The sequence below is a fragment of the Pseudoxanthomonas sp. P4_B2 genome (genome assembly GCF_056402315.1).
In genome coordinates this window covers 57,672-115,342 of sequence record NZ_JBFUHQ010000007.1, presented here as the reverse complement: position 1 = coordinate 115,342, position 57,671 = coordinate 57,672, and the positions used below count along the sequence as shown (strand labels likewise).

Sequence of the window (57,671 nt, the reverse complement as noted above, 5' to 3'; positions counted from 1 at the left end):
AGAAGATGCGATGAACACCTGGCGAAGAATTGTATGCCTTCAGCGCCGACTCGCCCTCGATGACGACGAAGTCACCTGCCGCGACGGGCGCATTGGTCGCAAATGCAGTAGCGGTCGCCTTGCGACAGAGCGAACAGTGGCAATAAATTGCCGCACCAAGCTTGCCGCGAACTTCGTATTTCACTGTGCCACAGAGACAACTGCCCTTATGCATAAAGGCTCCCGTCATTGCTTCGTTGGATCCCCGATAGACCACGCAACGCCATCACCCCGCTCCATCCTGGCCATTGCAGCCATGTCACCTGCAGACAGAGCAAAGGAGAAGAGATCCGCGTTCTCCTTCATTCGTTCGGGTTTCGTGCTCTTGGGCAACACGGGATAACCATTCTGGACTGCCCATCGCAGCAGCACCTGGGCTTCCGTTACCCCGTGCTTGGCAGCGAGCGCCTTGAACGGTGAATCCGATCGTTGGCCGTCGGCCTTCATCGCGTCCGTCTTTGCGCTCTCGTGCCCAGGCGCGTCTCGCCATGTGGCAAGTGGCACGAGGCTACTGTAGGCGATCGGGGCGATCCCGTTTTGCTTCAGGTACGCAACCAACTCCGGCTTCTGCGACCACGGATGAAGTTCGATTTGGTTCGCGTGAGGAAGGGGCAAGCCCGCGGCCTTGAGTGCCTCGACGTGCCGGATGCCGAAATTGCTCACGCCGATGGCGCGTGCCCGTTTCTGTTCGTAGAGAGTGACTAGCCCGCGCCATTGGGCCAGCCGCTGCTCAGGGTCGAACGTAGCGTGGATGAGGTAGAGATCGACGTAGTCGAGCCCGAGCCTCGAGAGGCTTTCCTCGAAGGACGCAATGGTCGTTGCCGTCGTCTTCGGCGTCTCTCCCCACGCCGAGTTACCTGGCCACAGCTTCGTGGTGACGAAGAGGTCGCGGCGCGTCAGGCCTGTGTGTTGGAGGGCGCGCTTGATGCCTGCGCCGACTCCAGCTTCGTTCTTGTAGACCTCTGCGGTGTCGACGTGCCGATAGCCGAGGCGGATCACCTCGCCGACCGCGGCTTCTGCCTCCTCATCAGGAATGAGATACGTGCCGAATCCAAGAAACGGGATCTCGATGCCGTTTCCCAATGCGCGCGTGTGTTTATTGGTCATTGTAGTCTCTTCCTCAACTGTGGACTTGCATGACATCCAGTATCTGTCCGTGAAGCGCGAGTCTCAATGATAGGAAAGCCACTTATTATGCTCGTTCGTCCAAATCTCTGGACGTTGTGCGATTTTCGGCCGAGACTGGTAGGCATGAAGGACACACACAGGCTTCTGGTGGATCCGCTCGGCGAGGCACTCCACTTCCTGCGGATGAGCGGCAGCTTTTATTGCCGCTCGGAGTTGACCGCGCCCTGGGCGCTGACTCTTCCGGCAATGGAGGATCTCCTGACCTTCCACGTGGTGACGTCGGGCAGGTGCTGGCTCGAGGCGGAGGGCGACGAGCCTCGCCGGCTCGAGCCGGGAGATCTAGTGCTGCTCCCGCGCGACGGGCACCGCCTCTCAAGCGACCCGGGCGCTCCCGCGTCGCGGCTCGACGATCTCCTCCAAGAGCAGGTGCAGGTGAGCGAGCGCTACTCGATCCTGCACCACGGCGGCGGCGGCACGGCGACGAGCCTCGTCTGCGGCGCCGTGCGCTTCGATCACCCCGCCGCCCATCACCTCGTCAAGCTCTTGCCGAGAGTCATCCACGTCGAGGCGTCGAGTACGCCGCACCTGGCGATGACGGATTGGATGCAGAGCACGCTCCGCCTCATGGCTGCGGAAGCCAGGGAGCTGCGGCCCGGTGGCGAGACTGTCATCACACGCCTCGCCGACATCCTCGTCATCCAGGCGATCCGCGCTTGGATCGAGCGCGACCCTGCTGCGCAAACGGGCTGGCTGGGAGCGCTGCAGGATGCGCAGATAGGCCGCGCGATCGCGCTTATCCACCGCGACCCATCGCGCCCTTGGACGGTGGCGTCGCTCGCGAGCGAAGTCGCGATGTCACGCTCGGGGTTCGCAGCGCGCTTTACCGAGCTCGTAGGCGAGCCAGCCATGCAGTACGTCACGCGCTGGCGCATGCATATCGCGCTCACCTGGCTCAGGGCGGATGAGGCGGCACTGAGTGAGTTGGCGGGCCGTCTCGGCTACCAGTCCGAAGCCGCGTTCAGCCGCGCGTTCAAGCGTTTCATGGGTATCTCGCCGGGCGCTGCGCGACGCGGCGCCCAGTGCTAGCGCGCCCGTCAGCTGGAGGCTGGAACTCGTTGATACTTGGTTGCCGTCTACTTCCGAGAATGAGCTTGGCTCCGCGAAGCGAAGACGTTCTGCCCGCGTAAGAACCGACCTTCGTTTCTGGACGTCTGGTTTGGGTCGGAAGCTGCCCTTCCCTACTTGCGATAAACATTCCTAATCAGGATTCACGAGGAACCTTGTTGCTCACATGTTTGGGGAATCTCCTTCAGCGAGCGATAGTTTAATGCTGTGCACCGCCAGCAAGCTGATCAGCTGCCAACATGATTGTGGCGCACAGTCCACCGCCTTCACGATTGCTCAGCCGCAGCGTGCCACCCAGCGACTGCGTTAGCTGCTGTGCAATCGCCAAGCCCAGCCCCGTGCCACCGCTGCTGCGGCCGCGCGAGGACTCCAGCCGATGGAACGGTTGCAGCACCGCTTCCAACTGATCCTCGGGGATGCCGGGACCTCGATCCAATACGTCAATGCATACTCGGCCGTCCTGATCGATGCGCAGCGTAGCTTCCGCGCTGCCGCCGTATGCCAACGCGTTGTCGATCAAGTTCTGCACGACGCGACGCAGGACTTGGGGATGCGTCTGCACCGAGGCTTGGTCGCCCTCGGTGCGCTGCACGGCTTTTCCCGTGTCTTGATAGTCGCCCACCACGCTATCAAGGAAGGACGGCAGGTCCAGTCGCACCGAGGGGCCCAGGGCAACATTGGCACTGCGGGCATAGTTAACACCTTCGCGCACCAAATGACTGATCTGGTCGACATCGTCCAGCAGGCGGGCTTGCTCGGGACTTTCATCCAGGGACTCCAGTCGCAAGCGCATGCGCGTGATGGGTGTCTGCAGATCGTGCGAGATCGCGGCCAGGATCTGCATACGCTCGGTGACATGCGCAGACACGCGCGACTGCAGGGCATTGAGAGCGCGCGCGGCCTTCGCGACCTCGCTGGGGCCTTCCTGCGACAGCGGCGGCCCTGCATGTGCGGGATCCAGCCGCTCGGCGGCATCCGCCAACCGCGCCAGCGGTCGCGTGACCAGCCGCACCGCCAGCCATGTGCATGCCAGCAGCAAAGCCACTTGGGCGGCCAGCATCCACGGCAACCAGCGTGCGATGGGCATAAGCGATGGCGTGACCTCGATGGTCAGCGGTTGCCCGTCGGCAAGCGTCAGTTCCACCTCGTAACGCTCGGGCGAAGCGGACACGGCGCGTGGCCGCAGCGGGTAACGATGCCGAAGCGCGTCGTCGACCAGCGCCGTCACCTGGCGCGCGCGATCACTCGCCAGCGACGTGCCTGGTTGCGCCGGACGCAAGAGATAGCGGTAGGTCCGGCGCTCCAACCGCGGAAGCCATTGCGTTCTCTCCGCAGGCGGAAGGTGTTCGAGCAAGGCGACGCTTACCGGAATGTCTTCTTCCAAGTTGGTGAGCATCATCGAGCGCGTGGCGGTGGCGCGTTCGTAAAACAACAAGGCGAACGACAATGCATGCGCCAACAGCAAACCGGCACCCAGGATCAGAAGCACACGCGCGGCCAGAGTACGCGGCAGTAGGCTCAAACCCGATGCGCGCCCCTCTTGGCTCATGCTTCCTCTCCGATCAAGGTGACCAACTGGGAGAACACATAACCTTCGCTGCGTACCGTCTTGATATACGTCTGCTCGCGTGGGCCATCGCCCAGGCGTTGCCTCAACCGGCTGACCAACAGATCGATGGAACGATCGAATACTTCCGCATCGCGTCCCTGCGTCAGATTGAGCAGCTGGTCGCGGCTGAGCACGCGCTGTGGATGATCGATGAATACGCGTAGCAGCCGGAACTCCGCGCCGCTGAGCGGATAGGCCGTGCCGTCTTCGTCCAGCAGATGGCGCGCGGTGGTGTCCAGCTTCCATTGGCCGAAACCTATCAGCCGCGACGCCTCGCTCACCTGCAGATTCGGCGGCAGCATGCGTGCGCGACGAATGACCGCGCTGATGCGCGCCAACAGCTCGCGTGAGGAAAAGGGCTTGACCACATAATCATCCGCGCCCATTTCCAGACCGATAATGCGGTCCGTCTCATCGTCGCGGGCGGTCAGCATGACCACCGGTACGGCACGATGCTTACCCGCGCGCAGGTTACGGCACAAAGACAAGCCGTCTTCGCCGGGCATCATCACGTCCAGCACGATCAGATCTATGTCGCTGGTGTCCAGCGCCGCGCGCATCTCGCGACCTTCCGCGGCAAGTGTGACCCGCAGGCCGTTCCGGCGCAGGTAGTCTCCGACCAGGTGGCGGATGTCGCTGTCGTCGTCGACGACCAGGATGTGATCGGTATGGGACATTGAATTGCTCCGGGTACGCGGATATTGCCGGCCGACGCGGGCCGCCCTGTGGATGTTAGCGCGAGCGGGTGCATGCTCCGCGCCTTCGCACAGGCATGGGCACCGGCACGCGCCCGGGCACTCAACCGCCATCGCCGTTGGGCGTCAGGTCTGCCGGTTTCAAGCCGGCGGCTTCCAGGATGGCATCGCTCACCTCGCGCGGAGCCGACAACGGCGAAACGTGTCCCGCATCGACCGAGCGCAATTCCGCACCGATGCGCCGGGCGGTCGCTACCTGCAATTCCGGCGACAGCATGCGGTCCTTGCGCGAGACAACATACCAGCTGGGCAGCGATCGCCATGCGGCGAAGTCGACACGCTCGGACAGCGCGTCCGCCTTCAGGGGGAGCTGATGCGCGAAGACGTCCCGCACCAGCACCGGCTTCAGGTCTTGCGCGAAATCGCTGGCTACCGTCTCCGCTGACAACGACAGGAAGCCAGCGGCTTCCACCAATTTCTGCAGGCCGGGCGCGACAGGAAAGCCCTCGCCCTGCTGCGCGGAGTTCTGGCCCACATCTGGCGCGAAGGCGGCCACATACACCAGCGCATCGACTTTGGGGTCGCGTCCAGCTTGTGTGATCACGGTGCCGCCCCAGGAATGGCCAACCAATACGACCTTGCCCGGTGCGGCCGCGATGGCGCGCTGAGTAGCGGCTACGTCATCGGCAAGCGAAGTCAGCGGATTGTCCACCGCCACCACCGGCACGCCGCGCTTCTGCAAACGCGCGACCACCTTGTTCCAACTGGAGGCATCGGCGAAAGCCCCATGCACCAGGACGACCGTCGGGGCATCCGGATTGACGGGTGGCGTCCGCGCCTGGGCGGCGGCGGAAAGCAGGGAAGCGGCCGTCAGTAGAACCAAGAAGGGGAAACGTTGCATGGCGAAACTCCGGTTGGTGTGTGGGGTCATTTCATCCCTTGGCTGTATCGGCCCCATGTCGGCTAGCGGCCGGATTCGTATCCCAACGCGTAGGCGGCGGCTGTGGATACGTTTCGATACAACTTCCGGACATTTGTAAGCGTCTGTATCCAAACGGCGTATCCACACAGTTCGCTGACAAATCCCCCTGTTTGAAGACACGTCGGCGACAAGGCCGCAGCGTGCAATGGCCCCATCGCCAACGGCACGCCGCTGGCACGACTCCCCCAAAAGGAAAAAGCCATGCACTCCATATCCAATGCGCCGCAGAAAGTCGCTCTCGTCTTCGGCGGCTCCCGCGGCATTGGCGCCGCCATCGCAGAACGGCTCGGCCGCGAAGGCTACGCCGTTGCATTGACCTATGTGTCCCGACCGGACAAGGCCGCCGACGTGGTCGCCGCCATCGAAGCCAACGGCGGAAAGGCACTGGCCATACAAGCCGATAGCGCCGACGCCGGCGCCATTGCTTTGGCCATCGAACAAGCTGTCGAACGCTTCGGTCCGTTGCATGTGACCGTGGTGAACGCCGGCATCTACCGGGGCAGCCCGCTGGACCAATTCCCGCTGGAGATACTGGACCAAATGCTCTCCGTCAACGTGCGCGGCGTATTTCTGTCGGTCCAGGCAGCAGCGGCACGCACGCAGGACGGTGGCCGCATCATCACCATCGGCAGCAACACCGCCGTGCGTAGCGGCAGCGTAGGCGGCAGCGTCTACGCCATGACCAAGGCCGCCGTGGCCACACTGGCCCGCGAACTGGCGCTGGATCTCGCACCTCGCCGAATCACCATCAACAACATCCAACCCGGCCCAATCGAAACCGATATCACCACCGACTTTCTGGACATGGTCGTCCAGCGCAGTCCGCTGCAGCGAGTAGGTCAACCGGAAGAAGTCGCGGCGCTGGTCGCCTATCTGGCCGGCGATGAAGCCGGCTACATGACCGGCGCCAGCCTGACCCTCGATGGCGGCTGGGTGATCTGACGCAGCGCAGCGCTGCCTGTCCGCTTCCGCACCTCTCATCCTCCTGCCTCGCGTGCCGCGTGAGGATCCCGTCCTGCATCAGAAGGAGTATTCCATGTCAACTTTCGACCCCAATGAGATCATCAACTTCCAGCGCCGGCGTCTGATCGGTTCGACCACGCTGGCCGCGGCGTCCATCGGCGCGCTCAACCTGCTGCCCTCCATCGCCGCTCGAGCAATGGAGAACTACGGCGGCAGTGACATCCGCCCCTTCCAGGTGCACGTGCCCGAGCGCGATCTGCAGGAACTGCGCCGGCGCGTGCAGGCTACGCGCTGGCCGGACCGCGAACTCGTTGCCGATGAATCCCAAGGCCTGCAACTGGCAAAGCTGCAAGCGCTGGTCAGCTACTGGGGCGGAGACTACGACTGGCGGCGGCTAGAAGCCAAGCTCAACCGCCTTCCACAGTTCATCACCACCATCGACGGCGTGGACATTCATTTCATCCATGTGCGCTCGCGGCACCGCGGCGCGCTGCCGGTGATTCTCACGCATGGTTGGCCCGGCTCCCTCCTGGAGTTCGTCAACACCATCGAACCTTTGACCAATCCGACCGCGTTCGGCGGCCGCGCCGAGGATGCATTCGATGTCGTGATCCCTTCCATCCCCGGTTACGGCTTCTCAGGCCGTCCGACCGAACTGGGCTGGGGACCGGATCGTGTCGGCCGTGCATGGCACGTGCTGATGCAACGGCTTGGCTACGACCACTATGTGTCGCAGGGCGGCGATCACGGTTCGGTGATCTCCGACGTGATGGGCCGGCAGGCACCGTCAGGCTTGAAGGGCATCCACCTGACCATGCCCGCGACGGTCCCCACCGAGTTGGTCGGTCCGATCAACAGTGGTGCACCGGCGCCAGCGGGGCTGACACAGGTCGAGCAGACCGCATTCGAAACCTTGAGCCGCTTCTTCGGCCGCAATGCCGCCTATGGCGCAATGATGGTCACGCGACCGCAGACGATCGGCTATGCACTGAACGATTCACCCGTGGGCATGGCGGCGTGGATGTACGACAAGATCGCGCAGTGGACCGACAGCGATGGCGTACCGGAGAACGTGCTCGGGCGCGATGCGATTCTGGACGATATCAGTCTGTACTGGCTCACCGATACGTCGACTTCGGCCGGGCGCTTCTACTGGGAAAACAACAACAATAATTTCAGCGCTGCCGCGCAGAAGACTGATCAGATTTCCGTGCCAGTCGCGGTATCGGTGTTCCCCGGGGAAATTTATCGCGCGCCGCGCAGCTGGACTGAGCGCGCTTATCCGACGCTCTACTACTTCAATGAAGCCGAAAAAGGCGGCCACTTCGCTGCCTGGGAACAGCCACAGTTGTTCAGCGCCGAACTGCGCGCGGCCTTCCGGCCGTTGCGCAACGCCAAGTGATCCATACCGACCCCGTCCTTACCAGGAGTACGCTCATGCAAGCGATCAAATTCCGTTCCATTACTCGATTGGTGCCGTGGCTGCTTGCCGCGCAGTTCGCGTTGGCCGGCGTCGCCAGTGCCGCACCGCCAGAAGCCGCGCACACCGCTACTCCATCGCCGCTGGTGGCGGACAAGCAGATCGACGCCGGCGACCTGAGCATCGGCTATGCCGAGCTGGGTCCATCCCACGGCAAGGCCATCATCCTGCTGCATGGATGGCCGTACGACATCAACAGCTATGCGGAGGTCGCGCCGCAACTGGCGGCCCGCGGCTATCGCGTCATCGTGCCGCACCTGCGAGGCTACGGCAGCACCCGCTTCCGCTCGGCCGACACGCCGCGCAACGGCGAGCCAGCGGCACTCGCATCCGACGTCGTCGCCCTGATGGATGCATTGAAGATCCAGCGCGCTACCATCGCGGGCTTCGACTGGGGCGCACGGTCGGCAGGCATCGTGGCGGCGCTCTGGCCTGAGCGCGTGACGGCACTGGTGTCGGTGAGTGGTTATCTCATCGGTAGCCAGGAAGCCGGCAAGCAGCCGTTGCCGCCGGAAGCCGAGCTGAAGTGGTGGTACCAGTACTACTTCGCCACCGATCGCGGCCGCGCTGGCTACACGCAGTACACGCACGACTTCGCCAAACAGATCTGGCAACTCGCATCGCCGCAGTGGAAGTTCGACGACGCCACCTTCGACCGCAGCGCGGCCGCTCTGGACAATCCCGACCACGTTGCGATCACCGTGCATAACTACCGCTGGCGCCTGGGCTTGGCTGAAGGCGAGCCGAAGTACGCGGCTCTGGAACAGCGCCTGGCACAGGCACCGGTGATCACCGTCCCGACGATCACCATCGAGGGCGATGCCAACGGTGCGCCGCACCCTTTACCGGCGGCCTACGCGAACAAATTCACTGGCAAGTACGAGCACCGTACTTTCACCGGCGGTATCGGCCACAACCCGCCGCAGGAAGCGCCGCGCGAGTTCGTGCAAGCGGTGATCGACGCCACTCGTCTGTGATGAGGAGCTCTGCCATGACATCCAAGCACCGCATCGCGTTGTTGGTCGCCCTACTCGCGATCCCTATCCTCATCGCCGCCGCACTGATCGCCGCAGCGCGCGATGGCGAGGAACCCGCTCTGGCCGCACCCGTCTTCGGAGTAACGCTGCCCGACGGGTATCGCGACTGGCCGCTCATCGCTCCGGCGCAAGAGGCCGCGCCGTTCAACGAGCTGCGCGTAGTCGTCGGCAATGCAGTGGCGTTGCGAGCGTTCCGCGATGACCAACGCCCTTTCCCCGACGGCACCGTCCTGGTCAAGCGCGCATGGAAGCGCGTGCCCTCTGCGGACTTCGCTTCGGCATCGGTTCCAGGCGCCGCCACCACCGTGCAGGTGATGGTGAAGGATTCCAAACGCTACGCCTCCACCGGCGGCTGGGGTTATGGACGCTTCGTCGACGGCAAACCCGTAGACGAAGCACAGCATCGCACTTGCCATGCCTGCCACGCCGCACGCGTGAAGGATCGCGACTACGTTTTTACCCGCCTGGCGCCGTAAGCACCCGGCTCTCTATCCCTCAGCAAACTCAAAGGAAACTCTCATGACTGTTCTCGACAAAGTTCTCTACACCGGCAAAACCCATACCGTCGGTGGCCGCGAAGGCCGTGCGCGCAGCGACGACGGTCAACTCGACGTTACCCTGTCGCCACCCGGCAGCAATCGTGCCGGGACCAACCCGGAACAATTGTTCGCCGCTGGCTGGTCGGCCTGCTTTGAGGGCGCGATGGGCCTGGCCGCCCGCAAGTTCAAGATTTCCCTTCCGGCGGATACCGCTATCGATGCCGAAGTCGACCTGGGCCTGATAGGCGATGGTTACCAGTTGCAGGCACGGCTGAATGTGTCGCTGCCGGGTCTGCCGCGCGAACAGGCGCAGATGCTGGTCGACGAGGCACATCGCACCTGCCCGTATTCCAAAGCCACGCGCGGCAACATCAACGTGCAGATCCTCTTGGTGTGACGCCTCCTTTGTAACGCAATGTCATCAGCGCCTTAGGCCGCACTTCTCGTTACAAAACTCCGTTACCGGCACACACCCTGGTGACATTCGAGCGATGGAATGGTCATCCATCCACCGCACCGCAGGCGCTACCCATGATCGAATACGCATTGGCCATCGCCGCTGGCATGGCCACCATCCTTTCCCCGTGCATTCTTCCCGTCCTACCGATCGTGTTGGCCACCAGCACGGGTCGTCGTCGCGAAGATCCGCTGCTGGTGATCGCCGGATTCGTGGCAACGTTCGCCGCGGGCGGGATTCTGATCGGCGCGCTCTCGGCATCGTCCGGTGCATTGCAAGGCGTCATCCGCAACGCGTCCATCGTTGTGCTGCTGATTGCTGGCCTTGCATGTTTCTGGTCGGCGCCATTCGACTGGGCCGTCGATCGGGTGCGCCAGTGGCGCGCATCACGTGCAACGGTCGCGACACACCGACTCCCGATCGGCGGTCGAATCGGCGTTCTGTTGATCGGCGCTTCACTGGGGCTGGCGTGGACGCCCTGCGCGGGCCCCGTGCTCGCTTCGGTACTGTCGCTGGCGGCAAGCTCCCGGGCGCCGGCGCAGGCCACTGCGCTGCTGGGGCTTTACGCAATTGGTGCCGGGCTTCCCATGTTGCTCATCGCATACGGCGGCCATTGGGTGACGTCCCGCTTGGCATTCCTCCAACGCCACACCAACTCACTGCGCCGTCTCTTCGGCGTATTGGCCGTCGCGGTCGCCGTTCTCCAGCTGCTGCAGTACGACGTGCTGGTGTCGGCCTGGGTAACCCAGTGGCTTCCCTCCGTTTCGCAAGGACTATAACCATGAAAATGATCAAACCCGCCATTACGCTCTTGGCAGCCTGCCTGTTCGCTTCTGCCTGTTCACCGGGCATGGCCGCTGATCCTGTAGAACCCACTCACTCTTCGCCTGCACCGGTCGCCCCGGAATTCAAAGGCATCGGGCAATGGCTGAATAGCCCACCGCTTACGTTGCAACAGCTGCGTGGCAAAATAGTGCTGGTGGAGGTCTGGACCTATTCCTGCATCAACTGCATCCGTGTGCTGCCGCACACCAAGGCATGGCATGCGAAGTACAAGGACCAAGGCCTGGTGGTGGTCGGCGTGCACACGCCCGAGTACGGCTACGAAAAGCGGCTATCGAATCTGCAGGCCGCAGTGAAGCGATTCGGCATCACCTATCCAGTCGCACAGGACAACGACTACCGCACCTGGAACGCTTACCGCAACCAGTATTGGCCTGCGCTGTACCTGATCGATCAGAACGGCCGCATCGTCTACCAGCATTTCGGGGAAGGCGCGTACGAGACGACCGAAGCGAGGATTCAGCAATTGCTTGTGAATAATCGCATCACTGGCAAATGAACGCGCCAGTGCGCTGGACGACAAGGTCGGAAGCAACGACAGATGCGAGATTGTTGCTTCCGGCCTGACAATGAGTCCGCTTCCGGCCAGAAGCAGACATTCCACAAATTCGCTAGATTGATTAAACCGGCGTCGATGACGACGCCGGTTCGCTGATAGCTCGGTGTCACCAACGCACACGCAGTCCCAGGTTGGCCGAGCGTTGTTCAAGGTCGCTGCCGTCAATATCCTGGCCGACTGAAATGACGCCGAACAGACTGAAATTCTGGTTCACTCCCGCTTCCACGCCAAGGTCCAGATTCGCGGAGGTGCCCAGATCGTGGCCCGGGAATGCCTGCGCCGCATCCATTGAACCCGGCGTGCCCAAGTACATGCCGTTTTCCTTCTCGCCGACTACATTCTGGACCCCCACCATCACCCAAGGCTTTATTAATGCGCCGCCCGCGGTGGTGAACGCTTTCTCCACACGAAGGGCCGCACGCGCCGCGCCGGCAAGATCGTCGTCGATCACTAGCTCTCGGCCCGCCGCATCGATCGTATCGGCCCAATGCATCTGGCTGGCCGTCAGTTGCACTTGCGGCTCCAGTTTCCAGCCATTGTCCAACTCGTAGCTGCGTCCGATGCGCGCACTCAGGGTCAGGGAGTTACCGGTGACCCGCTGGGTGAAACCATCGGCCGTTCGGATGTCCGCCCCGGGCCGATGACCACTCAGGACCAGGTCCAGATAGTTGCCGTTGTGCCACTCGGTATTGGCGTACATGCCTACGACGGGCGAGTCGATATCTATCCTTGCCGGCCCCGTGCCTGCCAGTTCGGTTGAGCTGGCGCCCGTGGTCCAGTACACGCCGTGGGTAAAGCCCACGTAACCACCGGCGCGGATCGTCCGGTTGTCCCGCTCCAGATCGCCATCGATACCGACGTAAAGACCCACATCATCGCCGGAGACTTCGAAACCCGGATTGGCGCCCAATTCGAGTTCGCTGGCGGTGGTTGCCACCCAAAGACCATGGCAGTCGTCGATCACGGCAGCACTCGCATTACCGGACTGTCCGACACCTTGACCACCGCATTGCGGACGCTCGGTGCTGCGTACGCCCGCAAGACGCTGATGCACCAGATCGCTGCTCTGCCGGCTGAGCAAAGTACCCAGACTGGGCAACACGGCATAGCCAGAAATTTCCGGCAGCAAACTGGCCGTCTCGGCGCTCAGGTACCAGTTGTTGTCCGCCTGCTGTCCGAAGGTCCAGGGATTGAGGCTGCCTTCCAGGCGTACGAAGCCATCGGGAGAATCCGTGGGGACGAAGCCGCCTGCGGTCGCGGTGTTGTCGTTCGGGCTGGAGATCACCAGGATCGATGCCGGGGCATCGGCAGCGGGACTGCTGCCATCGCTATTGAACACCACGCGGGTAGTGCCCACTACATCGCCGGTGATGCTTAAGCCGCCCGAGGTCGACGTGCCTGGCGAAACCGTCAGCTGCAGGGCGCCGGCGTTGCTGGTATAGCCGCCACCGATCGCCAGACGATTGAGGCCGACATCGATGAGACCCGCGTTCTCGATACTTCCATTGAGGCTGGCGCCGGCATTGGCGAACAGCGTGGAAGTAGCGTCGATCGCCAGCACGCCACCACTTAGGTTGAACGCGCCGCCCAAGGTGAGCGCGCTGTTGTTGAGCAACTCCATGCGCTCCCACCCAGCCAACGTGGGCAGGCTTGCTGCCTGCAACTGCAAGCCGCTGAAACTCAGCAAATCGCTGCCGGCACCACCGTCCAAGCTGGTCAAGCCGCTGACGTCTCCTCCGACGAAGCGTGCCGTATCGGCTCCCGCACCGAAGGTGAGCGCACCGCGAACGGTGCCCATCGAGGTGAAGCTGTCATCGCCGGCAGTGCCCGAATAACTACCGGCGATCTGCAGGGTCGAGCCGGCCGCAACGGTGGTGTTCTGCGCCACCACGCTGCCACCCGCGGCGACATTCACGGTGCCGGCGAGCACGTTGACGGTAGTGAAGTCAGAGCTCATCGGGCCGTTGATGTCGAGCGTGCCGATACCCGTCTTGCTCAAGGTCTCGAAGCCCTGCACCGCGCCCAGGTCCGCGTTCGTGGCTATGTCGGTGTTGAAGGTGTCGTTGCCGGTACCCGCAACGACTGTGCCGACGATGTTGGTTCCGTCATGGATGGTTAGCGTGTCGTCGCCGTCGCCCAGCGCGAACACGCCGCTGCCGGTGTTCAAGGTGCCGGTCACATCGACCACGTCGTTACCGCCGCCAAGATCGCCATTCGCCAGCGCGGTGCCGGCAATGTTCACCGTGTTGACGCCGGCGCTGCCGGTGAGCGCCGCCGCGGTGCCGCCGGTGCCTTGTAGTGCACCGTTGACATTGAACACGGTACCGTCGGCCATCGCCACCGTCGGCGCGGTCAGGCTACCTGTCACCGTCAGCGTGCCGCCGTTGAGCAGCGCCCCGCCGGTGTACGTCGCGTTGCCGGTGAGCGTCGCCGCGCCGATGTTGTCCTTTTGCAGCACTTCAAAATTGATCGTGTTGCCGCCGTCGAAGCTCATCGCACTGGCGTTGTCGAGCACCACCGTGTCGATATCCGCACCGCCATCGATGAGGTTGGCCAGCGTCGCACCGTCCTGCAGGGTCAGCGTGTCGTCGCCACCGCACATCGCCACGGCACCCGAACCGGAGACCGTGCCAGCCACTGTCATCGTATCGGCGTTGTCGCCACAGCCGAAGCTGCCGTCGACGTTCAAGGTCGCCCCGCTCGCTACGACGGTATTCAACGCACTGCCTGCGGTGGCCACCACGCTGGCGGCCGCGCCGACATTCAGCGTGCCGCCCTCGACTTCCACGCTCTGAAGGTCGGTCGCGCCCGGGCCGCTGATGTTCAACGTGCCGGCGCCGCGTTTGGTCACGCCTTCGAAGTTGAGCAGCGCGCCGAACTCGGCCATGCCATTGATATCGTAGACACGGCTGTCCAGACCGGCCCCGCCGTCGATGGTGCCGTTCACCACCGTGCCGTCGTGGACGACGAAATCATCGTCGCCGTCGCCCAAGCCAAAGGCGCCGCCGTCAGTGTCGAGCGTGCCGGTCACGTCGAGCACATCGTCGCCGGCACCCAGATCGCCACTCGCCAACGCCGTACCAGTGACGGTCACCGTATTGACACCGGCGCTGCCGGTGATCACTGCCGCAGTGCTGCCCGTGCCTTGCAGTGCGCCATCGACGTTGAGCGCGGTGTCGTCGGCCATCGATACGGTGGATGTGGTCAGATCGCCCGCTACGGTCAAGGTGCCACCATTGAGCACGGTACCGCCGGTGAATGCCATGGTCCCGCCCAGTGTGGCCTCACCGAGGTTGTCCTTCTGCAGGAACTCGAAGTTGACGAGGTTGCCGGCGCTGAAGTTCATCGCAGTGGCGTTGTTCAGCACCACGCGATCGCCGCCACTATGCGCGCCGCCGTCCAGCAGGCCGCCGAGCCCGCTTAGATCGGCGCCGTCGTTGAGCGTGAGCGTATCGTCGCCGTCTCCGAGCGCGATGTCGCCGCTGCCACTCACAATGCCGGCGACCGTCAACGTGTCGATGCCCGCCGAACCGGTGTAGCGGCCATCGACATTGAGCGTCGCGCCGCTGGCCACCGTACCGGTGACCACGCCATCGAGCGCGCCGTTTACACCAACGTCCAGGGTGCCGCCGGCGACGTTGACCGTCGTGAAAGCGGAAGCTGCTGGCCCGGCGACGATCAAGGTGCCGGTGTTGGTCTTGTTCAAGGTTTCGAAGTTGAGCGCACCGCCGAGCGTAGCGGTGCCCGCCAGATCGGACACGAAGGTGTCGTTGCCGGCACCGCCATCGACCGGACCATTCAGGCCGGACAGGTCCGCGCCGTCCTGGATCGTGAACGTGTCATCGCCATCGAGCATGTCGATGGTGCTCGTGCCCGTGACGGTACCGGCGACGGTGAAGCTGTCCGCACCGGCGGTGAAGCCGAACACGCCATCGACGTTGAGCGTGGCGCCACTGGCCACGGTCGCGTTCTGCACGCCGGTCAAGCTGCCGGCTGCGCCGATGTCCAGGATGCCGCCGTCCACATTGACCGTAGCGAAGCTGGACGTCGCAGGTCCTGCCACGATCAGCGTGCCGGTATTGGTCTTGGTCAGCGTTTCGAAGTCGATCGCGCCACCCAGAGTGGCCGTGCCGGCCAGATCGGCGACGAAGTTGTCCGTGCCCGCGCCGCCGCTGACGGGTTGGGCCAGGCCGGACAGATCGGCGCCATCCTGGATAGTGAAGGTGTCGTTGCCTCCACCCAGATCGAGGGAGCCCGTGTTGCTGCCGGTGCTGACCACGCTGCCGGCGACCGTGAACGTGTCGTCGCCCGCGGTACCGCTGTAGCTGCCGCCGTCCGCCAGTTCCAGCGTGGCGCCGGCCAGGATCGTGGTGTTGGCCGCGCTCACGCTGCCGGTATCGGTGACGCGTAGCGTGCCGCCATTGAGGGCCACGTCGATGAAGTCCGAGGCGCCATGGATCTCAAGCGTGCCCAGGCCGGATTTGCCCAGCGACTCGAAGCCCAGCAGGCCGCCCAGCGGTACCGTGTTGCCCGACCCCACCGTTACGTCCAGCAGATCGTTGCCCGCGCCGCCGTCGATGGTGGCCAGACTGGTATCGGTGGTGTCGTAGACGTTGAAGGTGTCGTCGCCCGCGCCGAGCGAGAGCACGCCGCCGTCGGTGTCGATCGTCCCGGCCGCATCCAGCACATCGCTGCCGTCGCCCAGGTCGCCGGTCGCGGTCAAGGTGGCGCCCGCAGACACCGACACGATGTTGGTGCCGGCGCTGCCGGTGATCGTTGCGGCGGTGCCGCCCACGCCCTGCAGCGCGCCGTCGACGTTGAGCGTGGTGCCGTCGCCCATCGCAAGCGTCGGCGTGGTCAGGCTGCCGTCTACCGTCAACGTGCCGCCATTGAGCAACGCGCCTCCGGTATAGGTCGCAACACCGGTCAGCGTCGCTTCGCCCACGTTGTCCTTCTGCAGAATCTCGAAGTTCACCGTGTTGGCGCCGTTGAACGTCATCGCCCCGGTGTTGTTGAGCACCACCGTATCGGCCGTGCCGGCATCGCCGTCGATCACGTTGGCCAGCACCGCACCGTCGTTGAGCGTCAGCGTATCGTCGCCGCCGCAGAGGTTGATGGTGCCGCTACCGGAAACCGTGCCCGACACCGTCATCGTGTCGGCCTGCGCACCGCAACCATAGCTGCCGTCCACATTCAGCGTCGCGCCGCTGCCGACTACGGTGTTGAGCGCGCTACCGGCCGTTGCCACTACGCTGGCGCCTGCGCCGACGTTGAGCGTGCCGCCGAGCACCTGCACGTCCTGCAGATCGGTCGCGCCGGGGCCATTGAGGTTCAGCGTACCGGTGCCGGTCTTGGTCACGCCCTCGAAGTTGAGCAGCGCGCCGAGGTCGGCGACGCCGTTGATGTTGTAGACGCGGCTGTCCAGGCCCGCGCCACCGTCGATGGTGCCGTTCACCACCGTGCCGTCGTGCACCACGAAGCTGTCGTCGCCATCGCCCAGCGCGAACACGCCGCCGTCGGTGTCCAGCGTGCCGGTGACATCGAGCACGTCGTTGCCGCCGCCCAGATCGCCGGTCGCCGTCGCCGTACCGGCGATGTTGATCGTCTCCACGCCGGCGCCGCCGGTGATCGCCGCGGCCGTGCCGCCGGCGCCTTGCAGCGTACCGTTGACATTGAGCGTAGTACCGCCGGCCATCGCCAGCGTCGGCGTGGTCAGGCCACCGGCGACGTTGAGCGTACCGCCATTGAGTAGCGTGCCGCCGGTATAGGCCGCAACACCCGTCAGCGTCGCTTCGCCCACGTTGTCCTTCTGCAGCACCTCGAAGTTCACCGTATTGGCGCCGTTGAACGTCATTGCGCCGGCATTGTTCAGTACTACGGTATCGGCCGTACCGGCATCGCCGTCGATCACGTTGGTCAGCACCGCACCGTCGTTGAGCGTCAGCGTATCGTCGCCGCCACAGAGGTTGATGGTGCCGGTACCGGAAACCGTACCCGACACCGTCATCGTGTCGGCCTGCGCACCGCAGCCGTAGCTGCCGTCCACGTTCAATGTCGCACCGCTGCCCACGACCGTGTTCAATGCGCTGCCCACGCTCGCGATCACGCTGCCCGCCGGACCGATGTCCAGCGTGCCGCCCAGCACCTGCACGTCCTGCAGGTCCGTGGGAACGGGACCATCGATATTCAGCGTGCCGGTACCGGTCTTGGTGACGCCTTCGAAATTGACCAGTGCACCCAGGTTGGCGCTGCCATTGATGTTGTAGACGCGGCTGTCCAGGCCCGCGCCGCCATCGATGGTGCCGATGACGTTGGAGCCGTCGTGCACGATGAAGCTGTCGTTGCCGTCGCCCAGCGCGAATACGCCACCGTCGGTGTCCAGCGTACCGGTCACGTCCAGCACATCGTTGCCGCCGCCCAGGTCGCCGGTCGCCGTCGCCGTGCCGGCGATGTTGATCGTCTCCACTCCGGCGCCGCCGGTGATCTGCGCCGCGGTGCCGCCGGCGCCCTGCAGTGTGCCGTCGACGTTGAGTGTCGTGCCGCCGGCCATCGCCAGCGTCGGGGTGGTCAGGCCGCCCGCGACCGTCAGCGTGCCGCCATTGAGTAACGTGCCGCCGCTGAACGCGGTGTTGCCGGTCAATGTCGCCTCGCCGATGTTGTCCTTTTGCAGGAACTCGAAGTTGACGAGGTTTGCCACATTCAAGGTCATGGCAGTGGCATTGTTCAGCGCCACTCGGTCGCCAGCGCCGTGCGCACCGCCGTCCAGCGTGCCGTTGAAGGCGCTCAGGTCGGCGCCCTCGTTCAGCGTCAGCGTGTCGTCGCCATTGCCGAAGGCGATGCTGCCGTTGCCTGTCACCGCACCCGCTACCGTCAGGCTGTCGTTGCCGGTCGAGCCGGTGTAGCTGCCGTCGACATTCAAGGTGCTGCCGCTGGCCACGGTACCGGTCACCACGCCATTGATCGCACCAGCAGCGTCGATATCCAAAGTGCCGCCGGCGACATTGACCGTGGTGAAGCTGGAGGGCGCCGGGCCGGCGACGATCAGCGTGCCGGTGTTGGTCTTGTCCAAGGTTTCGAAGTTGACCGCGCCACCCAAGGTCGCGGTACCGGCCAGGTCGGCCACCAACGCGTCGGTGCCGGCGCCGCCATCGACCGGACCATTCAAACCGGACAGGTCTGCGCCGTCCTGGAGGGTGAAGGTGTCGTTGCCATCGAGCATGTCGATGGTACTCGCGCCAGTCACGGTACCGGCAACGGTGAAGCTGTCCGCGCCCGTGGTGAAGCCGAATACGCCGTCCACATTCAGCGTGGCGCCACTGGCCACGATTGCATTCTGCACGCCGGTCAAGCTGCCGGCTGCGCCGATGTCCAGCGTGCCGCCCAGCACTTCCACTTCCTGCAGATCGGTGGTGCCGGGGCCGTTGAGATTCAACGTGCCGGTGCCGGTCTTGGTGATGCCCTCGAAGTTGACCAGCGCGCCGAGATCGGCGACGCCGTTGATGTTGTAGACGCGGCTGTCTAGACCCGCGCCGCCGTCGATGGTGCCGATCACGTTGGTGCCGTCGTGCACCACAAAGCTGTCGTCGCCGTCGCCCAGCGCGAACACGCCGCCGTCGGTGTCCAGCGTGCCGGTGACGTCGAGCACATCGTTGCCGCCGCCCAGGTCGCCGGTTGCCGTCGCCGTGCCGGCGATGTTGATCGTCTCCACGCCGGCGCCGCCGGTGACCTGTGCCGCGGTGCCGCCGGTGCCATGCAGCGCGCCATCCACGTTGAGCGTGGTGCCGCCGGCCATCGCCACTGTCGGCGTGGTCAGGCTGCCATCGATATCCAATACACCGCCGTTGAGCGCGGTGCCGGCGGTGAAGCTCTGCGTGCCGGTCATCGTGGCGGTGCCGGAGTTCTGCTTGATCAGGCTTTCGAAACCGGCGGTGCGGCTGCCGTCGAAGGTCAGACCCAGTGCATTATTGAGGATCAACACGTCGTTGGTCGTCTGCGCGCCGGCATTGATGCCGACACCCGCCAGGCTCGCGCCGTCGTTCAAGGTCACGGTGTCGTCGCCGCTGCCCAGGGCCAGCGCTGCGGCGCCGGTGTCCAGCGTGCTGGCGAGGGTCACGACGTCGTTGCCGCCGCCCAGATCGCCGTTGGCCCGGAGCGTTGCGCCCGTGTTGACCAGGACCGTGTTGACGCCGGCACTGCCGGTGAGCGTCGCCGCCGTGCCGCCGGCCGCTTGCAGGGTGCCGTCCACATTGAGCGTGGTGCCGTCGGCCATGGTCACCGTCGGCGTGGTCACGCTGCCGTCGACGTCCAAGGTGCCGCCGGCGAGGTCGGTGCCGGCGCTGAAGGTGTGGTTGCCGGTCGCCGTCAGAATCCCGAGACCCTGTTTGATAAGTCGCTCGAAGCCCGCAAAGAGGGCGCCGCTGATCGTGCGCGGCGCGGCGTTGTTCACCTGCAGGATATCGCCCGCGCCCAGGCCGCCGTCGACGCCGGCACCGCTGATGACGCCGCCATCGACCAGCGACAGCGTGTCGTCGCCATCGCCCAGGTTCAGCACGCCGGCACTGGTGTTCAGCGTGCCGGCGACGTTGACCACATCGCTGCCGCCGCCGAGGTTGCCGTTGGCGAGCAATGTGCCGTTGAGGTTGATCGTGCTGGCACCGACATCGCCGGTGATTGTGGAGGCCGTGCCACCCGCGGCTTGCACAGTGCCATTGACCGTCAACGCGGAAGTGCCGGTCATTGCGATGGTGGACGTGGTCAGGGCACCGTTCACTTCCAACGTACCGGCGCTGATGGTGGTGGCGCCGATGCTGTTGCCGGTCGAGGTCAGCACGGTGGTGCCGGTACCGATCTGCGCCAGTGTGCCCGGGCCGCTCAGCGTGCCGTTGAAGTTGAACGCGTCGCTGCGGTTGATCGACAGCGTCGAGGTCGGCGCATTGACGATGACGTTGCCGGCGCCGGCATTGCCGGTGGTGCCGCCGTTGCCGATGATCAGATTGCCGTCGTTGATGACGGTGTTGCCGGTGAAGGTGTTGTTGCCGGTGAGCACCCAGGTGCCGCTGTCGTTCTTGGCCAGCGTGGTGACGCCGGTGCCCGCATTGCCGATGGATCCGGCGAGCGTGTTGTTGCCGGTGTTGGTGCCGCCGAGTGCGATGGTGCGCGCCACATTGTTGGTCTGCAGCGTCACCGGGCCGGTGTCGGTGAAGACGACCGCGCCGGTGCCGGAGGACTCGATGAAGGAAGTACCCGCGGAGAGCGTGAATAGGCGGTTGGTCGTATCGCCAGCGCCGGTGTAGCGCAGCGTCGAGCCGTTGCCGATCACCAGATTGGCGGCCGCCGCCGATGAGGCGCCGATGCTGCTGGCCACGCCGCCGTTGCTGAGCTTGTCGACACCGAGTACACCACCATTGATGGTAGTGATGCCGGTATAGGTGCTGTCGGAGTTGGTCAGGATCCAGGTCCCGCCATCGTCCTTGGTCAACGAGGTGGCGCCGGTGCCGTTGTTGGTGAGTTGCGCCGCAAGAATATTGTTGCCGGTGTTGGCGCCGCGCAGCGTCAGCGTGCGCGGTGCGTTCGCCGTGCCGGCCTGCGCGACCGCCGCCGCGCTGGTGAAGGCGATCGCGCCGGTACCGGACGAGTAAAGAGAGACGCTGCCGCCCAGTGTGAACTGCCGGTCCGTGCTATTGCCGGCGCCGAGATATTGCAAGTAGCCGCCATTGAGCACCAGATTGCTGGCCGCTGCGCTCGAAGCGCCGATCGAGCTGTTACTGCCGCCGTTCCCAAGACAGCTCACCGCGATGCCGCCCGAATCGATCACTGTGGATCCCGCGTAGCTGCTGGCGCAGCCTGCCAGGACCTGGACGGCCCCCGGACCACCACTCTTGCGCACGCCGCCCGTGCCGCTGATGGCACCAGAATAGGTGAGGTTGCTGCCGTTGGTGACCGTCAGCGTGGCCGATCCCAGGGCGATGTTGCCGCCGAGCGCGCCGCCCCCTTGAAGGTTGAGGACCGAGCTATTGTTGTTGGCCAGATCGAGGGTTGCGCCGGCAACGTTCGAAAGGGTCATACCGCCCGTGCCAAAGGCGGTGGTCGAGCCGGCGCGTAAAATCCCTGCCTGGACAGCCGTACCGCCGGTATAGGTATTGGGTCCGGAAAGCACCAGCGTGCCTTGGTCGCGCTTGACCAGGCCGCCCCCACCCGTCACCGTTCCGCCAAAGCTGAGCGTAGTGCCGCCGTTGGTCACGTCGATATAACCCCAGCCGCCGGCCAAATTGATTCCGCGATCGATCGCGACGCTGGCGCCCGTGTATTGCAGTACGCCGTTATTCGCCAGCATCAGGTTGGACGAAGCGTTGGATGAGGCGCCGATGCCACTGGCCGAAAGGCCGTTGGCTAGGCAGTTGGTGCTGATCACGCCGCCGTTGATCGTGGTGGCGCCGGTATAGGAGTTGTTGCAGCCCGTAAAGGTCTGCGCGCCGCCGCCGGTGCGCGTCAGCCCGCCTGTGCCGCTGATCGCCCCGGTGAATGTGCCATTGACGCCGCCCATCGTCAGCATGGCCGTTCCAACGTCCACAAGCCCCGCGCCGGAGAGCGCGCCCACCGTGGTGTTGAACGTGCCGAGTTGTAGCGCTCCGCCGGCGTTCACCGTCATCAGCCCTGTCGTGCTGCCGAAGGCGGTGGCGGAACCCGCACGGAGCACGCCGGCGTTGATGATCGTGCCGCCCGTATAGGTGTTGGTCCCGGACAGAACCAGCGTGCCCGCGCCTTCCTTGCGCAGAGCGCCGGCTCCGGTCGCCACACCGCTCATGGTCAGCGTGGTGGGGGCGCTATCCACGTCGATCCCGCCACCGGCCACGCCGGTGCCCAGGGTAAAGCCGCGATCGCTGGCCGCCGTTCCGCCCGTGTATTCCAGATTGGCCCCGGTATTGATGACCAGATTGGCAGAGTCGCTGCTGGCGGCGCCGATGCCGCTGGCAAGACCACCATTGGCGAGCGCGCCGACGGACAACGTGCCGGCGCTCACCGTTGTGGCACCGACATAGTTGTTGCCGGTATTGCCCAAGGTCAGCGTGCCCGCGCCGGTCTTGGTAAAGCCGGCGTCATCTGGGCTGATGACCAATCCGTTAAAAGCGAGGTTGGTGACGCCGTTGGTAACCTCGATGGTCCGTGACGGGCCGCCGTTGACCAGCGTGAAGCCACGGTCGGTGCTGGCGCTGCCGCCGGTGTAGCTCAGCGTGCCGTTCTCGATCACCAGATTGGACGAGGCGTTGGAAGAAGCGCCGATGCTGCTCGCTGTACCGGCATTGGCGACGGAGTTGATGGACAGCGTGCCACCGCTCAGCGTCGTGGCGCCGGTATAGGTGTTGGCGCCGGTCAGGGTGACCAGTCCGGTGCCGCCCTTGCTGAAGCCGATGGCGCCGGCGTTGTCGATAATCGTCGAGGCGATGGTGAAGTTGCTGGTCGCCCCGCCATTCTGCAACACGCCTAGCGTGCTGCCGCCGGAGAGACCGGTCAGGTTGCCGCCCTGAATAATCTTTGTCGTATTCCCCACCGTGCTCGTCACGATGATGGTGCCGTCGATGCCCAGGGTCTGGCCGGCGCCCACGTTTACCGTGGAATTGGCCGCCGTGGTGTATTGCAGGCCGCCCAGCTGCTTATTGCCGCTCACAGTACCGGAGAAGCTGAGAGCATCGCCGTCGCTGTCGCTGATGAACTCGTTGTCCAGCCAGGTGGCTGCGTCGTCCTTGTCTGTGTAGTCGGCCGCGGTGAAGGCGATGATGCTGCCGCCCTGCACCTTGGCGTAATCGCTGCCGTTGACCGTCGCCCAGCCGCCCAGCGTGCCGTCTGCATTGTCGGTGGTCACGATGCCGGTGGTAGAGACGCCGAAATCGATCAGGCCGCCGCTGCGGGTGATGGTACCGACATCGACGGTGACGCCGCCGCCGGCCGCTGGCGCGGTGGTGAGCCGGTTACTGCCGGCGGTCACATTCAGATCGTTGAAGGTCTGCGTGTTGGCTTCGCCGGCGGCGCCGGTCACGGTCAGAGTGCCGCCGGCCATATTCAAAGTCGACGCGCTGGAAACGATGTTGCTGGTCGGTCCGCCCGCGCCGGCGAAATTGAGCGCCAGCGTGCCAGCACCGATGTTGGTTGCGCCGGTATAGGTGTTGGCGCCGGTCAGGGTCAGGGTGCTGCCGCCGAGCTTGGTCAGGCTGCCGCTGCCGGCGATGCTGCCGCCATAAGTGGTGCTGCCGGATGCTGCGTTCACCGTCAAACTACCACTGCCCAAGTCCACGGTGCCGCCGGTGCCGGCCAGCGTTGGCGCGGTAATGGCCAAATCGTTGAGATCCAGCGTGCCGCCGTTGACGATCAAACCCGTCGAAGCGCCGAACGCCTGGGCGCTGCCCGCTGTCAACGTGCCGTTCTGCACGGTGGTAGTGCCGCTATAGGTGTTGTTACCGCCCAGCACCCAGGTGCCGGCGCCGTTCATCGCAAGATTGCCGGCGCCTGAAATCACGCCCGACAAGGTATTGGCGCCCGTGAAGCCGCCACCAAGGGTGAAGGTATCGGCTGGAGCGGCAGCATTGAACGCAACCGCTCCGCTGAGTGTGAGCGCGCCCGTACCGTCGTTGAGGACACTGCTGCTGTTGTTGATCAGTAGCCCGCGATTGCTGCTGCTTCCGGTGCCGATATAGGACAGTACGCTGTTGTTGAGAGAGATGGTCCCGACGCCGGCACCCGTCCCCAACGAACTGGCGGTGCCCTGGTCGGCAAGCGAGTTTGCCCTTACGGTGACGGCCTGGATGGTGACGCCACCGCCAAAGGTGTTGGCGCTGTTCAAGGTAATGTTGCGGTTTGTCCCGCCGCCGATGAATACAAACGGCCGATCAAGGTTGCTGCTTATGACGCCCAGCAGCGCTAGGTCGGCAGTCTGCGCGTCCAAAATGACGGATGCCCCATACCCTCCCCCTGCGGTGATGTCTCCGGTCACCGTCAGCGTGCCGGTTCCCTGATTTCTCAGAGCGGAGGAGCCTGTGAAGGGCGCCATATTCCAGCTGCGGTTGGAGGTATCGCCGCTACCAATATAGGTGGCGGAGGCGTTGCGGACGGACACCGCGCCGTTGGCCGCCGTGGTCGCCGCTCCCAGCGCGCTCGCCTCGCCCAAATTGCGGATCGAGGTGAAGGACAGGTTGTAGCCGTTGGTGCCAACCGGCCCGGTGAAATCATTGGTGTTGTCGGTCAGCGTTGTGTGCGCGGCCAGGGAAAAGCCGCCGGCCCCGGTGAGGTGGGCCGAGCCGACGCCCCCGCCAATACCGGTGGCGCCGGACAGCGTAACAACACGGCTAGCGGCTAGCGCGCCGGTACTGACCAGCGTCGAGCCTGCCGACAAGGCGATGCCATTGCTTGCCGCGCCGAGCGACGAATCGCCGGCGACGTCCAAAGTGCCCCCAGTGATGTTGAGGCCGCCGCTGAAGGTGTTGACGCCGTTGAGGGCCAGAGTGCCGGTGCCCGCTTTGGTCAGCCCTCCAACGCCAGCAAGAGTCGAATTGATCGTGGTGGTGCCAGTAGCGGTGTCGATCGTCGGCGCTGCTCCGACCAGGGTGAGCGCGCCACCCGTCAGCGTGTAACCGGCGGTGCCGAAGGTCAGGTTATGCACGGTCGTCGGTCCGGCTAGTGTCACCGTGCCGGCCGTACCCATGAAGAAGGCGTTATCGCCGCCTGGCGCGGCATTGTTCCAAGGGTTGGTGAAGGGTCCGCTGACGCCGTCGCTGCTGTCGCTCCAGAAACCGGGCGCCGTATTCCAAGCACCCGTGCCACCCAGACCCACACCCGAGCCATTGACGTCCCAGTACCGGTCCGCCGCTTGCGCCGGCAGGTACAACGCCAGAAGCACCGACAGCGCCATGATTCGCATCGGCCAATGCGAGGCGCCATTGGTTCGCGAAACCGGCATCGCCGCTTCCCCGCGTTCATCGGCTCCGCCGCCGCCCTTGCCGTTGCTCGCGGCGAATTCGGATGCGACTACCCAAGTACGCAGAGCCTTGGACCAGATGATACGGAAGACGCGATTCATAAATACCCCTGTTCAGATGATGCAAATAGATGCACATAGCAAGACGACGATCGCGTTTTGGCTGCGATCGATGCAGAAATAAGACCGCAGGCGGCCTGCGGAAATGTCAGAGCGGAATTTCGAGTTGCATCCCCGGCCACCATCGCGGCTCGCCACGAATGGACACGAAGCGGCCCCACGACTGGCTGCAAAGCAATCGTGTCTGCAAGAACAACAGCCATGCATGCGAGGCGGCAGTTGCAACCACACCTGTCCAGCACCTGGGCACGACAATGTTGCCTTCGCAACCAGCCGCCGAATCCCCCGCTTCTGTGCAACATGCCTACTCCCCCCGGCTGGCTAGTGCGAATCCCAACGCCGCTGTAAGCGTTTTCTATCGCGCGCACTCTAATCACGGACTTGAGGCATTACACCCACCGTTAATAACCAATTCTCACCGAATGATCGAAGGTCTGGAATTGACTAGAAGGTGATCACAGAATCAAATCCGGTGTGCGCCAGAGAGGCACGAAGGATCAACGCGTACAGCCAACTGAACTAGTTGCCTTACGAATCGGGGGACTCATATGAGCGACGTTCGGCATTGGGTATTGGTCATCGAAAATGACCCGGAAATTCGCGAAGAGGTTCTGATACCGGGCTTGCAGAATGCCGGCTTCCATGCCGTAGGCGCCGGCACCGCCGTCGATGCCTATCGGTGCATGCTCGCGCGGAACTTTTCCTTGTTCGTCCTGGGGAGCGACTTGCCAGATACCGATGGCCTGGCCCTGGCCGATAGGCTGCGAACCGTCACCGGTGCGGGAATCGTGGTGCTGACCGAACGCCGCCACAGCCAGGGCAGGCAGATGGATGGTGCGAACGCCTGTATTGCCAGGCCGGTCGACATCGATGCGTTGGTGGCCACGCTACAGAATCTGCTACGGCGCCTGAAACCATTGGGCATCCCCCGAATCGCAAGCCAACGCACGGCGGGGTGGCGACTCGGCACGGCGGGATGGGATTTGATTTCGCCCGGGGGCGCGACGGTGCAATTGACCCAACCCGAGCGCCTGATGATAGGCGCGCTCGCGGTTTCTTCCGGCAAGGTAGTCGCGCGCGATGCCATCATTTTCCTCTTGGCAGGCGACGCCAAGAATTTCGATCGGCATAGGCTGGAGATGCTGGTGCACCGGCTGCGCCGCAAAGTTCTGTTGACGACCAACGAACCTTTGCCTTTGAAAGCGATACGGGGCGTTGGCTACGTACTCTTCATGTAAACGGCGGCCTGCAAAGCTTTAAATTGTGCCGATCATCACAGTATCGGATAATAACGGAAAATCACCCGCGCTCACCCGCACTGAATCGTGGCGCTATCCTGTCCACTGACAGGTATAGGCAGACGGATGAGCGGTACTTTACGATGTCGGCAACATTGAATCGCGTGGCTGGCCAGCATGCTTCTCCCATGCAGAGGGCGCCCACGGCACCGGACTCTCACTGCAGCCGCCCGCACCAATGACCAGGGTGGCAACACAACCAGGCGCGTGGCAGCGTTTCGTCGGCTGGATGAGAAACGTGCCCGTCGATACGCCGCAGGGCAAACGCAACGCATTGACGTTGCAGACGATGCTCGTCATCACCGGCACGATCGCATCGTCGATGGCCGTGGTTTCCTACGCCACCGCCGACGCGGCGGGACTCGGCGACAGCTGGCATACGCTCGCCATCGGCGCATACGCATGGTCCTGCTTCTACCTTTTGCGCATCAGGCTGTTCCGACTCTCGGCCAGCCTCACCGTCATCGGCGGCTTGATTCTGATCGGACTCAGCTACCAGGCGTATGGACTGCGGGCGCAGTCCGGACTGCAGATAACGCAGCTATTGCCCTTGCTGCTTGCGGGACTGTTGTTGGGAAGAGGCGCGGTGTGGTGGACGGCGCTGGCGAACGCCGTTGCGTTGGCGATAGGCGCGCGGGTCGATCTGGGACTTGCGACGAACGCCACAGCGCGCTCAGAGGTTCTATCTGATTTGCTTTTGTCCGGCATGAACCTCTTTGTGCTGGCCGCGATCCTGGATCGCCTGATCCTACTGATGCAGAGAGCGATCAAGCGCAGCGAAGAACTCGATGCGACCTGCCTTGAGCTCGAACGCGAGGTCGAGGAAAAGGAACGCGCCTACGCGCGCCTGCTGCAAACGCAGAGGATGGAAGCCATCGGCCGGCTTTCGACCGGCATCGCCCACGACTTCCACAACATCCTCAGCGTGATTCTGGGACTCGCCACCTCGCCGGTCGAGATCAACGACTCGGCCGACATCCTCCTTCCCAAGGTCGCCAAAGCGGCGCGGCGTGGTACCGCAATCACCCGCCGACTATTGAGTTTCGGACGTACGCAGAACGGAGAGGTCGCCACTTTCGATCTCGTCGAAGCGGTGGATGAAATGCGCTCTCTGATCCTGCCGATGTTCCCTCGCGAGATCAGAGTGCAGACGGACCTCGCCCCGGTGGACCTTTGCGTCCGGATGGACCGCGACGAGCTGGAGCTTGTGCTGTTGAACATCGCCAGCAACGCATGCGATGCCATGCCGCACGGCGGCTATTTCACCCTGTCCGTAGAATCCGACGGAGACCATGCCCAGATCAGGATGGAAGACACGGGCGAAGGCATGGCGCCCGAGGTGCTTGCCCGCGTGTTCGAACCATTCTTCACGACCAAGCCGAAAGACAAGGGAACCGGTATCGGTATGGCGATCGTGCACCGCTTCGTTGCCGACAGCGGGGGCGAGATCGACGTGGACAGCGCGCCCGGCCAAGGCACCTGTATCCGCATCTGGATACCGCTGGCTTCGCGCGAACACGACTCCGAAACGATGCGGTCCGGGAAGGCATCCGAATCCCGCTGGTCGGCGACGGCTTCTTAGTTTGGTGGTTTGTGATCGTGCGGGAACGGCTTATTGGCTACGTCGCCGGCCAAGCCCAACAGACTCCCTTGCCTCGGACCTCGAGCGGCTTTTCTCCATTCTCGTGCCGCCTACCAATACCAGTAGACCCATCGAGGTCGCCAGCATCCAGAGCCACGGGCGTTGGTACCACGGCTGCGGATGGAGAATCCGCAGGCTCGCCGGGAACTGCGACCATGGCCCGCCTTCTGTGCGCGCCTGCACTTCGAACACGTGCTCTCCCCAGGGAATCGACGGGTAGAGAATGCTGCGGTTCTGTCCGGTTTCCACCCAATCGTGATCGAACCCGGAAAGACGGAAACGAAAACGGGTTTCCTGCGGTCTGCTCAGATTGATTGCGGTATAGCGAATTTCCAGATTGCGCGCGAACGGTTCCAGCGTGAGCGCGGACCCGGCGACCTCCTGCGTGCGTCCGGCGACCAACACATGCTCGATGTGCGGCCTGAGGGAAGCCGCACGAACTTGCGGGATAGTCGCCGGATCGATGACGGCGAACCCTTCCACAAGGGAGAACCAGAATCGTCCCTGCGTATCGCGGTGACAGGCGTAGGGAGCGCCTCCGTTGATTTCGGACGGTACCAATCCGTCGCCTGTCGAATAGACGATCGACTCGATTCCGGCCGCGGCTTCCTGCGGCACGGGCAGCAAAGTGACGCCGCGATTGCCTGCCAGCCACAGGCGTCCTTTTTCGTCGGCCAGGATGCACGATACCGTGTCGTCGGTCAGCCCATTGTGGCTGTCGTAGCGATGTACCTTGCCGTCTTGGATGCGATAGAGACCGCCGCCGTAGGTTCCCACCCAGAGCACGCCCGTTTTACCGTCCTCGTATAGGGCGCGGGCAAAACGTGAAGATAGCCCCTCTCGCGGCGTCCACTGCTCGACGACTTTATCGCCGATCAGCCGCAGCACGCCGCGGTCGCCCACGAACCAACGGCCACCATTGATGGCCGCAACGACGTTGTTGATGTTCATGCCTTCCAGAGCTTCGATGCGGCGACGCGCGGCGATGCGCCCTTCGGCATCTATCGTCACCTCGGATGTCGACTGTCCTGAACTGACGAGAAAGCGTCCGCCGTCGCCTTGCCAGATATTGAGCGACGAGCCCGATGGCCAGGTCACAATTTGTTTCGGCTTGTCGTCCGCGACCCGCCCCAGCTCGCCTCCCGTCGTGCCCACCCAGAGCGCGCCTTCCCGATCCAGTAGCAGGCTGCTGACGCAGTAGTTCTTGTGCATGCGCTCGACCGGAAGCGTTCGCAGGACACCGTCATGCAGCCGATGAAGCAGCGGTCCGCAATTCGTCCCGAACCATAAGCCGCCGCGTCCGTCCGCAATCACCGCCCGGCCGGGTACGTTTGCCCGCGAGTGCGGGGCCGAGAGCAATCCGAACAACGGTTTGCGAATCCGGAGCAGCCCCTTGCTGCCGCTACCCACCCATAAATTACCTTCGTCGTCCCACGCCAGGCTGGTGATGCCTATGGAAAGTTCCGGAACGTCGCGCCAGGTCCCGGCACGGTCCTGGCGCAATACTTGTCCAGACGCCAGATATATCCACCACTGGCCATCGGCATCGCGAGCGGCATAAGTGGCAAACTCATGGACACCCGTCGGACGCCATTGCCGACGGACAGGATCGTATAGATGAAGCTCGCGTTCGGTGCTCACCAGCAGATCGTCGTCGCTGCTCTTCAACAGCAGGATTCTCTTGTCGCCGCCAGGTAGCGGTATGGACTGTAGCTTCTGGCCGACCGCGACCTGGAGACCGTCGTATCCGCCCACATAGATCCGTCCTTGCCCGTCGCTAGCCAGGTGGGCATAGCCGCTTCCTTCCGAACGTTGGATCCATCTTTCCCGTCGGCTGTTCGGATCCAGCGTCAGCAGACCCTTGTTGGTCGCGATCCACAGCGCCTTGTCCGGTCCTTGCAGGATATCGTTGACCTGGCAAACGCCGTTGCAAATCGACAAATGCCGAAACGAACCTGCTTCGAGCACGCTCAGCCCCGCGTCTTGCGTGCCGATCCAGAGCCGTCCTTCATCGTCCTCATGCAACGCCAGGATCCGGTCGCTGGCCGGTCCTGCATAGCGTCCGCCTTCCGGACCCGAAACAGGGAGCTCGGACTGTCCCCTGAATATCGTGAATGTCAGCCCGTCGAATCGAGCCAAGCCGCCGAAGGTGCCTACCCAGAGATAACCGTCGCGGGTCTGGACAACGGCATTCACGCCCGACGATGGAAGCCCGTCGTCGTCAGTGAAAACCCGCATTCCGCTCTTGGAGTCGAGCTGCGCCGCGGCCCATGCCCAGGAGGAAGTCCATAACGCGAGCACGCCGATGGTCAGCGTCATTAGCCGGATCGAGGTCCTCATTCTCGCCACAGGCTCTGCCATCCTTTGTCATTCTGCCCGAAGGTGATCATATGAGAGCCGTCTCCCGTCACCATTCAACACGGGACCGTTCAACTGACTTGCATAAATGTCGTCGAGCAGTCGCTACCAATTCAGCACATAACCGACGCCGCGAACGGCGCGCAGCGGAATATCCTCCTTTGCGGCGCCGAGGCATTTTTTGCGCAGGCGATAGACCAACATGTCCAGGCGGCGCGGATCGAAATCCTGGTCGTCCTTGACCAAGCGCGCGATCAAGACCTCGCGCTGGACCGGCACACCAGGCGTCGCGGCCAGTATCGCCATCACCTGCCGTTCGGCCAGGTTCATCTCGATTTCGACACCGTCGGGAGACAGGATGCACCAGCCTCTGTCGTCCAGGCGCCACTTGATGGGAGCTTGCGCGGCATCCGCAACTGGAACGATACGTCGTGCGAGATTCCTCAACGTGGTCACCAGCACGTCCATCTCCACCGGCTTGAACAGGTAGGAATCCGCACCCGCGAGCAATCCGCGCATCCGGTCTGGGCTGGAGTCGTAACTCGTAAGCATGACGATACCCATCGAACTCGACAGGCTGCGCAGATGTGCGGCGATGTTGAAGCCGTCCTCGTCCGGCAACCCCACATCGAGCAGCACGATATCGAAAGACCGAGCCGTCATCGCCCGGTAGAGATCCAATGCGCCTGTCATGCCGACGACATCGAATCCGGACCGAGACAGCGTTGGGATGAGAACGTCTTCCCGAAAGTCCTGATTATCTTCTACCACCGCCAATGTGGGCAGTCTGTCAGTAATATCCGGCAAGGTGACAATATCCATAGGTCGAGCATCCGGAATCGTATCTTCCGGCGACATCCAGAAGCTAAGAGGCAAACACAAGTGCAACAGGATAACGCAGCCACAATCGCTCTACTGAAGATGCAGCCATAATGTGCAAATGCAAGTTTGCCCCGGAGCGATGTTGGCAGCGCCGCACAAAAGTGCTGCACACGTCGCATTCTTGTCAGTTAGGCTGGGCGGCGTCGGCTATGGAATGTCCGCTTTGGGTCGGAAGCGGACATTGGCTCGACGCCATTGCTGCAAAAGAGCGAGCGACCGCTTTTGGCCAAAAGCGATCGCTCGTGAATAAAGAACTACCTGTTTGAAACCGGCGTAACGCGTCCCCCGACTCACCTGCAGTCGTAAAACCATTCAACCCCGCCGCGCCGGCAGGAACCGGTTGTTTCGCAGCAGCCCCGCAGAGACCAGCGACACCAGCACTCCGACCGGGAATATCTCCACGAAGGTCATCGGCAGGCGGAACAGAGGGTCTGCGTATTGCAGCTTAAACGTCGCCATCTCGGCGCTCAGCTTCGCCAGCGTCTCGGCGCTTGCGCCCTTCGCCTTTTCGCTCTCGATCATCGCCTGCGCATAGGAGCTGGCGAAATCCATGTGCGTCATCGCCTGCACCACTTCCCACGCGACCACGTAGAAGATCCCGGCGATGAAACTGACCCCCAGCCCGACCCCGAACGCCGGCCAGAACCCGATCACCCCACCCCGGTCCACGTCCCGGTGCTGCTTTATCCCCACGAACACCGCGCTCAGTGCGATCAGCATGGTCGTGTAGCCGATCACCATGCCGTACTTCAGCGGCGGCATCCCGGAGAACGCGGTGAAGGTAACGAGCTCGAAGCCGCCGACGACCAGGCCCGCGATCAGGCCGTATTTCAGGATGGTCCGCAACATGGTTACTCCTCAGTGTTAGATGGAGCCGCTATTGACCGTGATCAGGCGCCGCCGGGTAATCGCCCGAACGGGTGATTTCGGCATATTCACCCCGAATAATCCGGCGTCAGGGCACGATTCCCAGTTCGCGCGCCAGGCGTATCGCCTCGGTGCGCCGCCTCGCGCCCAACTTCTCGAACAGCCGCGCCACGTGTGTCTTGACCGTGTTCGGCGAAACGTGGAGGCGCGTGGCGATCTCCTTGTTGGAGCGGCCGGCGGCCAATTCGTGCAGCACCTCCAGCTCCCGCTCGCTCAGGCCCAGCGCTGCCTGCGCCCTCAGGTTGCCGTCGAAGGCGGCGGGCGCTGGTGCGGCAAAGACCCGCGCACCCAGGACGATGCCCAGCACCAGGAAGGCGGCCGCGACCAGGAACAAATAGATGTCGCCCGAATGCATCCGCGCCAGGCGCTGATAGTCCAGCCATTGCAGGGCCAGCGTCCCCGCCGCCAGCAGCGCCCCGTAACCGACCACCCGCTTCCACATCCCCGCCTCCGCTCGCCCCTTTTGCGGTCATCTTAACGTCGGTCCACGAGCAGCAAGAAAAGGCTGGCCGGTTCGACATCGGGCGGCCTCCTCAAAGATGGGTCAGATTGCCTTCCTCCACACAAAGACTGCCGACTCGAATGACCGCTATGGGAAGCGGACCTGCTGCACGCCTGGGCAGAATTTTGCGAGTCTCAACGCGTCCATACGGCGTACCCTGGCCGCGCCAAACTCAGGCGCCTCTTCTGGGCACCGTGATCTGGTCCGCAGAGAGGTACCGGATACACGAAACAGCCTTGTGTCGCGCAGTGATCTGGTGCGGACTGCTGCGGGCCATAGACTGCTTCGACGGCAGGTTCCTTAGCCATCCGGTCAGGGTCCGATGAGGCTTTCCGCCGGGATTCCCAGGTTCCGGTGCAGCTTCCGGATCATGTCAATAGTGAGGCTGCGCTTGCGATTCAATACTTCGTAGACGCGATTGGGCTGACCGATGGAGGGCACCAGGTCCTTCACCGTCAGGCCGCCTTGCTCCATGCGAAAGCGGATCGCCTCAATGGGATCAGGGGCTTCGATGGGAAAGCGCTTGTCCTCGTAGGCCTGGACCAGCGTGGCGAGGATCTCGAAACGGTCACCCTCCTCGGTGTCCGGCTCCGGTTCGCTATCGAAGTACACGGACAACTCGCGCAGGGCGGCCTTGTAGTCCTTGTTCGTGCGGATGGGATGAATGTTCATACGTCCTCCACGGTGGTGGCGTCGATTCTGTCGTACTCGGCATGGGTGCCGAGAAACTTGATGTAGATGGCCTGAAACCGATAGGCAACGGCCACGATGAGCCGGTAATCATTGCCCTTGATGTTGAACACCACGCGGTTGCGACCGACAAAGCTCGCACTGACGTAGTGGTTGCGGATGTCTTGCGGTGTGTTCCAAGTGGCGTGTTTCGCTTCGTCGTACCAAGCTTTAAGAGGCTGCTCAGCATCTGGATGGCGCTCCCAGAAGCTTCTCAGGGTACTGACGGCAATCACCTTCATGGATGCATGATAGTCCCATTTTGGGACTACCGCAAGTATCCCGCACCAGCGGACTGTTCAGTGCAGCCCGGAACAGCAGTTCAGTTCAATCCAGCGCCCGCAGAAATTCAGCCACGCTTGATTTCAATGGTTTAAAGTTGCATGGATGACCTTGCCATTCGGCTGTTGAAAAGCACTTCACGCTTCGCGCGGACGACGAGCTTATTTTTCGGGCAGTATCTCTAAACAACTTCACGATGAAGGAACATCGATGCTCAATCTTTCCCGCCACGTTGGCCAGACGATCAAGATCGGGGACGAAATATCCATTGCCGTTCTCCCCTTCAAGTCGCATGGCGAGGTGCGCCTTGGGATCGCCGCGCCAAGCGCCGTGCCGGTCCACCGCTCCGAAATTTATGACCGCATACAGCGCGCCAAGCCGGCTGCCGCAGAACGGCCCGATGCGCAGGCAGCGATCGACCCTGATTGAAGAGTATGGGTGTACGCAGCAAGAAACGGAGACCCTCCTAGGGAAGGTTTGAACAACTAACCCGGTTCGTGGTGAATGCTGGGCCTGTCGAGGCATCGAACCATATTCTGCGCCGTCTGTTTCAGTACGCGACGACTTGTTTTCCCCTCAAAAAACGTGGTTCGACAAGCTCACCACGAACGGATTTTTTAACCCCTGCACTACCAAGCTCCTGATCTCGACTATTGCGCTGTGCAGGTCAAAGTCACCGTAATCGAACTGTTCGCTGGCAACGCCGGAATCGCCACGCCCGTCGGCAATTGCAATGCAGCCGCCAGCGGAGCGCCGGTTTCGGCAGGACAGGTCGCGGCTCCCGTAGTCACCGCGCACGTCGCTGTGGTGCAAGTCAGACCGGTCGACGCGATATCCCGTAACCTGGCGCCATCCGCCGCGTCGGGACCGGTATTGGTTGCGACGATGCTGTAGGTAGTGGTAGCGGGATCATTCCTGGTCACCGTGTCCGAGGCCTGGTCGATATCTCCATTCACACCCGGCGTATTCGTCTTTGTGATCGTTAGACCGGCAACCCTGCGGGTGTTGGTATATCTGCAGACAACGGCGGTACCAGTGCTGCCCACGGTCAAGGTGTTGCCGCTCAGTACCCCGTCGCCCGTGCAGGTCAGTACACCGTTGTACAAACCGGCATTCGAACCCGCCAAAGTCTCGGCTAGAACGAGCGTTTCTCCGCCGTAGACGGTTATCGGAGTGCTGTCCGTATCCGTTTCGTTTGCCGCGCCCGCATCGGAGACCAGCGTATCGATCACCGTGCCGGCGCGCGAAATCGTCAACGTGGCGTCGTCGCCGGTCGATGCGTTCGACCATGTTTTCACGAGCGTCAATTGTGCGGGAACGCACTGATTGCTCGAAAAGCTCAAGGCTGCCTGATCGAAGTTCGCGTTGTTATCCATGGCCACCACATAAGAGACCGTGGTTCCCGCGGGAATATTGACGACGCCCGATACCTGCACCCAGGGAGCGGTGCCGGAAGTCACCGGGGAAACCGGTGCCGGAAGGCTTGCGCTTGCGGTCGCCAGCAACGCGCCCGCAGTACCCACGCCCTGTCTGATGGAAACGCTGGCCGTTGCCGCTGACAGATTGTCACGCGTGGAGAACCAGCCCGAAAAGGTCGCCTGTCTGACCACACCCGGCTGCGTTCCTCCGCAAGCCGGTACGATGAACGACTGGTAGAAGTCATTGGAGCCGCTGGCGATATCCAGATAGTGCTGTCGCACGCCAACACCGGTCGCGGGATCCGCGTCCAGCCTGGGACCGCTATTTCCGTAGTTGAAGGTGGCCCCACCATCCACTTTGACCACGTTCGAGCTGTTGCCTGCACCGAGCGTCCAGGGAGCGATCGGGTAACCGATGTTGTTGCCGAACGCCGGCGGAGGATTGACTTCAAAACCCGGATTTCCGATCAGGTTTTGCGCATCGGCTTGCGAAGAACAGAAGAACAGGGCCAGGCCCAGCAGCCCACAGAACAGTTGGCCGCTTGTCTTAAGCCTACTGCGCAAACGGGCCCGGATGGTCCGGTTACAGGAATACTGATTCATCAATAGCTACCTACGATGTTGATGAAGAAACCCTTGTGGTCGTAGTCGAAATCAGTGAGGTCGTCGCTGAAGTCGGTGAAGTTGTAGCCTACGCCCACGCGGAAGTTCTTGTTGATGTCGCGATCCAAACCGACCAGGTAGCCGCTGCGCGTACCGCCGTCCCGCACGTCCAGCCAGCGGTACTCGGCAAGCGCATGCCATTGCTGGCGGAGTTCGTAGCGGATTTGCCCGGAAGCGAACGTGGTGGCTGAGTCCGTCCATGCGCCGACGCCGCGTCCGAAACGTACCTCGCCTTCTCGCCGCGCGACCTTGCCGGCGAACTCCCAGTGCGTGTCCAGCTTGTAGACGCCTTCCAGCGAAAACACCTGCGAACGCTGGTCGTAGTCGACGCCATTGATCTGGTCCAGCGTGGACAAGTCGTACAGGTACGTATAGCGGCCGAACACACCCCAACGCGTGCTATTCCACGGACGCCAGGCAAATCCGACATTCCCTTCGATGAACTTGGCGCCGGCTTGCGGGTTCAATTCGTCATCGGTGTCCGAATAATTCAGGCGTGCAGCCATGCGCCAGCTTTCGTTGAACTTGTGGGTGAAGCGGTTGGTGCTGACCCACTGTTCGCGCTGTTCGGCACCGGTGTCTTTGCGCCATTCCAGCTTGCTGTTCCAATCGGTATCGGGCGAAGTGCGGCCACCGTTGATGCTGACCGCGCGACGATCGACCACGCCCTGCGCACCGGTCAGTTCACCGGACTGCAGAGTGAAACCAGTGGTCCAACCTTGCGACGGATAGAAATCCATGCCGAAGGTATGTGCCAGGCCGGACTCGCTCGGGGTTTTCAGGAACTGGCTTTCGTTGAACAGGTTGACCTGGTTCGACAGACGCCAGCGCTGGCCCAGAGTCCAACCGTTCTGCCGGTTCGGATTGAACAACGAGTCGTACGCGGTGGTATCGGTCGAATAGGTGTAGCCGCCGTAAACCGTATGCTCCGGCGCCAGGCGGTACTCCGCATTGACCGTAGCCGCATCGCCGCGATCGCCGGTGCTGACTTCCGCACCGACCGACGACAAGTCGCCGAACAGATACTTACCGCCCAAGGTGAAGGCATCGTTGTCCGCATACTGACCGCCGTCGTCGTCGAGCGTCATCTGCGCGGTGCCGTAGACATCCAGCGACGTGCCGAAACGATGCGTGTACTTCACCGCGCCGAGCGTGCCGGCCACGTCGCCGATCAAGCGGTCTTCCTCGACCCGACGGATCTCGCCGCTAAGCGCGCTGTGGTCGCTAATGCGCCATTCCGCGGTGATCTGCGCCTGGGTCAGGGCTTCATCGCCGCGTTCGGCCTTGCTGAAACGCGCATAGATGCCGGTATTGGGCGTGAACTGGCCCAACACTTCGGCACCGTATTCGGTGATGTCCAAACCATTGTCGTAGCGGCTGATGGAATAGCCGGCACCGACATCGCGCCACCATGCACCCGCGCTCCAGTCCTGCTCGGTCCAGCCCAGCTCCTTGAAGTTGGCGCGTGCTTCGACCGACTTGGCCTGGCCTTCGCGCGGGCCGACCGGATTGAGCTGGGTGAAGGTGAAACCGCCGTTGTCAGAGAAGAACACCGGTGCACTGAACGATTCGGTCTGGGTGTACTCGGCCTTGAGGTAGGTGCCCTTGCCCGCTTGCAAGGTGATGTCGCCGCTGGCCAGGGTGTAGTCCTCGCCTGCGCGGTTTTCGTCCACATAAGTGACGCCCACGCCCAGGTGATCACCAAACCAGTGCTTGGCGCGCATGCCAGCGGTGACGTCATCCGGATCGAAACCCGATGGTACCCATTCGTAATCCACTACCAGGCGCTGCTCGAAACCATCTAGCGGCGTGTCGCGGGTCAGCGTGGGAATGTTGTCGCGGGTGATCTGCAACAGTGGACGCGTCAACAGCAGGCGGCCCTGCATTTCGTCGATTTCGTAATCGGTGCCGCGGGTCATCGGGATGCGGTTTTCGACGCGGCCGGTGGTCAGGTCGCGTATTTCCAGCACCACCACGTCCGAACCCGGCAGCACATCCTGATGCTTCAGGTAATAAAGGCTGCCGCCGGTACCGATGAATTCGCTGTGGCCCGGAGCGGTCTGCGCCTCGGAACCGAACGCGCGCACTTCGGTGCCCGGATCTCCCCAGGCATTGGTGGCGCGCGAACGCCAGTTGAGCGCGGCGCCATACAGCGAACGTACGTACTGCGCGTATTCGGTACCGGTGAAGCCGGTGTAGAAATTGCCCCACAACGCCTGGTTCTTGTCCCAATCCATGCGCAGGTAGAAGCGGCCCATGGTGTCCACGTCGCGATAGGTCGTGGAGTCGTCCCCATAGACCGGATAGTAGAGATCCGGGTCGAGGCGGCGGAAGATATCCTGCGGGTCGGCGTTGGTGAAACCGTCGAACAGGTGCTCCAGATCGCGTTCCGTGGTGTCGGCCTGCGCCGTCAACAGGTACTTGCCTTTGAACTTGGCCTTGCCGTAGAACGCCAGACGACCATCGCTGATCACATCGTCGTCGTAGCGCGGATCCACCAGCGACGGATCGACTGAACCGCCGATCTTGTTCTGGGAGATGGTCACATCGGCCAGGCCGACGCCGAAGAAATAACGCCCGGTGACATCCACGTTGAGCGTGTGGTGCGCAGTTGAATTCTGCGAGGTGGTCGCCGGCGCTCCATCCAGGCGCGGCGCGCCGCCCTGTATCTCGATGTCGAACGCGTGCTGCCCGACCGGTACCAGATATTCGGCCGTGAACTTGCGTTCTAGATCGACCGGATAATCGTCGCCATTGATCTTCAGCGCATAGCCCTGGGGCAGGTTGCGGCCCTGGATGCGGATACGCGAACCATAGATCGAGATGTTCTGCTGGCGTAGCCCATTCTGGGCGAAAGCTTCGTCGATCAGACTTTGCGACTGGGCCTGGTCGATGCTCAGCGCGGTACCCAGATATTTCTCGGTAGTGTCGCGCAGGGCCTGCCCGCCACGCTCGGCTTCTTCCGGCGAAACCAGCTGCAGCTTGTTGGGATAGGTTTCGTCGAAGTTGCCGTCGGCATCGTAAGCGCGCAGCACGTAGATCAGCTCGTCGCCGGCGCGGAAACGGTATTTCGCCGGCAGGGCTCCGTCCCATTCGGCCGATACGATATTGCCCACGTCCATCGGCAGGGTGACGAGGGGATCGATCAGGTCGGCGTCGCTGGCGCGATAGATCGTCAGCTCGTAGCGCTTCACGAACGTGGAGTAATTGCTACGCGTGTAGAACTGCACCGGTTTGGTGATTGCGGTACCGTCGAACGGCACGATGCCCGGCGCGGAGATCGAGAGCTCGGGCTGGCCCAGCGCGGGATCTTCGGTGGCCCAGATCGCGCCGCCATTGGCCAACTGGATCGAGAACTTGCCCTTGGCCACGGCCTTGCCGGGTTGTTCCAGGGCGACGGTCACGCGGCGATCGGGCTGCAACGTTTCCGACGACGCGTTTTCGCCGGCGTCGACCACCGGCTTGCGCTCGCCGCGCGTGCGCAACCGGAACAGCAGGCCGTCCTGCGAACTGCAACCGCTGTCGGTGCAATCCACTTGCGGGGATTCCACCGTGCCTTCGGTCTTGTCGGCAGCGACCGGAGCCGCATTCTGCGCAACCGCCAGCGGCGTCATTCCCGCCAGCAGGCTGATCAGGGTGTAGTCGAGTAGTTTCATCTTCATCTTCATGATCCAGCCCCCTTACTTGCCGGTACCGGCAGGGGCTGCCGGGTCGTTACTGGACTCGACACGCACTTTGGCGCGCACTGAAGGACTCAATTTGGTCGCGACCGCTTCGTAGACCGCCTTGGCGCGACGCATACCCAGCGCCACGTTGTAGGCGTCGGAACCGCGGGGATCGGCATGGCCGACGATCGCTATCGCTCCTCCTCCTTTCTCGTCGAGATAGGCGGCCACCTTGTCCAGGATCGGCAGGAACTGCGGTTTGATCGTCGATTTGTCGGTATCGAACAGCACCGTGCCCAGCAGCGGGCCGCCTTCGGCAATGCCGACGATCAGGGATGACGGATCGTCCAGTTCGGTGCGCACGCTTACCGTCAATGCCTTGGCGATATCGGCGGGCACGTGGCTCATCAGTGCGCTCTTCACCGCCGTGGCGCGATCGAAGGCCAGGCTTTCTGTATCGCCATTGGCGCTGATCAACACTTCGCCGCCGCGATACTCGATCACCTTGGCGGCGATCCGTTCGATCACCGGCAGGTACTCGTCGCGCAGCTTGGCGCCGCCCGGAGCGAAGATGACTTCGCCAAGCTCCAGCTCCACCTGCTGCTCGCCACCCTGCACTTCTTCGACCGGCAGCTTGACGCCGAAATCGAAACGCACCGGAAGTCCGGGAGTGATGCGACGGACCAGCGGATTGTCGGTGGTGAACACCGTGCCAACGGGCAGCGTCGACGGATCCACCTTGAGGATGAAGTTTCGGCCGCGGCCGCTATCACCGCCGGCGATGCCTTCCAGGTGATAGCGACCGTACTGGTCGGTCTCGATCAGCAAGCCTTCCACCGAGGCGATACGCACGCCCGGAATACCACGCTCGTCGATGCCGAGGTTGCTGATCACGTAATCCACCACGTAACCGCCCTCGCCCTGCGCGACGCGACGCTCCACCTTGGGTTCGGCCGCATTGAGGCCCTTGGCCGCTTCGCCGCTCGTCTCCACCGTGGTGTTGCCGGCGGCGTCCATGCGCACATTGACGCCCTGCGCGCTGGTCAGCACGAAGTCGTTGGTGAAAGTCGGCTGATTCAGACGCTGACGAATCACGATCTGGTGGTGTTCGACCGGATCGGCTATCGACTGGCGCGCGCTGATAGCGCCGACGTCGATGCCATGCAGCAGCGGCGAACTGGCATCGGCCTCCGGTTGCGCACCCATGCCACGATCCACTGTGGTTGAGTTGGCAACGTAGGCATCGGGCGCAAAGCCGCCCTGCACTCGCACATCGCTCAGGGCTGCGCTGTCCTGCCACGTGTCGCCGTCGCGATCGTCGAACACCGTACCGATCAACAGGCTGTCGTCGACCAGCGCGTCGGCCACCAGGGTGACCGCAGCGGTGCTGCTGTTGGAGATCGCCGAACCGGTCTGGGTAAAGGCCTGCGCCTGGTTGCGTTGCACGCCTGGGCGTACGCCCGCGCCTACGCGCATCGCATACATCAGCGTGGCGGTCTGGCCGGGTTCGATATCCAGGCCTTCGAAGCGCAAGGGACTCTGGCCCACTGCGGTGGCCTGGTTGTCGCCGTCGACCACGCTCAGCGAACCTTCCTCGTAGCTGAAACCCAGCGGCGGCGTATCCACGATGCTGCCGTTGATCAGCCTGCCGTTGCCGACGTTCTCGATGCTCAGGGTGTAGCGCACCAGATCGCCGATCTTCACTTCGCGCACGGCGACGGTCTTGAGGACGCGCAACTGGTAGTCGGACAACACCGGATGTTCGGTGCTGCAGGCCAGCGCGCAAGTCGGCGAATCGCCGCCGGTGGGCACCACGACATTGCCGACCGTGCCGGTCGCATCGGTATCGACCAGGGTGGTGTACGCAAAGGTGTAGGTACCGGGCAGCGTGCCAGCCGGCAGCGTGCACAGCAGGCCGTTCGCGCTGGCCGCGCAACCCGCCGGCAACCCGCCAGAGAGGGTCTGGTCGCCGCTGATCGTGTCGGTCAAAGTCACCGTATCGGTGGTGACCGAATTGGCCACGGTCACCGTCAGCGTATAGGCCAGCGTGTCGCCGGCCGACACCGAAGTGCCAGACGCCGGATTGGACGTCTTGGACACGGTGATCGCGGTCGCCACGACCCGGTGGCTGGTGCTGCAGCTGACGCAGGTCGGGCCGTCGTCGCCGCTGGGCACCACCACATTGCCGAGGGTGCCGGTCGCATCTGCGGCAACAAGTGTGGAGTACGAGAAGCTGTAGCTTCCCGGCAACACGCCGGCCGCCAGCGTGCACACCAGTCCGCCTGCGCTCGCCGCGCAACCGGCGGGCAATGCCCCGGTAAGCGTCTGATCGCCGCTGATCGTGTCGGTCAGGGTCACTGCGCCGGTGGTGATGGAGTTGGCCACGGTCACGGTGAGCGTGTAGGCCACGATGTCGCCAGGCGCCACTTCCGTACCCGATGCGGGGTTGGAGGTCTTGGCCACGGTCACCACCGAGGCGGCAACCGGATGCTCGGTGCTGCAGCTGGTGCAGCTGGGGTTGTCGGTGCCGGTGGGCACCACGTTGTTGCCCAGCCTGCCGGTCGCATCGGCGTCCACCGTGGTGGTGTAGGTGAAGCTGTAGTTGCCCGGCTGCGTGTTGGCCGCCAAGGTGCACACCAGTCCACCAGCACCGCTTGCGCAATTTGCCGGAAGAGGACCGGTGAGCGTCTGATCGCCGGTCATGGTGTCGGTCAACGTCAGCACCGAGGTGGTGGCGGCGTTAGCCACGACCACCGCCAGCGTGTAGCCGATGGTGTCGCCCGGCTGCACGGTTTCGCCGCTGGCCGGATTGGAAATCTTGGAAACGGTGATCGCCAGCAACGGGGTGCTTGTGGTGGACGAATTGCTGGGCACGGCCGGACCCGACGGCGGAGTACCGGTGGCGGTCGCGGTGTTGTTCACCACACCAGCGGCCACTTCGGCCTGGGTGATCGTGTGCGTGCCGGTGCAGGTGGCGATGGCACCGGGCAGCAACGTGGTTACGTCGCATACCGCCGGCGCATCCAGCAATGCATCGTCGATCACGATGCCGCTGAGAGTGACATTGCCGGTGTTGGTCGCCACGAAGGTGTAGCCGATCGTGCTGCCGGCGATGTTGCCTGAAGGCGCGCCGGCGGTCTTGAGTACGGTCAACGACGGATCGGCGGCGATCAGCGTCTGGGTGGTGTCGGGCGGACTGCTGGTGGTTCCACCGGCCGGCGGCGAGCCGGTGGCAATGGCGCTGTTGTTCGCCGTGCCGGCATTCACTTCAGCCTGAGTGATGGTGTGCGTACCCGTGCAGGTGGCGATGGCGCCCGGCAGCAGGGTGGTCGTGTCGCAGGTGGCAGCGGCATCCAGCAACGCGTCGACCACAGCGATGCCGGTGAGGCTCACGTTGCCGGTGTTGGTCACCACAAAGCTGTAGGCGATGGTGCTGCCCGCAATGTTGCCCGAGGGCGCGCCAGCGGTCTTGTCGATGGTCAAGGCAGGTGCGGCGGCAATCGGCGTACTCGTGCTCGACGTAGCGCTGGGCACTGACGGACCCGATGGCGGCGTGCCGTTGGCGATGGCGGTGTTGTCCACCACGCCGGCATTGACTTCAGCCTGGGTGATGGTGTGCGTGCCAGTGCAATTGGCGACCGCGCCCGGAACCAGCGTGGTGACGTTGCAGACCGCGGGTGCATCCAACAGCGCATCAACCACGGCGATGCCGGTTAGCGTCACGTTGCCTGTGTTGGTCACCGCGAAGATGTAGGCGATGGTGCTGCCAGCGCTATTGCCCGAGAGCGCGCCGGCGGTCTTCAACAGGCTCAGCGAAGGTGCGGCGGTCGCATTGATGGTCAGATCGTCGATGGCCGGCGGCAAGGAGCCGCCGCTCGGCGTGCCTGTCATCGTCACATTGTTGGTGACACTGCCCGCATCCAGGTCGGCCTGGGTGATGGTGTAGGTCGCCGTACAGGTCATGCTCGCGCCGGCCGCCAATGTCACTGCAGGGCAGCTTTCATTGGTGGTGCGGTCGTCGGCGATGACAATCGCGTTGATCGCCACGTTGCCGGTGTTGCTCACCAGGTAGCTGTAGTCGAGCACGTCGCCGACTGCCGCGAAGGTGGTGTCGACGCTGGACTTCACCACCGTCCACGACGGGTTCGCAGTCGCATTGATGGTCAGGTCATCGATGGCAGGTGGCAGCGTACCGGTGCTCGGCGTGCCGGTCATGGTCACGGTGTTGGTAACGCTGCCCGCGTCCAGGTCGGCCTGGGTGACGGTGTAGGTCGCCGTGCAGGTCATGCTCGCACCAGCGGCTAACGTCGCGGCCGGGCAGCTCTCGTTGGTGGTGCGGTCGTCAGCGATGACAATCGCGTTGATCAACACGTTGCCGGTATTGGTCACCAGGTACGAATAATCCAGCACGTCCCCCACAGCCGAGTAAGACGTGTCGGTGCTCGACTTCACCACCGTCCACACGGGATTCGCCGTGGCATTGATGGTCAAATCGTCGACGGCCGGCGGCAAGGTGCCACTGCTGGGTGTGCCCGTCATGGTCACCGTGTTGGTGACACTGCCCGCATCAAGATCAGCTTGTGTGACCGTGTAGGTCGCGGTGCAAGTCATGCTCGCACCGGCGGCCAGCGTCGTTGCCGGACAAGCTTCATTGGTAGTGCGGTCGTCGGCGATGACGATGGCGCTGATCGATACGTTGCCGGTGTTCGTAACCAGGTAGGCGTAGTCGAGTACGTTGCCCACGGCCGAGTAGGTCGTGTCGACGCTCGACTTCGCCACGTTCCAGGCTGGTGTGGCCGTCGCGTTGATGGTTAGATCGTCGATCGCGGGAGGCAGCGTGCCGCCGGTGGGCGTGCCGGTCATGCTGACGTTGTTGGTGACGCTACCTGCATCCAGGTCGGCCTGAGTGACAGTGTAGGTCGCGGTGCAGGTCATGCCCGCGCCGGGCGCTAGCGATGTTGCGGGACAAGTTTCATCGCTGGTGCGGTCATCGGCGATGGCAATCGCACTGATCGCCACGTTGCCGGTGTTGGTCACCAAATAGCTGTAATCGAGCACATCGCCTACTGCAGCGAAAGTCGTGTCCACGCTCGACTTCACCACTGTCCACGAGGGGTTCGCCGTGGCGTTGATGGTCAGATCGTCGATGGCAGGAGGCAGCGTGCCTCCAGTGGGCGTGCCGGTCATCGTCACGTTGTTGGTGACGCTGCCGGCATCCAGGTCGGCCTGGGTGACGGTATAGGTCGCGGTGCAGGTCATGCTGGCGCCTGCCGCGAGCGTGGCGGCCGGGCAGCTTTCGTTGGTGGTGCGGTCGTCGGCGATGACAATCGCGTTGATCGCCACGTTGCCGGTGTTGCTCACCAGGTAGCTGTAGTCCAACACGTCGCCGACTGCAGCGAAGGTGGTGTCGGCGCTGGACTTGACCACCGTCCACGACGGGTTCGCAGTCGCATTGATGGTCAGGTCATCAATGGCGGGCGGCAGCGTGCCGGTGGTCGGCGTGCCGGTCATCGTCACGTTGTTGGTAACGCTGCCGGCATCCAGATCCGCCTGGGTGACGGTGTAGGTCGCGGTACAAGTCATGCTCGCGCCGGCCGCCAAGGTCGCTGCCGGGCAGCTTTCATTGGTGGTGCGGTCGTCGGCGATGGCGATCGCGCTGATCGAAACGTTGCCGGTATTGCTGACCAGATAGCTGTAGTCGAGCATGTCGCCCACGGCCGCATACGTCGTGTCCGTGCTCGACTTGACCACCGTCCAGGCGGGCAACCCCACTGGCGTGGTTTCGTTGCAGTCATTGCCGACTGCCGCGCAGTTCACCCCATCCACAGTCACCGCGTTGACGATGGAAGCCGTAGCGCCGGTCGGGAATGGAGCAACGACTTGCACCACGAAGTTCAGCGTGGTGTTGCCGCCTACCGGAATGTTCACCGCATTGGTGTTGGTGCAGTTGCTCGCGGCACAGGTGAAGCTGTTGCCCGCAACTACGGCAGTCGTGTTGGCAGGCAGGGTTTCGACCACATCGCCCGCGAACAGAGTCGCGGCGAGGCTGCCGCCGACATGCGTCACTTCGATTTGATAGGTAAGCGTGTCGCCCGCGGCAACCGCCGCACCTGCCACGTAGGCCGAACCATTCACCTGGGCCAGGGTCTTTTCGACCTGCAGTTGTGCTGGTGTGGGGGCTGCGGGGAAAGAACATGAAGCAAGATCACGGGCCTGATTAGCCGCGGTGGCCGCTACTTGCGTCAGCGTGCCGGTGCCCAGATCGATGCGGAAATACCTGCTGGGCGCGGTGTTGGTCGCGACATACAGCAGACCGTCGTTGCCGTAAGCCACACCCGCCCATTGCAGGGTGCTGGGAGCACCGTTGAGCAACGGACGCTGCTGCCGGGTTGCCTGCACCGAGGACGTACTGAAGTTGACCCTGTAAAGATCCACGCCAGCGGTCAGCCAGCCATTGCCTGCGTTGTCGAAAGCTATATCGCCCGAGCTGGCATTGGTGGGGTCGAAATCGTAGGTCAGGATGCCGTACGAAGTCAGCGAGTAGCTGAAGGTGCCCGAGGGCGTTACTCGCCAGACCGCGGGATTGTTGCCATTGCCAGCCACCAGATAGCCCACGCCCGCCTGGGTCATGCCAGCACGCGGGAAATCGGGCGTAGTGATCGGACCGGCAGCGACGTACCAGCCGCCGTTGGCGGAATCGTACGCATACAGCGTCGACTGACCAGCGCTGTAGCTGACGAACAGCAGGCGCCTATTTACCGGATCCACCATCAGCCCATTGAGGTTGGGCGCGACGGGCAAGGTCAGCTCGGGCACTAGGACGTCAGGCGTACCGCTGCCGACGGTGTAGCGGTAGAACTCGCCCAGTCCAGCGGTCGTCTGGGTGACGTTGAAGACCGAATCGACGGCGCAGAAGTTGACGCTGGCCACCAGCGTGGTGAGCGTGGCGTCGGGCGGGCTGGTCACTACGATTCCGCCGCTGGTCGAACCGGTAGCGGTCGCACTGTTGCTCACCGATCTGGTGGCAGCTTCCCCGGCAGTGATGGTGTGGACGCCGGTGCAGGTGGTTGTGTTGCCGGGCGCGGACGGAGTCAGCGTGGTGCTGCCGCAGGTAGCCGGCGCATCCAGCTGCGTATCGACCACCGCAATTCCATTCAACGTCACCGCGCCAGTGTTGGTGACCACGAAGGTGTAGGCGATGGTGCTGCCCGCGCTGCTGCCGGAAGGAGTGCCAGCGGTCTTGTCGATAGTCAGCGAGGCTGCGGGCACGCTGGGCGGATTCACGCACGTGGCGTTGTCCGTCGTCACCGTCTCCTGCCCGGCAGGCAGCGATGCATTGTTGTAAAGACCGCTACCCGGTGTGGGAGTCGCTGCGCAAGTCGTGGGGGCCGAAGCGTTGGTGTAGACGTAGGTAATGCTGACGTTGAAGGTATGGGTGACGCCCGCACCGATCGCTATGTCGGTTCCGGTCAGCTGGTTAGGGCCGTCGATCGTCGACGAACCGCCGGCTGGAGCGCCCGCACCGGAAGTGGTCCAGGCGATGCCGGTGATGTTGGTGTTGGCGGGAAAAATCGGGGTATCGGTCAATGCTCCATAAGTGCCAGCCGCGGCGCCGGAATTGGTCACCGTGATCGTGTAGGAGACCGTGTAAACGCCCAGAACGCTCGGACCTGACACTCCAACAGCGGACTTGGCAACGTTGATCAGCGGCGCCACCACATCGTCGGTATCGCTCACGCTACGAACGCAGGTTGGATTGGTAGCTGCATCGGGGCAACTGAAACCCGTTGGCACCGTGAGCGTCGCCGTATTGGAAACGGTCTGCGCCCATGCCGAATTGCCGAGAAGGGTGTTAGCGAGGGCAAAAAGGCACAAAGTGAACAAGCGCAGGAAAGCCCGCGCTCTGCAGCGAGACGTATCAGTCACGTGAATCCCCTAATTCAATGTGTTCTGATCACGAGCTACTGGCACCGAAGTGACCTGCCCCCGACGATCAACCCCAAGCGCTACCGTTCTTGCTGATGCCACCAATGCCTGACTAGCAATGCGAGGCATCACCAGTCCGGCGCGGCGCGAGCAAAAGGCTGCGCGGCGTCAATGTTAACGGCGTCACATATTTCTCGTTAACTGCCGCACAAATGAAAAGTGACGCTCAGCGTCAGAATTCCGGGCTGCGGCGGGGCCGTGCTGTCCTGAAAGCAAATGCGGCCGTGGTCGTGAAAACGTTACCAGGCAAGGCTCTGGCCTCTCAGAGGGGCCAATTCCCCGATCGGCTGCAGGGGAAATAATCTTGTTATCTGCATAAGCAATAGCAGACAATCGGTACTATTTAGCCGACAATCGGAAAGCCTGCACTCACCTATTTATTTGCGTGCGCCCTGCGGAGCGTTCACATGGGCGTCGATGCTGCATATAAACGAAGGAGAGAGATCGAATCCCGAGGCCTCCACCTACTAATAGGGGACCTATCCGGCCTGCATCGGACCGTTCTGCCGCCTTAGAAAGTGACGGCCGAACGCCTTATGAGAGCCAACTATCAAAGGGGGAATGTGTGCCTCACGCCCCTCTTATTGCTCCAGGATCAAGTATTGCTCCAGGATCAAGCGTCGCGATATATCAGCGCCACGGCTCATGGCCGGGTTCGCAGAGAGAGGCAGTGTCGCGCGTCGGCTTTAGCCGGACTCTAGTTTCTCTTCACCGCTCGTCCAGAATATGCGCTAAGACGGGGCTCCCATGTCCGATTTCTCTTGGGTAGAACGTCTCAAAGTCGGCTGGCGGCCTGTACGGCACGGCTGGTGGCTTCAACATATGTCTTGGGATGAATTCGTACGCCGCTCAGGCAATGCGCCCACCAAAAATGAATTGATACGCAGCTTTCGGAATTGGGCGGACCAGCACAGAGGCTCCCACTACATACTTACTTGGGATAATCCAATGACAGAGAAGTCGAGCGTCTACATATGCAAGGAAGTAAAACCACTTCTGAGAACGCGTGAGCATTGACTGCTCCGTTCGATGATCTGAAGAGAGGCTAGCAATGGGCGTTTGCAGCGGCATAGCCGGCAGGCGTCGTCCACCCTAAGCTCTCGTGCGGTCGACAATGGTTGTAATGATATCTAAAGTCTTCAGCCACTCTGTCGAAATCCTCCAATGAGGTGAAGCTGTTCCACTGGATCAGATTGTTGCGCACAGTTCGGTTGAAGCGTTCTATGTAGGCATTCTGATAGGCTCTATATGGGGCGATATGCTCGATTGTGATCCCAGCAGCAGCTGCCCACTGCAGGAAAGCACGCCCAGTAAACTCAGGGCCATTGTCGCAACGTATCGTGCTCGGCAAACCGCGCCTTCCAACTAGTTCGGCAAGTTGCTCTGCGACAAGCGACGCGCTAGTGCCGAAACCTCCCTTGATCAGAAGACATTCGCGGCTGAAGTCGTCGAGAACATTGAGCGTACGCGCTGGCGCGCCGCTAACCAAACGAAAGTGCATGAAATCGATAGACCAAGTGGAATTGGAATGAGGCGCTACTGCAAGCCGATATTTCCCCTTAGGACGCCTCGCGTTTCGGCGATACAACTGCAGGCCGGCGCCAGCATAGATCCGCTGCGCTCTCACGATGCCGCAGACTTTTCCCGCGAGTACCTGGTGGAACATCGTTTCGAAGCCGTGGCCGGGAAACGCTCCAAAGTGTTCTTTCATGATCCGAAGAATTACGGTGTCGTCTCTTTCGTATTTGACCAACGAGACACACGGGCTGGCCATGCAAAGCATCGTCTTGGCCTGATTAATCGATACCAGCCCGGCGGCCTGCAATTGGCCGAACAGCTCTATGCGGCGTGACAGAGGAGGCGCCAGCCCACGCATAATCAGCTTCCATGCAACCCGCTCCGCTTCAAAACGTGTTGTTTTCCGCCTGAGCTGCTCCAGCTCCGCGCTGGCAGCCATGGCCTGTTGCACCTCACTAAGCGAAAGTCCGCCGTATTTGCGCCTCCACCCCCGGACACTGCCTGGGTGGCATTTGATACGCGCAGCTACGGTAACTGCAGGTATTCCTTCATCCACCGCCTGTACGGCAGCGTGGATTTGCTTTGCTGTATAGAGTCGGTTTGCCACAACACCTCCTCATTTTCAGGTCAGCCCGCCTGTAACCTCGAACGGAGTTACAGACTCGCCGTCATCGCAAGGCTTGTCATCGCTCGGCATTAGCTCGCCATTCGGCGAATGGAGGGGAAGTATTATCGCCCCGGGATGTTCAGATTCTGAGATCCGCGACCATGGTCGAACTCACACGTCACACAACATCCAAGGTCAGCTCAGCCGGCTGACATGCTGGTACTTGGGAACGACAGAGATTGTGCGACTGCACCAGCCGGTGACGGATAAACGGCTGGTCCGCGGCACTGAACCAGCACCTGATTGCCAGTCTCGAACGATCCATTTGAGGACGCGAAAGACCCTTTTGCACCGAATAATGTGACAACCATCACATTACGACAAGAACTCACACTTAATCACATAAAAGTGTGACGTAAGGCGTCATAAAGTGCCTTACCATCCAGCCGTGCTAGCTAGCTCGGCAAGGAATATAGAGCAAATCACAAGTAATTTCTCGATTTACTCACAATAAAAAGGGACCGGCTCCACGGTTGGCACGCTTTCTGCTCTACCACCTCGGGCCGTGACACCACGGCTTTCGCTCTATGCCTGCCATCCCACCACCGACCGGACTCTAAAACTCCATGCGCATGACCTCCAAAACCCTTTTGGCTGCCGCACTGCTGGCTGCCGTTCCGATGCTGGCCAATGCTGAATCGACCTTCACCACCCCCGGCACGGGTACGCCAATCACCGCCAGCGCACGTCTGGACTTTCAGGTGACGGCACCAAAGATTCTATACCTGCGTGTTGGTACCGGTACTGATTTTGCAACCACCACGACCATTAATCAGATCGCTTTCACCGTCCCGGCTGCCACGATGGGCAATGGAACGCCGATTGCCGCCACAGCCGCCTCCGGCGACCTGGGCACCGGCGCAGTCACGGCCCGCGTCATCGGTAACAACGGCAACATTACCTTCACCTCGACCACGCCGGGTGCGCTGAGTAACGGTGCTGCTGGCGATACGATCAGCTATAGCGAAATCGCCGCGACGGTGTTACCACTGACCTCGGCTGTACCGCTGCCGCACCCGACGTTGGCCGACGGTGCTACCACCACCGTGTCCCTGACTCCCACGACCGGCAAGGTCATCAATCGTGACGCCCGTTGGACGTTTGCCTACGCAAACAACAATGTGATCGCCCCGGGCACCTACGGTGGTGTGAACACCAATAACAGCCGTGTGACCTACACCGCGTCAATGCCCTAACCGAGCACAGCTCGACCCCGCAAGGTCTCTCATGAGCCTTGCGGGGTGTTTCGTCAGAAAGGGACGCTCCGATGTCTACGCTTGCCCGCGGCCTACCGTGGCTGTTCGTGTTGCTTGTGCTTTGCGCGTGCGATACAGCCCATGCCTTTATCGTCAACATCGCACCGGGAACGCGTGCGGTGTATCTGCGTGTGGGCAACGGTGTGTTCACGGGCAACTATTCCACCGGCGGCGTCCCCGGCTCGGGCGGCGCAATTAATCTGGTATCGGTATCGGTGCCAGCTGCTGTATTGGGCAACGGCGCCAACCAGCTCATGACGACAAATGCTTCCACTGGCGTCAGCAACTACGACAACTTTGCATTTTGCAATGTGCCCAACGAAATCTATGTGGGCGGCTTCTATCGGCTTCCTGGCTCCACCGGTACGGCGACACTGACTGCGGTCGCGCCCGCTAACCTGGTGAGCACCGCCGGCGACACCATTCCGTTCTCGCAGATCAGTTGGACCAGTAGCGGCAATGGTGACGGGACGACGGCGCAGCCGATCCTTGCGGGCACTTTTACCGGCGGCACCCAGACCTTGGCCAGTTTTCCGGTGAACACGTGGCGCGAGAGCTGCCATACCTTCAGTTATGGCAACGATGCCATCGTCGCGGCAGGCACCTATAGCGGCCGCGTCATATACACGTTGAGCGCGCCATGAGAGTGCATGCGGCGTTCTTAGTCTTGGGATTAGGGCTTTTCACCATTACAACGGCAGCGGCGACCACGACGCATCGTGTCGACGACAGTGCCAGCCAAGTGCCGGGCAATACCTTGCAGATGAAATGGGATTCGGTCGCGCCGCAAAGAGGCCAACGCGCCACGGTTTCGGGCGCGATCACGGTATTGGTTCGTCTCAATTTGTCCCCCTGGCAAGGTCGAACCGGGCGCGTCTACATGACGCTGCCCGCGCAACCCACCGGCCCGGTGACCGCAACCTGGACCACGCAAGGGCGCCTACTGCCGGGCACCCTGCGCGCTGGCGAACGCACGCTGGTCTATGCCGGCGTGATGCCTGCAGCTTTGTATGAAGACACGATGCGCCTGGTTATCCAGGCAGATGGTCAGCGTTTGATGCGCGTGGAACAACTGAATTTTTCATTCGAGATCGATGTGGAGAGCCCCTGATGTGCCGTCATCTTCTGCAGGCTAGCGTCCTTGTGTTGAGTCTGCTGTGCACCGCGAACGGCATGGCGCAGGGATTTTCAGCGCTCGTATCGCCCCCTCGTTTCGAGGACACGGCCAAGGCCGGAACCACTTATCGCAACGTGGTGGAGATATCCAATGTCTCGGGCAGCGCAGCGCACTACACGTTAAAGACAGCCGATTGGAGTTTGGACGACAAAGGCGCAGCGGTTTTCTCCGAAACGCTGGCCCCTGACAGCTGTCGGCCCTGGGTCGGTATCGAGGCGCCGGAAATCACTGTCGCGGCGAACGGCAAGCGCCGTTATCGGTTCGAGGTGGTAGTGCCACCGGACGCCCCTAGCAGTGAGTGCCGCTTTGCGATCATGCTGGAAGGCGATCCGGAGCAGGTGGCCAACGGCGCCGCTCCCCCGGTATCGGGTCGGATCGGCATCATCGTCTATCTCACGATTGGCGATGCGGCCGCCCAACTTACGGTGGTCGGCACAAAAGCCGACACCATTGACGGACGGCTTGTGCCTGTCCTACAGGTACGCAACACGGGCAATGCACACGGTCGACTTGCCGGTTTCATTGAAGGCGTCGATGCCAGTGGTCGCAAGTTCGCCTTTTCGCCTTCCGGTCTGCCCGTGCTGCCTACAGAGTCGCGTGCCATCGCGCTGACCCCTGAGGGGGATGATCCGGATACAGCGGCCGCGGTGATTGCCTATCCGTTGAATTTGAAGGGCCGGTTGGAGTGGGGCGCGCAACGCCTCGACATCGACACCGTCATCTCTCAATGACGCGGCATCGCGAGCCAGCACGGCGAGCGCTCGTCATCCTTATCGCGTCCGTGATCATGGCCTCGACCAGCGCGGCCGAGCCCGATCCACAAACGACTTATCGCGATCGAATCATCGCCCCGCAATCGCTGGCGCCCTTGCCGCCCGACGATGAGGAGCCAGAAGACACCACCGGGCTGCCACGCTCGGTTCGCCTCGAACTGAATGTGGCGCAGACCGAACGTGGCGACGACTCGTTTGGCGAGCAAGGGATATCGGGTGGCGGTTTTTGGGAAACACCCGCCTGGGGCAGCTTCTCGCTCGACGCTACGCTATTCCACAGTAATCGCGAGCGCTTCGAGCGCGACGGTGGCTGGGGTGGAGCGGCGACGTTATGGCAACGCAACCTCTTCGTGGACGGCGGTGGGCGCTTGGATAATGGGCTAGGCGTCATCAACACGCCCTCGCTGGATCTGCAGCGCAACCAATATCGATTCTTCCTGCCGACCGTGCCCTTTGCAGGCGTAAGTACCCAGTGGACTCAGGATGAGCACGGTACCGTCGTCTATGGCGCAGCCGGACGTGCCGGCCTCTACAACGGTACGCGGGTCGTCGGGTTCGATCTGGCTGATGGTTATGTCGCCTCGTTCGGCAGCCAGTGGCGCTGGGCGCCTGGCTGGACCGGCGCAGCGTCGTACCTGCGTACCCACGGCCGTATTACTCCCGATGATCGGGGCGAAGCGGTGTTGGTCGACGATCAAACCCAAGCGGTGCACCTGGCGACGCAATGGGAAGGGCAACGCGACGCCGTGCAATTGAATGTTCTGGGAAGCGACACCGAGCACGGCGCAGCGCAGGGCATATGGATCGATGCCAGTGCACGCCGGGGACGCTATCGTCACAACTATGGCGCTTTCTCGTTGGATCCCGAGTTAGCGTGGGGCGCGTTGCCGATCAACAACGACATTCGCGGCGGGTACTATCGTATCGCCTATCAGTTCGCACGCTGGTCCTGGAATGCGGGGATTGACGATATCCGATCAATAAGCGGCGACGGATTCGATGGTCAATACGGCACGGGCTTTATGCGGTATCAGGCCAGTAGTACGTTCGGTTACGGTGGCAGTCTCAGCATCCGGCATACGTCCGAGAATACGTATGCCATACAACTCTTCGCAGATAAGACCACGCATTGGGGTCAGACGCGCCTCCAACTCGACCGTGCTGAAGGTGGAAATCAAGGCGGCGACAGCTGGCTGGCCAGCGTTGATCAGGCATTTCCGATGCGCGAAGGCACTCGCCTCTCGGCCTCGTTGGCCTATGGCGAATTGAGTTATTTCGGTGAGTCGCCGACGGCTACGACCACCACCGCGTTCTATGGTGGTCGAGATCTGACCGACACGATATCCATCGACGGAACGGCTCGCTGGACTTATGGGAATGGTCCGAGTGCACTGCGCGGTCTGGATTTGAACCTGGGCGTCAACTGGCGCATCCGTCCAAGGTGGTCACTGGCCGCAGCGTTCTACCAGAGTCAGGGATCGCAACGGTCTCCCTTCATCTTGGATCCTTTGGTCACCGATACGCCATTTATCTCCCTCCCTCGTGATCGCTCGGTCTTTCTGACCCTGCGCTATGAACGGCAAGCCGGACGATCCATGGCAGTCCTGGGTGGTGCACCAGGTACCGCCGTGGGCGGCATCGTGGGATCTGTGTTCCTGGACGACAACAACGACGGTGTACGCGCCGCGTCGGAACAACCGGCTGCCAACATCACCGTCGTTCTTGATGGTCGCTATTCGGTGAGAACCGACAGTAACGGTCAGTACGAATTTCCACGAGTTGCAGTAGGTTCCCATCGGATCACCGTGCTGCCAGACAACCTGCCGCTTCCCTGGTTCGTGGAGGAGAGCGCTGCGCAACAGACTATCGAGATTCGGGTCAGGCAAACCACGCGCCTGGACGTTGCCGCAGGACGTCAACGATGACCATTCTGGCCTAATCCTTTCTGATGCCCGTTCTATCGAAGCACGATCTCTCCCTATTCAGATCGCAGCTCGGATAAGGCTTTTGCTCCGGAATATTTCCGAAAGGCACCGATCGCCTCAAGCGGCAAACCGCATACCCCGATGCAGGATTGGCTTGGGGCACAACGCCATAGGTACGCGCAGCGGTCCTTTCCAGCGGCCTATTCTGAGGTGGTATCACGGGAGGGTATGATCATCGGGCCATGCGGGAAGAGGTCCGTCCGGCCCTACCGCCTTGTGGTGACGAACCATATAACGATGGCTGCGCGGACCCCATCGGCCGCGGGACAGGTGGACCGGTTTAACGCGGGTGCTAGCGTGGCAAATCGAGTATATACAGCCGACCAAGTGTTTGCGGTAGTCCAAGCCGTTGAGAATGGCATGTGCCAAATGACGATAGCGCACGATGTCGGATGCAGCAGTCCGAGTGTTTCAAAGTGGAAGACTCTGTATCGAGGCTTTTCTCTGGAAGAAATCCAGCGCGCCATGGAAGCCAATATAGAGCTTGAGCAACTTCGGCGGGAAGCAACGCGTTATGAGGGTGAGCGTAGGGCTTGGAAGCTGCTTATGCGCGCCATTCATCTACCACTCTACAGACGGATACAACTGCTGGGGCAGTTGCAGTCGGCGAATCTCGTATCCACTCATCAAGCAAAGCGCATGCTCTGCATCGGCAACTCGATGATGGACCTCGTTAAATATGAGCGAGACAACACCGTCGTCCTCAGGGTCATGAAGGAATATCTTGCCTGCAATCCCAGCCACGGTTTTAAGCTCATGTATCACAGTATCCTCAAGGGCAAGCTGTGTGGCGCGAAGCGGGCACAGAAGCTCTATATCGAGGCGGGGCTTCAGCTGTACAGGCGTAACTCGAAACGCGCGGACCGCAGCAAACCGCGTCATCTCGATATCGCATCACATGAAAACGCGACATGGTCTATGGACTTCATGCACTTTCGGTTGATCAACAATGCGGCTGCACATACCCTCAATGTGCTGGATGATTTCAGCCGAGAGTGTCTTTTGATCAAGGGCGGTTTCGGCACTAGTTCGTTGTTAGTAGCCGAGCAGCTCAACGAGCTCGTCGCTAGACGTGGAGTGCCAGCCCAGATTCGCTGCGACAACGGTCCGGAGTTTACTGGCAAGGCTCTGGCTGCTTGGGCCAGTTCCAAGGGCATCGCCATCAAACACACAGCCCCATTTAAGTTTTACCAGAACGGCTATATAGAGCGCTTTAACCTAACAATGCGGTCAGATCTTTTCCGATGGAACAAGTTCACCTCGTTGGAGCACTTCCATCAGGTTGCGGAGGACTTTCGATATGAGTACAACCATATTCGCCCCCACCAGAGCTTAGGTTGGGTAACACCAGCAGCCTTCGCAGCCGTCAATCGTTTGCATTGACCAGGCCAATGACTGCTTTGGGTCGAAGCGAGCATTGGCTCGACGCCATTACGCAGAAGAAAGAGCGACCGCTATCGGCCACGTGCGGACATTGCTCTTTGGGTCCGCTTATTACTCAATTCGGATCCAACTCAGTTCACTTCAGTCATCCGGAAGGCAACTCATGCGACGCGTCAGGCGCTACGGAGAGTTCAAAGATGCGACCGGCCTCGTCTCGCTTAAGCACCTCCAGCAGCCCCTGCAACAGTGTTGTGGCTAGCCGCCGTGCGGCCATCCGTTCAAGCGTCGCAGCCGGGGCTGAGCGCCCACAGCACTTGAAATGGCCTGAGCTATCCGGGCGAGCGAGTCGCGCCCGTGACGCGCCAGTTCACGTAGCCAACGTCGTCGGCCACCAGCAGGGCGCCGCGCCGATCCTGCACCACGCCAACAGGGCGGCCGCGCGCCTTGCCATCTTCGGATAGGAAGCCGGTCAGCACGTCCACCGGAGAACCGGCCGGCGCCGAAGGGCACGAAGATGACCTTGTAGCCGCTGAACGGACGCCGGTTCCAGGAACCGTGCTGTCCGATGAAGGCGCCGGCGCCAACGCCTATCGCGGGCGAACGATTTATGGGCTGGACGGTCACGACAGCGGCGGTGCTCGCCTGCTGCTGGCACTTAAGGTGCAGTAGTACGGTTGGAGGCGTAATCTCCTGCCCTGACAACTTCACGATGAAGGAACATCGATGCTCAATCTTTCCCGCCAAGTAGGCCAGACGATAAAGATCGGAGACGAAATAACCATTACTGTTCTCCCCTTCAAATCACATGGCGAAGTGCGCCTCGGGATCGCCGCACCGAGCGCCGTGCCGGTCCACCGCTCCGAAATTTATGACCGCATACAGCGCGCCAAGCCGACTGCCGTAGAGCGGACCGATGGGCGGGTAGCCATCGACTCTGATTGAAGCATGCGATGTAACGGAAACCCTGTTACCACGTTGTGGAGTGAACTCTTCTCCCGCTAGCGGGAGAAGGTGGCCG

34 protein-coding genes and 1 pseudogene (1 of these 35 only partly in view) are annotated in these 57,671 nt (G+C 62.4%); 18 read left to right on the top strand and 17 right to left on the bottom strand.

All coding sequences use genetic code 11. From position 1 onward, the window contains the following. Both AC1DTQ_RS16460 and AC1DTQ_RS16455 read right to left on the bottom strand, forming a co-directional pair. Positions 1-214, bottom strand: partial view of a GFA family protein gene (locus tag AC1DTQ_RS16460; RefSeq protein ID WP_477850960.1) — the 5' portion only. It extends 179 nt beyond the left edge of the window; 214 of the gene's 393 nt are visible here — the first part of the coding sequence; it begins with the start codon at positions 212-214; its stop codon lies off the left edge, out of view. A gap of 11 nt (positions 215-225) precedes the next feature. Beyond that, entirely contained in the window at positions 226-1,146 is a 921-nt protein-coding gene (locus AC1DTQ_RS16455; RefSeq protein WP_477850958.1) for an aldo/keto reductase, read from the bottom strand. Positions 1,147-1,290: 144 nt separating this feature from the next. Between AC1DTQ_RS16455 and AC1DTQ_RS16450 the strand changes: the two genes are divergently transcribed. Further along, complete coding sequence (locus tag AC1DTQ_RS16450; RefSeq protein WP_477850957.1) at positions 1,291-2,253, top strand: AraC family transcriptional regulator; 963 nt, start codon at positions 1,291-1,293, stop codon at positions 2,251-2,253. Positions 2,254-2,491: 238 nt separating this feature from the next. Here AC1DTQ_RS16450 and AC1DTQ_RS16445 read toward each other — a convergent pair whose 3' ends face one another. The 3 genes from AC1DTQ_RS16445 to AC1DTQ_RS16435 all read right to left on the bottom strand — a co-directional run bounded on the left by AC1DTQ_RS16445 (position 2,492) and on the right by AC1DTQ_RS16435 (position 5,497). Continuing rightward, entirely contained in the window at positions 2,492-3,841 is a 1,350-nt protein-coding gene (locus tag AC1DTQ_RS16445) for a HAMP domain-containing sensor histidine kinase (RefSeq protein ID WP_477850956.1), read from the bottom strand. Beyond that, positions 3,838-4,578, bottom strand: coding sequence for a response regulator (locus tag AC1DTQ_RS16440; protein WP_477850955.1), 741 nt, complete (start codon positions 4,576-4,578; stop codon positions 3,838-3,840). Before AC1DTQ_RS16440 ends, AC1DTQ_RS16445 begins: the two co-directional genes overlap by 4 nt. A gap of 121 nt (positions 4,579-4,699) precedes the next feature. Next, positions 4,700-5,497 (bottom strand): alpha/beta fold hydrolase, encoded by a 798-nt coding sequence (locus tag AC1DTQ_RS16435; protein WP_477850954.1) that lies wholly within the window; start codon positions 5,495-5,497, stop codon positions 4,700-4,702. A 282-nt stretch (positions 5,498-5,779) separates the two neighbouring features. Between AC1DTQ_RS16435 and AC1DTQ_RS16430 the strand changes: the two genes are divergently transcribed. The 7 genes from AC1DTQ_RS16430 (at position 5,780) to AC1DTQ_RS16400 (ending at position 11,396) form a co-directional block, all read left to right on the top strand. Then, positions 5,780-6,520 carry a 3-oxoacyl-ACP reductase family protein gene (locus AC1DTQ_RS16430; protein WP_477850952.1) on the top strand — a complete coding sequence of 247 codons (741 nt, stop codon included), beginning with the start codon at positions 5,780-5,782 and terminating at the stop codon, positions 6,518-6,520. Positions 6,521-6,614: 94 nt separating this feature from the next. Then, a complete protein-coding gene (locus AC1DTQ_RS16425; RefSeq protein ID WP_477850951.1) occupies positions 6,615-7,943 on the top strand; it encodes an epoxide hydrolase family protein in 1,329 nt (442 codons plus the stop codon). A gap of 35 nt (positions 7,944-7,978) precedes the next feature. Next, positions 7,979-8,998, top strand: coding sequence for an alpha/beta fold hydrolase (locus AC1DTQ_RS16420; RefSeq protein WP_477850950.1), 1,020 nt, complete (start codon positions 7,979-7,981; stop codon positions 8,996-8,998). Positions 8,999-9,012: 14 nt separating this feature from the next. Further along, the gene (locus AC1DTQ_RS16415; RefSeq protein ID WP_477850949.1) at positions 9,013-9,534 is read left to right on the top strand and encodes a cytochrome P460 family protein; all 522 of its coding nucleotides are present in this window, start codon (positions 9,013-9,015) and stop codon (positions 9,532-9,534) included. A 43-nt stretch (positions 9,535-9,577) separates the two neighbouring features. Continuing rightward, positions 9,578-9,994, top strand: coding sequence for an organic hydroperoxide resistance protein (locus AC1DTQ_RS16410; RefSeq protein ID WP_477850947.1), 417 nt, complete (start codon positions 9,578-9,580; stop codon positions 9,992-9,994). A 134-nt stretch (positions 9,995-10,128) separates the two neighbouring features. Continuing rightward, positions 10,129-10,833, top strand: coding sequence for a cytochrome c biogenesis CcdA family protein (locus AC1DTQ_RS16405; RefSeq protein ID WP_477850945.1), 705 nt, complete (start codon positions 10,129-10,131; stop codon positions 10,831-10,833). Between the two features lie 2 nt (positions 10,834-10,835). Then, entirely contained in the window at positions 10,836-11,396 is a 561-nt protein-coding gene (locus AC1DTQ_RS16400; protein WP_477850943.1) for a thioredoxin family protein, read from the top strand. Between the two features lie 166 nt (positions 11,397-11,562). Here AC1DTQ_RS16400 and AC1DTQ_RS16395 read toward each other — a convergent pair whose 3' ends face one another. Next, on the bottom strand, positions 11,563-25,524 hold the full coding sequence (locus tag AC1DTQ_RS16395; protein WP_477850942.1) for an autotransporter-associated beta strand repeat-containing protein: 13,962 nt from the start codon (positions 25,522-25,524) through the stop codon (positions 11,563-11,565). A gap of 566 nt (positions 25,525-26,090) precedes the next feature. Here AC1DTQ_RS16395 and AC1DTQ_RS16390 point away from each other — a divergent pair. After that, positions 26,091-26,780, top strand: a complete 690-nt coding sequence (locus AC1DTQ_RS16390) for a response regulator transcription factor (RefSeq protein ID WP_477850940.1) — start codon at positions 26,091-26,093, stop codon at positions 26,778-26,780. A gap of 247 nt (positions 26,781-27,027) precedes the next feature. Beyond that, positions 27,028-28,422: a sensor histidine kinase gene (locus tag AC1DTQ_RS16385; protein WP_477850938.1), complete on the top strand. Its 1,395-nt coding sequence runs from the start codon at positions 27,028-27,030 to the stop codon at positions 28,420-28,422. Positions 28,423-28,452: 30 nt separating this feature from the next. Here AC1DTQ_RS16385 and AC1DTQ_RS16380 read toward each other — a convergent pair whose 3' ends face one another. From AC1DTQ_RS16380 to AC1DTQ_RS16355, 6 genes are all read right to left on the bottom strand, one after another. Further along, on the bottom strand, positions 28,453-30,801 hold the full coding sequence (locus AC1DTQ_RS16380) for a ligand-binding sensor domain-containing protein (RefSeq protein WP_477850937.1): 2,349 nt from the start codon (positions 30,799-30,801) through the stop codon (positions 28,453-28,455). Positions 30,802-30,945: 144 nt separating this feature from the next. After that, on the bottom strand, positions 30,946-31,662 hold the full coding sequence (locus AC1DTQ_RS16375) for a response regulator transcription factor (protein WP_477850936.1): 717 nt from the start codon (positions 31,660-31,662) through the stop codon (positions 30,946-30,948). Between the two features lie 372 nt (positions 31,663-32,034). Continuing rightward, positions 32,035-32,571 carry a DUF4199 domain-containing protein gene (locus AC1DTQ_RS16370; protein ID WP_477850935.1) on the bottom strand — a complete coding sequence of 179 codons (537 nt, stop codon included), beginning with the start codon at positions 32,569-32,571 and terminating at the stop codon, positions 32,035-32,037. A 106-nt stretch (positions 32,572-32,677) separates the two neighbouring features. Next, on the bottom strand, positions 32,678-33,091 hold the full coding sequence (locus tag AC1DTQ_RS16365) for a response regulator transcription factor (RefSeq protein ID WP_477850933.1): 414 nt from the start codon (positions 33,089-33,091) through the stop codon (positions 32,678-32,680). A gap of 372 nt (positions 33,092-33,463) precedes the next feature. Beyond that, positions 33,464-33,823, bottom strand: a complete 360-nt coding sequence (locus AC1DTQ_RS16360; protein WP_477850932.1) for a helix-turn-helix domain-containing protein — start codon at positions 33,821-33,823, stop codon at positions 33,464-33,466. Then, positions 33,820-34,122: a type II toxin-antitoxin system HigB family toxin gene (locus AC1DTQ_RS16355; protein ID WP_477850931.1), complete on the bottom strand. Its 303-nt coding sequence runs from the start codon at positions 34,120-34,122 to the stop codon at positions 33,820-33,822. The genes AC1DTQ_RS16360 and AC1DTQ_RS16355 overlap by 4 nt, the downstream gene beginning before the upstream one ends. Before the next feature lie 250 nt (positions 34,123-34,372). Between AC1DTQ_RS16355 and AC1DTQ_RS16350 the strand changes: the two genes are divergently transcribed. Then, on the top strand, positions 34,373-34,591 hold the full coding sequence (locus tag AC1DTQ_RS16350) for a carbon storage regulator (RefSeq protein ID WP_477850930.1): 219 nt from the start codon (positions 34,373-34,375) through the stop codon (positions 34,589-34,591). A 221-nt stretch (positions 34,592-34,812) separates the two neighbouring features. On the opposite strand, the gene AC1DTQ_RS16345 is transcribed toward AC1DTQ_RS16350, so the two are convergent. The 4 genes from AC1DTQ_RS16345 to AC1DTQ_RS16330 all read right to left on the bottom strand — a co-directional run bounded on the left by AC1DTQ_RS16345 (position 34,813) and on the right by AC1DTQ_RS16330 (position 50,019). Next, positions 34,813-36,183 carry a hypothetical protein gene (locus AC1DTQ_RS16345; RefSeq protein WP_477850929.1) on the bottom strand — a complete coding sequence of 457 codons (1,371 nt, stop codon included), beginning with the start codon at positions 36,181-36,183 and terminating at the stop codon, positions 34,813-34,815. Next, positions 36,183-39,911, bottom strand: a complete 3,729-nt coding sequence (locus AC1DTQ_RS16340; RefSeq protein ID WP_477850927.1) for an outer membrane protein — start codon at positions 39,909-39,911, stop codon at positions 36,183-36,185. Before AC1DTQ_RS16340 ends, AC1DTQ_RS16345 begins: the two co-directional genes overlap by 1 nt. Before the next feature lie 12 nt (positions 39,912-39,923). After that, positions 39,924-47,645 (bottom strand): DUF7507 domain-containing protein, encoded by a 7,722-nt coding sequence (locus tag AC1DTQ_RS16335; protein ID WP_477850925.1) that lies wholly within the window; start codon positions 47,643-47,645, stop codon positions 39,924-39,926. 1,294 nt (positions 47,646-48,939) lie between these two features. Continuing rightward, positions 48,940-50,019, bottom strand: coding sequence for an IS3 family transposase (locus AC1DTQ_RS16330; protein ID WP_477850924.1), 1,080 nt, complete (start codon positions 50,017-50,019; stop codon positions 48,940-48,942). Positions 50,020-50,651: 632 nt separating this feature from the next. On the opposite strand from AC1DTQ_RS16330, the gene AC1DTQ_RS16325 reads away from it, so the two are divergent. The 6 genes from AC1DTQ_RS16325 (at position 50,652) to AC1DTQ_RS16300 (ending at position 56,653) form a co-directional block, all read left to right on the top strand. Next, the gene (locus AC1DTQ_RS16325) at positions 50,652-51,275 is read left to right on the top strand and encodes a hypothetical protein (protein WP_477850923.1); all 624 of its coding nucleotides are present in this window, start codon (positions 50,652-50,654) and stop codon (positions 51,273-51,275) included. 71 nt (positions 51,276-51,346) lie between these two features. After that, positions 51,347-51,979, top strand: a complete 633-nt coding sequence (locus AC1DTQ_RS16320) for a hypothetical protein (protein ID WP_477850921.1) — start codon at positions 51,347-51,349, stop codon at positions 51,977-51,979. A 2-nt stretch (positions 51,980-51,981) separates the two neighbouring features. After that, a complete protein-coding gene (locus tag AC1DTQ_RS16315) occupies positions 51,982-52,446 on the top strand; it encodes a hypothetical protein (protein ID WP_477850919.1) in 465 nt (154 codons plus the stop codon). Then, positions 52,446-53,243 (top strand): fimbrial biogenesis chaperone, encoded by a 798-nt coding sequence (locus AC1DTQ_RS16310; protein WP_477850918.1) that lies wholly within the window; start codon positions 52,446-52,448, stop codon positions 53,241-53,243. The genes AC1DTQ_RS16315 and AC1DTQ_RS16310 overlap by 1 nt, the downstream gene beginning before the upstream one ends. A 56-nt stretch (positions 53,244-53,299) precedes the next feature. Then, a complete protein-coding gene (locus AC1DTQ_RS16305) occupies positions 53,300-55,210 on the top strand; it encodes a carboxypeptidase-like regulatory domain-containing protein (protein WP_477850916.1) in 1,911 nt (636 codons plus the stop codon). Positions 55,211-55,351: 141 nt separating this feature from the next. Then, positions 55,352-56,653, top strand: a complete 1,302-nt coding sequence (locus AC1DTQ_RS16300; RefSeq protein ID WP_477850915.1) for an IS3 family transposase — start codon at positions 55,352-55,354, stop codon at positions 56,651-56,653. Positions 56,654-56,982: 329 nt separating this feature from the next. On the opposite strand, the pseudogene AC1DTQ_RS16295 reads toward AC1DTQ_RS16300, so the two are convergent. Then, a pseudogene (locus tag AC1DTQ_RS16295) lies at positions 56,983-57,229 on the bottom strand (sorbosone dehydrogenase family protein); the annotation flags it as partial. A gap of 147 nt (positions 57,230-57,376) precedes the next feature. Between AC1DTQ_RS16295 and AC1DTQ_RS16290 the strand changes: the two are divergent. After that, a complete protein-coding gene (locus AC1DTQ_RS16290; protein WP_477850914.1) occupies positions 57,377-57,595 on the top strand; it encodes a carbon storage regulator in 219 nt (72 codons plus the stop codon). The last annotated feature ends 76 nt before the right edge of the window (positions 57,596-57,671 follow it).

Bases quoted from the DNA above. Each gene is read 5' to 3' on its own strand.
- AC1DTQ_RS16425 (WP_477850951.1), top strand. From the start codon at position 6,615: ATGTCAACTTTCGACCCCAATGAGATCATCAACTTCCAGCGCCGGCGT.
- AC1DTQ_RS16440 (WP_477850955.1), bottom strand. From the start codon at position 4,578: ATGTCCCATACCGATCACATCCTGGTCGTCGACGACGACAGCGACATC.
- AC1DTQ_RS16405 (WP_477850945.1), top strand. From the start codon at position 10,129: ATGATCGAATACGCATTGGCCATCGCCGCTGGCATGGCCACCATCCTT.
- AC1DTQ_RS16400 (WP_477850943.1), top strand. From the start codon at position 10,836: ATGAAAATGATCAAACCCGCCATTACGCTCTTGGCAGCCTGCCTGTTC.
- AC1DTQ_RS16435 (WP_477850954.1), bottom strand. From the start codon at position 5,497: ATGCAACGTTTCCCCTTCTTGGTTCTACTGACGGCCGCTTCCCTGCTT.
- AC1DTQ_RS16305 (WP_477850916.1), top strand. From the start codon at position 53,300: ATGGCCTCGACCAGCGCGGCCGAGCCCGATCCACAAACGACTTATCGC.
- AC1DTQ_RS16380 (WP_477850937.1), bottom strand. From the start codon at position 30,801: ATGACGCTGACCATCGGCGTGCTCGCGTTATGGACTTCCTCCTGGGCA.
- AC1DTQ_RS16430 (WP_477850952.1), top strand. From the start codon at position 5,780: ATGCACTCCATATCCAATGCGCCGCAGAAAGTCGCTCTCGTCTTCGGC.
- AC1DTQ_RS16410 (WP_477850947.1), top strand. From the start codon at position 9,578: ATGACTGTTCTCGACAAAGTTCTCTACACCGGCAAAACCCATACCGTC.
- AC1DTQ_RS16350 (WP_477850930.1), top strand. From the start codon at position 34,373: ATGCTCAATCTTTCCCGCCACGTTGGCCAGACGATCAAGATCGGGGAC.
- AC1DTQ_RS16300 (WP_477850915.1), top strand. From the start codon at position 55,352: ATGCAGGATTGGCTTGGGGCACAACGCCATAGGTACGCGCAGCGGTCC.
- AC1DTQ_RS16365 (WP_477850933.1), bottom strand. From the start codon at position 33,091: ATGTGGAAGCGGGTGGTCGGTTACGGGGCGCTGCTGGCGGCGGGGACG.
- AC1DTQ_RS16395 (WP_477850942.1), bottom strand. From the start codon at position 25,524: ATGAATCGCGTCTTCCGTATCATCTGGTCCAAGGCTCTGCGTACTTGG.
- AC1DTQ_RS16340 (WP_477850927.1), bottom strand. From the start codon at position 39,911: ATGAAGATGAAGATGAAACTACTCGACTACACCCTGATCAGCCTGCTG.
- AC1DTQ_RS16345 (WP_477850929.1), bottom strand. From the start codon at position 36,183: ATGAATCAGTATTCCTGTAACCGGACCATCCGGGCCCGTTTGCGCAGT.
- AC1DTQ_RS16290 (WP_477850914.1), top strand. From the start codon at position 57,377: ATGCTCAATCTTTCCCGCCAAGTAGGCCAGACGATAAAGATCGGAGAC.
- AC1DTQ_RS16325 (WP_477850923.1), top strand. From the start codon at position 50,652: ATGACCTCCAAAACCCTTTTGGCTGCCGCACTGCTGGCTGCCGTTCCG.
- AC1DTQ_RS16445 (WP_477850956.1), bottom strand. From the start codon at position 3,841: ATGAGCCAAGAGGGGCGCGCATCGGGTTTGAGCCTACTGCCGCGTACT.
- AC1DTQ_RS16320 (WP_477850921.1), top strand. From the start codon at position 51,347: ATGTCTACGCTTGCCCGCGGCCTACCGTGGCTGTTCGTGTTGCTTGTG.
- AC1DTQ_RS16355 (WP_477850931.1), bottom strand. From the start codon at position 34,122: ATGAAGGTGATTGCCGTCAGTACCCTGAGAAGCTTCTGGGAGCGCCAT.
- AC1DTQ_RS16415 (WP_477850949.1), top strand. From the start codon at position 9,013: ATGACATCCAAGCACCGCATCGCGTTGTTGGTCGCCCTACTCGCGATC.
- AC1DTQ_RS16390 (WP_477850940.1), top strand. From the start codon at position 26,091: ATGAGCGACGTTCGGCATTGGGTATTGGTCATCGAAAATGACCCGGAA.
- AC1DTQ_RS16310 (WP_477850918.1), top strand. From the start codon at position 52,446: ATGTGCCGTCATCTTCTGCAGGCTAGCGTCCTTGTGTTGAGTCTGCTG.
- AC1DTQ_RS16360 (WP_477850932.1), bottom strand. From the start codon at position 33,823: ATGAACATTCATCCCATCCGCACGAACAAGGACTACAAGGCCGCCCTG.
- AC1DTQ_RS16450 (WP_477850957.1), top strand. From the start codon at position 1,291: ATGAAGGACACACACAGGCTTCTGGTGGATCCGCTCGGCGAGGCACTC.
- AC1DTQ_RS16455 (WP_477850958.1), bottom strand. From the start codon at position 1,146: ATGACCAATAAACACACGCGCGCATTGGGAAACGGCATCGAGATCCCG.
- AC1DTQ_RS16420 (WP_477850950.1), top strand. From the start codon at position 7,979: ATGCAAGCGATCAAATTCCGTTCCATTACTCGATTGGTGCCGTGGCTG.
- AC1DTQ_RS16375 (WP_477850936.1), bottom strand. From the start codon at position 31,662: ATGGATATTGTCACCTTGCCGGATATTACTGACAGACTGCCCACATTG.
- AC1DTQ_RS16370 (WP_477850935.1), bottom strand. From the start codon at position 32,571: ATGTTGCGGACCATCCTGAAATACGGCCTGATCGCGGGCCTGGTCGTC.